Source organism: Streptomyces sp. NPDC054866, from assembly GCF_053610745.1.
Genome location: NZ_JBSGZA010000010.1, coordinates 1 through 56,530, shown reverse-complemented (window position 1 = coordinate 56,530; position 56,530 = coordinate 1). Strand labels below are relative to the sequence as shown.

The window sequence follows — 56,530 nt, the reverse complement described above, 5'->3', positions numbered from 1 at the left end:
AAGACGAGTACCGCCGAGCCGGCGGACGACTATCTGGAGCGAAGAACGCTGCGCCGGGGCAGCGCGGGCTGGCTGCTGCTCACCGGCCTCGGTGTCGCGTATGTCGTCTCCGGCGACTTCTCGGGCTGGAACTTCGGCCTGGCGGAGGGCGGATTCGGCGGCCTCGCGATCGCCATGGCGCTCATGGGCGTGATGTACGCCTGCATGGTGTTCTCGCTGGCGGAGCTGTCGTCGGTGCTGCCCACGGCGGGCGGCGGCTACGGCTTCGCGCGCCGGGCGCTGGGCCCGTGGGGCGGCTTCCTCACCGGGACGGCGATCCTCATCGAGTACATCCTGGCGCCGGCCGCGATCTCCATCTTCATCGGCGACTACGTCGAGTCGCTCGGCCTGTTCGGCCTGACCTCGGGCTGGCCGGTGTATCTGGCCTGCTTCGTCGTCTTCATCGGCATCCACCTGTGGGGCGTCGGCGAGGCGCTGCGCTTCAGCTTCGTCGTCACGGGCATAGCGGTGGCGGCGCTGCTCGTCTTGGCGGTCGGCGCGTTCATGGACTTCGACGCGTCGAAGCTGAACGACATCGCGGTGGACACGGAGGCCTTCGGCTCCAACTCCTGGCTCCCGATGGGGTTGTTGGGCATCTGGGCGGCGTTCCCGTTCGGCATGTGGTTCTTCTTGGGCGTGGAGGGCGTGCCGCTGGCGGCCGAGGAGACCAAGGACCCGGCGCGCACGCTGCCGCGCGCGATCCGCTGGTCGATGGCCATCCTGATCGTCCTCGCGCTCCTCACGTTCTTCGCGTCGGCCGGGGCGCGCGGCGCGGACGCGATCCAGGACGCGGGCAATCCGCTGGTGGAGGCGTTGCAGCCGGGCGGTGAGGCGACGGCGCTGAGCCGCATCGTCAACTACGCGGGTCTGGCCGGCCTGGTGGCGTCGTTCTTCTCTCTGATCTACGCGGGCTCGCGCCAGCTCTTCGCCCTGTCGAGGGCGGGCTACCTGCCGAGGTTCCTGTCCCTGACGAGCAGCCGCAAGGCGCCGTACCTGGGCCTGCTCGTCCCCGGGGCGATCGGCTTCGGCCTGGCGGCGGCGACCGGGGACGGGGCGCGGATGCTGAACGTGGCGGTGTTCGGGGCGACCATCTCGTACGCCCTGATGTCGCTGTCGCACATCGTGCTGCGCCACAGGGAGCCGGGCCTTGAGCGGCCGTACCGGACGCCGGGCGGCATGCTGACCTCGTCGGTGGCGCTGATCCTTGCCTGCTCGGCGCTGGTCGCGACGTTCCTGGTGGACGTGACGGCGGCGTTGATCGCGCTCGCGGTATATGTGGTGGCGATCGCGTACTTCGGGATCTACAGCCGGAAGCGGCTGGTGGCGCGGGCGCCGGAGGAGGAGTTCGCGGCGCTGGCCGCCGCGGAGGCGGAACTGGAACGGGACTGAGCGCGAGCGCGACGGAGCATGAGGGAGACGAGGGTGAGCGAGACCACCGGCAGGCCGCTGATCGGTGTCAGCACGTACCTGGAGTCGAAGGCGAGGTGGGGCGTGTGGGAGCTGCCCGCGGCGCTGCTCCCCGCCGGCTACCCGCGCCTGGTGCAGGCGGCGGGCGGACTTACCGCGATGCTTCCGCCGGACGATCCTTCGTACGCCGATGCTGTCGTCGCCAGGCTGGACGGCGTGGTCATCGCGGGTGGCCCCGATGTCGATCCTTCCCGTTACGGCTCGGAACGTGAGGAGCGTACGGGCCCACCGGCGCGGGAGCGGGACGCGTGGGAACTCGCGCTGATCGAGGCCGCGTTGGCGTCGGGGACGCCGCTGCTAGGCATCTGCCGGGGCATGCAGCTGCTCAATGTGGCGCTGGGCGGGACGCTGGTGCAGCACCTGGAGGGGCATGTGGAGGCGGTGGGCGTCTTCGGGACGCACGAGGTGAAGCCGGTGCCGGGCACGCTCTACGCGTCCATCGCGCCGGACGCGTCCGCCGTGCCCACGTACCACCACCAGGCGGTGGACCGCCTCGGCAGGGACCTGATCGTGTCGGCCCACGCGGAGGACGGCACGGTGGAGGCGGTGGAACTGCCGTCCCCGGGCTGGGTGCTTGGCGTGCAGTGGCACCCGGAGATGGGTGAGGATCTCCGGGTCATGTCAGCGCTGGTCGGGGCCGCTGCTCGGCCTTGAGCGTGAGGCTGGCGGGGGCTTCGGGGGGCGGGGGCTCTGCCTGAACCCCGGTGGATCGCGCCGCGGGGGTTCGCCCTCCGGCCGGGGGTAGACGTCCCGCCACCGGCTCCCCGCACCCCCGGGTATCCCCTCCGGCAGGACCTCTCCCACCCACCCACCCGATCCCCCGGCGCGCACCCCGCGCCGGCCCGCGGCCTTACCCACCCTGCAGGGCAGAAACCGCAACGCCACTCTCGCCTCAGGCAGGACCTTTCCCACCCACCCACCCGTTACCCCCGGGTAATCGGGTGGGTGGGCGGGAAATCCCGCCGAAGGCGGGAAAGATGTCCCGCCCGCAGACGAAAGACGGCGGAGGACCGGGGCGCTCGCCCTCACGAGGGACGGTACTCGGGTGGGTGGGTGGGAAAGCATTCGCCGGAGGCGAGGCACCCATTCACCCCCCGGCCGACCGGGCCCCCGCCCGGGTCAGCGAAAGAAGGTCCCGCGCAGGCCCCGTGGGGCGATGCCCCGTAGGCCACACCGCCCGGAGGGCACGGCGTAGCTGAACCCCCTCCAGGGGGATGCCCACCAGACGCCGAGCCGACAACTCCTCACCCACGGCCAGCTCACTCAACACCGCAGGCCCAGCCCCACTCACCGCGGACGCCTTCACCGCGGTGGTGGACGACAGCTCGATCAGCGGGCGGGCAAGCCCGCCCAGAGCCGCGTCAAGGACCTGCCGCGTCCCCGAGCCCTCCTCCCGGAGAATCAGCGGCGTGGCCGCCAACTCCCCCGCGCCCAGCGGCTTTCCGCGCCGCGCCCAGGCGTGGCCGGGCGCCGTGACGACGATCAGGCTGTCGTGGGCGATGACCGCCGAGTCAAGGCCGGTCGGCACGGCGAGCCCCTCCACGAAACCGAGGTCGGCCTCCCCCGCGAGGAGCCGCTCCGCGACCGCGGTCGAGTTGCCCGCCGTCAACGAAACCGCCGTGTCCGGCCGCTGCGTCCGCAACGCGATCAGCCAGCCCGGCAGCAGATACTCGGCGATCGTCATGCTCGCGGCGACCCGGAGCCGCGAGTCCCGCCGGTCCCGCAACGCCTGTGCGCCCGCGTCGAACGCCTCCGCCGCCTCCACGATCCGCCGCGCCCAGTCCGTGACGAGCGCCCCCGCGTCCGTGAGCCGCGATCCGCGCGGTGACCGGTCGACCAGCGCGACCCCGAGCTGCCGCTCCATCGACCGGATGCGGCTGCTCGCGGCGGGCTGTGTGATGCCCAGCTCCTTCGCGGCCCGCCCCAGGCTGCCGAGCCGCGCCACGGCGAGCAGCAGTTCGAGCGCCCCGAGGTCCGGCACCCGATGCGCGAGGGACGCCCCCGGCGACGTATCGGACACACCGGCGGAACCAGAAGAAGACGTACTCATAAGCCCAGGTTATGCCCTCATACGAACATGACTCCTGGTGGGGGCCCCGCTGAACGGCGACCGTGAACTCATGGTCACCGTCGCCCACCTCCAGGCACCCCAGGCACCCCCACCCGCAGCCACCACCACCCGCACCACCCCCGGCACCCCCCGCACCCGCATCACCCTCGCCACCCGCCACCTCGGCCCGAACTGGTACGCCTCCGTCATGGGCACGGCGATCATCGCCGGAGCGGGCGCGACCCTGCCGATCCACATCCCCGGCCTGCGGACCGCCTGCACGGCGGTCTGGGCGTTCTCCCTGCTCATGCTGACCACGCTGCTCGCCGCCCGGACCCTGCACTGGATCCACCACCGCGACCAGGCCCGCGCCCATCTCCTCGACCCGGCGGTCGCCCCCTTCTACGGCTGTCTCTCCATGGCCCTGCTCGCGGTCGGCGGCGGCGCTCTGCTCGTGGGCGAGGACTGGATAGGGACGGGCACGGCGGTCGCGCTCGACGCCGTGCTCTTCACCGCAGGTACGGTCATCGGCCTCGCGGCGGCCGTCGCGATCCCGTACCTGATGGTGGTGAAGCACCGCGCGGAGCCGGGCCAGGCATCGCCGGTCTGGCTGCTGCCCCTGGTGGCACCCATGGTGTCCGCCGCCCTCGGCCCGCTCCTGGTACCGCATCTCCCGGCGGGCCAGGCACAGGAGACGCTCCTCTTCGCCTGCTTCGCGATGTTCGGCCTGAGCCTGCTCGCCACCCTGGTGATGCTGCCGATGATCTTCGCCAGGCTGCTGACCGGCGGCCCCTTCCCTCTCGCGCTCACCCCCACGCTGTTCCTGGTGCTCGGGCCGCTGGGCCAGTCGACGACCGCCGTCAACAAGTTCGCCGACACCGCGGCGACAGGCGTCGTCCCCGCCCCGTACGACCAGGGCTTCGCCGTCTTCGCCGTGCTCTACGGCGTCCCGGTGATGGGCTTCGCCCTGCTGTGGCTGGCGCTCGCGGGCGCGATGGTGGTGCGGGCCCGGCGCAGGGGCATGGGCTTCGCGATGACCTGGTGGGCGTTCACCTTCCCCGTCGGCACGTGCGTCACGGGCGCCGAGGGCCTGGGCAAGCACACCGGACTCGCGGTCTACGACTGGCTGGCGGTCGCCCTGTACGCCCTCCTGGTGACGGCCTGGGCGATCGCGCTCGCCCGGACACTGCACGGTGTCGTCAACGGCAAACTGCTCGCGGCGCCCCAGCCGAAGTAACTTCACCTCAGCCGAAGCAACTTCAGCCCAGCAGAAGCAACTTCACTCCGGCCCGGGGTCCTCGGCACCGCACAAGCGCATCACCGACGACCGGAACTGCCGTGCCGCGCCCCCCGCATCCATGCGGCCGGCGCGGATCTGCTGGTCGGCGGCATGACCGAGTGCGATCACCGCGGCGACCAGCCATCCGGTCTCCAGGTCGGCAGTGAACTCACCACTGTCGCGCCCACGCCGGATCAGGCCCTCCAGCCGCTGCTCCACCGGCACGTGACGGGACGCTTCGGCCTCCGAGTCACTGTCCGACGGGACGAACGCCGACTGCTCGGCCAACAGCGTTCCGGCCGCGGTGAGGAAGCGGCCAAGAGCTTCCGTCGCCGTCCCGGCCTCAAGATCAGCAGCCTCCAGCACGGCGACCGCCCGGCGGCTCAACTCATCGCGCACCGCCACCAGTAGCGCCTCACGGGAGCCGAAGTGCACGTAGGCGGTCTGCCGTGTGACACCGGCGGCGGAGGCGATCTCCGCCATGGTCGCCTCGGGCCGCCCGGAGAGCACGCGGACAGCTGCCGACACCAGGGCGGCACGGTTGCGCCGGACCTCTACCCGCTGACGGCGACGCCTTATCTCTGACACGATTGACAACTATACGGCGGCCCCTCAAAACTGACGCGCATGTCAGAGATAACCGCTTCAGACACGACTGCGTCAGACACAACTGAGCAAGCAGCCCGCCGCCTCCTGGTCGACTACACCCGCGACATGGCCCTCTCCGACGAGGACCCGGCACAGATCGTGGGTCGCACCCTGACCGACGACGCGGTCTGGATCACCGACGGAACGGAGCTGACCCGCGACCAGCTGATCGCTCACGCGACCCCGGTCCGCAAGAACGTCACCGCCAGCAACATGCGGATCGACGATCTTCTCGTCGACGGCCACCGCTTCGCCGCACGCTGCCGCCTCAGCGCGGAGCACCGCAAACTCGGCCACGTGGTGAGCGAGTTGCTGCTGATCGGCGACGTCGCCGACGACGGACGGGTACGCCGTGTCCACCAGCTCGGCCGTACGCCCGACGCCGGACCGGAGACGTCGAAGTGACCCACCCGCGCATCCGGCTGGTCCAAGGCCTCGCCCTGATGTCCACCGGCGTCCTCGCCGGGGCGTTCGGCTACGGAGCGGCGAACCTCGTCCCCACCTTCAACGCCGTACCGCTCGACATGAGGCTGACCTTCCACGCCCAGCTGATGCAGATGAACGGCATCACCATGCAAGGCGCCATGGGCATCTCGGCGCTCAGCGCGCTCGCACTCGCCGTGCTGACGCGTGGCGTCCCACGGCGGCTCGCCGCGGCGGCCGGGGCCCTCGCCGTCGCGTCCTTCTTGATCACCCGCCTCGGCAACGTGCCCATCAACGGCCGCATCAAGCAGTGGGCCATCTCCTCACCACCCGCGGACCACGCCGCCATCCTTGCCCGCTGGGAGGCCTTCAACTACGCACGCACAGGCGCCGCGTTCGCCGCTTTCGCGCTGCTGATCCTTCTCACCCTGCGCCAACGCCATCAGCCGGTCACGGACATGCCGCGCGCAGCGCAGCCCCGAGAACAGCCGGTGCCTCCGCGAGGGAGGGCCCGTACCAGGTGAGGTGGCGGCCGCTGACGAGCGCCGACGGGGCGGTGAACTCCTCGGGGCCGTCGTCGGGAGTGAAGCGGTAGGGCTCGTCCGGCAGGACCACCACGTCCGGGCCCACGGCCCGCAGCTCGTCGAGCGGGACCCGCGGATAGCGCTCGGCGTGCGTCGCGTACGCGTTGTCGACGCCGAGGCGCCGCAGCAGGTCCCCGGCGAACGTGTCGCGCCCCAGGACCATCCAAGGGCGCCGCCAGATGGGCACGACCGCCGTCAACCGAGCTTCTGGCACCGGCAGTTGGCCCCACACCGCCTCGGCCTCGTCCAGCCACCCGGGCCGCCCCGCCCCGCAGGCGGCAAGCACCCGGGTCAGCTCACGGAAGGCGCCCGGCAGATCGCGTACCTCCGTCACGAGCACCTGGAGCCCCGCTGCCCGCAGCGCCGCGAGGTCGGGCGCGCGGTTCTCCTCTTCGTTGGCGATCACCAGATCCGGGGCGAGGCCGATGATCCGGCGCACGTCGGGGTTCTTCGTGCCGCCGACGCGGACGACGTCCAGGTCCTCCGGGTGGCTGCACCATTCCGTGGCCCCCACCAGCGCTCCCGGCGCGCTCACCTCGACCGCCTCGGTCAGCGAGGGCACCAGCGATACGACCCGTACCCGTACTCCACGCGGGACGCCCCGTACTCCAGCCACCGTGCGATCCCCTCAGCGCCGCGAGCCGTCCAGGGCTTCGATGTGATCGGCCACGGCCACGACGAGCACCTGGCTGTCCGGCACGGTCGCCCGCCACCGGTGGCGCACCCCTCCGGTCAGATACAGGCTGTCGCCGCGCCCGAGGCGATACGCCCTGCCCTCCGCCTCGACCTCGACGGCGCCGCCCACCACGTACATCAACTCGTCGTTCCGGTGCTGGAACTCGCGGCCCTCGTCGTGGTCGCCGGTGAACTCGATGGCGTGCAGCTGATGGTGGCCGCGCACCAGATTGCGCACGCGGGCGTCGGCGCGGGCGTTGGCGTCGGGCGTGGAACCCTCGCCGTCGCCCTCCTCGGCGCGCATCAGGTCGACCGTGCACGCGGGATCCGCGGCGGCGAGCAGTTCGACATCGGTCGTCATGAGGGCGTCGGCGACCCGCTGCAGGGAGCGCCTGCTCGGCCGCGCCCGCTCGTTCTCGACCTGGCTCAGGAAGGGCACCGAGAGACCGCTGCGCTCGGCCACCACGGCGAGGGTGAGCTCCAGCTGCCGGCGGCGGCGCCGCACGGCCGAGCCCACCCGGAGGGTTTCCTTCTGCTCGTCCATCGCCTCGGCTCCCTTCTGCGCGTCGGTCCACTCTCAACCCTGTTGGGTTTTCTGCACCCTACGCATGTTCGCCAAACGGTTTTGCCCCGTTGCGAGGACCGCCATCTACAGCTTGTGCCAGTAGACAAGCTGACCCGACTCTCCCGGAGCCGCTCCCTCGGCCGGTATGAACAGGCTGACCAGCAAGGATGGCCTGCCCTGTGGGTCGGTGACGAGGGTCGCCGACGGATTGGCGAAGGCGCGGCTTCCGCCGTGGGTGGAGATGGCGAGCCGGTCGGCCCGGCCGCTCACGGGGTCGTACGCGTAGGTCCGCCAGCTCTCGAAGTCGCCCCGCCACCGCTGGCCCTCCACGAGGAGCATCCGCCGCCCGTCGAGCTCGACGGGCGCCCGGTCGCCGAGGTTTCCGCCGTTTCCCCAGGTCTGCAGCGCCCGGTCGAGCCGCCGGTCCGGCGTCGCGTGCCAGTCGCGGAACCCGGTGAGGGTGGCGCGCAGCTGGCGGTCGGTGTCGCAGTCGGCGCGGTAGTGCCCGGTGAGCTCGATGGTGTTCCCGCGTACGGCGGTGATGCTGGGAGTGCCCTCGGCGCACCGCGAGAGGGTGCGGGGCGCGTCGAAGGCCTGCGACGGGCGCCCGTCGAGCAGCGCGGTCTCGTCGGCGTAGGCGCGCACGGCGATGTGGTTCTTCGGGTCCTTCTCGTAGGCGAGGACGTACCCGCCGCGTCCGTCGTCGGCGAGCGACGCCTGGTGGGTGCCGGGACCGAAGTCGTGGCGGCGGTGCCAGTGCCGCAGGTCGGTGGAGGTGGCGACGGAGGCGTGGAAGCGGCCGTCGTCCAGAAGGGTGTGGTAGACGGCCAGATAGGTGCCGTCGGGGGTCTGCTCGATCTGCGCGGCGTCCATGGTGCGGCCGGTGTGGTCCCGGGTGTCGTAGCGGTGGCCGTCGGCGGCCGTCACGTCCTCGGCGAGCGCGGCAAGACGGGCGGTGCCCGCGGAGGCGGGCCCGGAGCTCGCCCCGGCCACGTGCGCGAGGAGCAGGGCGGCGGCGAGGGCCAGGGCCACGGCGAGGCCGAGGACGGTGCGGGAGATACGGACGGTCACGTAGGGGCACTTACGTTCGAGCGGCGGGGAGGCTGCCCAGCCTAGGGAGCGAGGGCGGCCCCGGGAACGCCCCGAGGGGTGGGCTTGCCCACATCACGGCCGCCGGGCACGGGGCCCGGCTACGCCTGCTCGACGTGGCCGGCCCCTCGGCCTACTACGAGCGGGTCAGCTGACCCGCTCGTAGTAGGCCTTCGCCTTCTTGCGGCACTTCGCGCGTTCCGCCTTGGTCTTGTGCGGTTGGGCGGCGCACTGCCGGTTCATGTCGAAGAGGAACGCCTTGTCGACGCGCCGCTCGTGCGTCGAGCCCGCGAATGCCGTCTTGCCGATCAGCTGCTTGTAGTTTCGGTACCCGAAGTCGTGCCGCGCGCAGGAGAGGCGGAAGTCGAAACCGCCCGGCTTGTCGGCGAGGCGCGTGCAGTAGTCCGTGTCCCACCGGAAGTTCCAGCGGTCGACCCCCTGCTTGGCGAGCTTCCGCGTCGCCCGCCAGTCCGTGACGCTCGTCTCCGTGGAGCGGGTCAGCTCGTACAGCCGCCGCAGCTTGCTCGAGCCGCCGACCTTGCTGGAGCCACTCCCCGCAACCGCCGTGTCGGCGGCCGTGGACGCCGCCGCCCCAGGGCCGGGTTCGGGCGTGGCCGTGGCCACGCCCGAACCCGCCACCAGGGCTCCCGCCGCGACGACTGACGCGACGGTGATCCGCGTGATGACCATTCTGTTGTTCCCCGTTCATCGGTCCTGCTCAGTCAGGGCAGGAGCGTATGAATATCGGAGAACACTTCATAGTGAATCTATGTGCACTGCCCTTTAGTGCAAGGGACCCTTGGCGCAAGGGACTAGTGCACGAGATCCCGGTCCGGACACAGCAGGCCGTGATGGACGATGGCGAGCACGACGGCGTCGAGACGGCTCCTGAGCCCCAGCTTCTCGACGATGCGCGCGACATGGGCCTTCACCGTGCGCTCCGCTATCCCGAGCTGCCGGGCGAGGACGGGATTGGGCAGCCCGGCCCCCAAGAGCAGCAGCACCTCGCGCTCCCGGACCGTCAGATCACTGACGGGCGGCGGCTCGACGGCCGAGTGGAGCGCGGAGCGGCACGGACAGTGGGGCTCCGTTTCCTCCAAGGACTTCGGTGTCTCCAGCGATTCGCTCCACAGGTGGTCCTGCTCCGTGTTCTGAATCGTCACTGCGATGGTCACCTTCCCCGTTCCCCGTTGTAATCACTCTCAACAGCGACTCTAGGGCAAGGAGTTCGCATTAGTGAGGCAATTACGTCATGTCTCATGTGGTGTGACGCGTGCGGCATCATGGCCGCGTGGACAACGACCTTTCGCGCCGTCTCGTACCCGATGAACTCTGGGCACTGGCAGCCCCGTTACTGCCCGCCTTCGCCCCGCGCGCACAGGGCGGAGGGACCGCACCGCGCAACGAACGCGCCGTGTTCACAGCGGTGGTGTACGTACTGACCAGCGGCTGCCCCTGGCGGCAGACGCCCTCGGTGTTCGACGTCCCGCCCGCGACAGCACATCGCCGGTTCACCACATGGACCCAAGCCGGCCTGTGGCGACACCTGCGCTCCGCGGCCGACGAAGCCGATGTCGAACCGGGCTGGGCGGCGGTCATCGCCGAGGCCGCGGCGAGGCGGTCCGGATGACCACATGAGACACCCTCACGGCGAGCATCCGTTACATGATCGGAACCCGCTTTCGTCTGCCGGAACAGGCCTACTTGAGCTGGGCCTGAGGTTGCCGCACCACTGACGTGCCACGTCTCCCGGGAAATGGTCACCATGGGTACGAAAGCATCCGATCTCACCCAAAGTGTTGAATTTGCTATTACGCCTTCCACATTGCGAAAGCGACTTACGGAAACCTTCGCTGGTTCCCTTTCAGGCAATGCCCTTTCGGTCAATACCGAGCGCCGGTGACACGTAATACCTTGCGGCGGGGCGTTCAGATCCCGTCCGAGAGGAGATCACCGAATGCTGAAGAACCATGGCCGGATGACGGCCGTCGCAGCGCTCTCCGGAGTGGCCGTGCTCGCCGGCGGTGTCGCCCAGGCTCAGGCCGCGCCGGGCCCGGCCACGAGGACCACGGCAGCGACGAAGGCTCCCACGGCGACCGCCGCGGCCAAGAAGTGCAAGGTCGCCAGGAAGCTGTACCACCCGGCGAGGACCACGGTCGTGGTCGGCAACGTCGAGGTGCACTGCTCGAAGGCGTCCAAGGTGCGCAAGATCAACAACGTGGTGACGCTGTACCGAAACGGCCGCAAGGTCGACAAGGTCAACCTGCCCGGCCCCAGGGGCAAGCGTTACGCCTACGCGCAGACGTCGGCCGAGATGTCGGGCACCCGCTGCCAGACCTGGAAGGTGAAGGTCTGGACGCTCGCCTTCAACAGCCGGGGCAAGGCCGTGTACGAGTTCGCCAAGACCTCCAAGCCGAAGAAGATCTGCCCGCGCTGACCTGCCAGGACAGCCGCATCACCGGAAGGAAACATGCTCACTCACCAGCACCGCATACGCCTCGGCGTGTGCGCGGCAGCGATCGCCGGAGCGGCACTCACGCCGCTGGCCGTCAGCAGCGCGTCCGCACAGGAGGACGGCAAGTCGTCCGCCACGAAGGCCTCCGCCCAGGGGTTCCACTCCAAGAAGGGCCTCAAGAGCTGCTCGAAGCGGGGAGAGACCGTCTTTCTCTCCGTCAAGGCAGCCCTCAAGTACCGCTTCTCGTGGAAGAGCCCCGGCGGCAAGCTGCACTCCCAGCACTACTGGAACGCGAGCGACGGCTCCATCGGCATCCGCAAGATTCCGACCTGGCGCAAGGACGTGTACTGGAAGGTGACCGCGCTGCCGGGCGACGACACGAAAACCCTGGTCAAGGTGTACGCGTACTGCAGCAAGACGGGACTGTGATCCAGCCATGAAGAAGCAGCTCACCACCGTGGTACTCGCCGCCTGCGCGGCCGCGCTCCTCTCCCCCGCGGGACCCGCCCACGCCACCGAGAAGGAGGGCGGGACCAAGCGCTGCGCCAGGGGCCAGCAGGTGATCATCTCCTCCACCGCGGGCGGCCGCGTCATCCACAAGTTCAAGACGCCGGGCAGCGGCCATCACGTCTACACCCACGACTTCGGCAACACTCAGGGGTACCTGTTCACGCCCCGCTACACCCCCACCGGCAAGCGCGCGGTGACCTACCGCATCTACGCCAAGGACGTCCCCGGCAAGGTCAGGAACGCCTTCGTGCAGCGGAAGCACCTGCTCTGCCGCAAGTTCTGATACCTCCAATTCCTGATACCTCATCACCACGCCTGAACCCGTGAACGACCGAGCCCCCGCCGACGGCAAGCTGCCGTCGGCGGGGGCTCAACTGTGCTTCTGGTCCGGCTACTTCACCGGCGCCATCTTGTCGACGATGCCCGGGTGGTCCTCGACCCAGGCCTGCACACCGTCTTCCTCATTGCCCCGGCCGGCCTTCTGGACGGCCTCCTCGAGACTCATCAGCTCGTCGGGGCTCATGTGCCAGTTCTTCAGCCAGCCGTTGAGCTCCGAGTACTTCTTCGGGAAGCTCTTGTTGGCGAGCGTCTTGATCTGGTTGTTGGCACCCCACGTCTTCTTGGGGTCCTTCAGCCGCGTGAGGTCGTACTTGTTGTACGCCCAGTGCGGCGACCAGAGCACGACCGCGACCGGCTCCTTCTTCGCGTACGCGCGCTCCAGCTCGGCGAGCATCGAGCTCGTGCCCGCGCTGGTCAGCTCGAAGCCGTCCAGACCGTAGGCCGGCATGACCTTGTCCTTGAGACGCGTCATCTGGCCGGTGCCCGGCTCGATGCCGACGATCCTGCCCTTGAACTTGTCCTTGTTCTTGCGCAGATCGTCCATGGTCTTGACGCCCTTGACGTAGGACGGGACCGCGACCTCGAGCGTCGTCTTGTCGTACCACGCCCCGACGTCGACAAGATCCTTCTTGTACTTCTCCCAGTACTGCTTCTGCGCGACCGGCAGCCAGCCGTCGAGCTCGAAGTCGACCTGCCCGGTGGACAGGCCCGTGAACAGCGGGCCGACGTCGAGCTTGGTGGTCTTCGGCTTGTAGCCGCGCTTCTCCAGGACGTTCTTCCACAGGTACGTGGCGGCGATGCCCTCGTCCCACGCCGGGTAGCCGATGTTCGGCGCGGCGCCGGCCTGCTTGCCCTTCTCGTACGTGCCCTTGGCGACCGGGGCCATCTTGTCGACGATGCCCGGGTTCTTCTTCATCCAGTTCTTGACGCCCTGGTCCTGCTTGCCCTTACCGGCGTCCTGGATCGCGCCCTCAAGAGAGGTGAGCTGCGCCTCACTGAGCTTGAAGTCCTTCAGCCACTGCGCGACCTGCGGCTCCTTCTCGGCGAAGCCCTTGCGGCCGAGAGTGTGGATGCCGTCGCCCGAACCGAAGGCGCCCTTGGGGTCCTTCAGCTTGGTCAGCTTGTACTTGTCGTACGCCCAGTGCGGCGACCAGAGGGTGACCGCGATGGGCTCCTTCTTCGCGTACGCACGGTCCAGCTGGGCCAGCATCGCCGACGTGTTTGACTTGACCAGCTCGTACTTGCCCTTGAGGCCGTACTCGTTCTGAACCTTGTCCTCGTACAGCTTCGTCTCGCCCGCGCCGGGCTCGATGCCGTAGATCTTGCCCTTGAACTGGCTGCTCTTGCCCTTGAGGTCATCGAGCGTCTTGACGCCCTTGACGTACTTGGGCACCGCGATCTCCAGCGAGGTCGGCTTGTACCAACTGCCGTAGTCCTCGAGCTGGTTCTTGTACTTGCTCCAGTACGGGGCGTGCGTGGCGGGCAGCCAGGAGTTGGTCTGCACGTCGACGCTGCCCTGCGCCTGGCCGTTGTAGAGCGCGCCCACCTCGAGCGACTGCACCTCGGGCTTGAAGCCGCGCTGTTCGAGGACGTTCTTCCACAGGTACGTGGAGGCCGTGCCCTCGGGCCAGTCGATGTAGCCCATCTTGACCGTGCGGCCCTGACCGACGTTCGCGGAGACCTTGGCCCCCTCGTCGTCGCCGCCCCAGACGTTCAGGCCGCCGGCGACGAGCGCCAGGACCAGAACACCGACCATGGCGACCGGCGTGGCCGGCTTCCACTGCATGATCTTCAGGCCGCCGAGCGCGGAGTTGGCCTTGGCCAGGGCGCGCCGGCCGAGCGGCGAGACACGCTGGTTGAGGGCGCCGGTCATACGGTCCAGGTACATCGCGAGGATGACCACCGCGATACCGCCCTCGAAGCCGAGCGCGACGTCGACCGAGCTGATGCCGTCGTACACGGTGGAGCCGAGACCGCCACCGCCGACCATGCCGGCGACGACGACCATCGAGAGGGCGAGCATGATCGCCTGGTTGACGCCCGCCATGATCGTCGGCAGCGCCAGCGGAAGCTGGACGCGCCACAGGGTGTTGCGCGGGTGCGTGCCGAACGCCTCGGCGGCCTCGATCAGTTCCTCGTCGACCTGCCGGATACCGAGCTCGGCGAGGCGGACGGCGGGCGGCATCGCGAACACGATGGTCGCGACCATGCCGGGTACCGGGCCGACACCGAAGAAGAAGATGCCCGGGATCAGGTAGACCATGGCGGGCATGGTCTGCATGAAGTCGAGCACCGGGCGTATCGCACCGCTGACGGTGCGGTTCTTGGCGGCCCAGATGCCGATCGGCAGCGCGAACACAAAGATGATCACGCAGGAGACGAGCACGAGGGACAACGTGTTCATCGCCGGTTCCCACTGCTCGATCGAATCGATCAGCGCGAATCCCGCGAAGGTCGCCACCGCGGCGACCAGCCCGCGCAGCCAGAAGGCGAGCACGGCGAAGATGCCGATGAGAACCAGTGGTTCGGGCGAGGTGAGCACCGCGTTGACGCCGTCGTAGGCGTTCCCGACGACCATCTTGATGAAGTCGAAGAGCCACTCGCAGTTGTCGCGCAGCCAGTCGACTCCGGAGGCGACCCAGTCGCCGATATGGATCCTAGGCACTGGCGATCACCTTGCTCACGGGGCCCTCGCCCTTGTCCTCGGTCACCGGGGACACGGGCGCCGCGTCCTGCGGCGTGTCACCGCTCTCCTCCACCGCGGGCATCGGCTCACCGAGCACCGCCAGCAGCCGCGCCCGCGGCACGACACCGATGAGCGCGCCCTCCTCGTCGGTCACGGCGACGGCCGCGGCGCTGGTGGAGCACGGTGTGAACAGCTCGATGATCGGGGTCTCGGCCCTGACCGTGGCGGGGGCCGCGGACAGCACGTCCTGTGCGGTCTTCAGCTCCTTGCCCTCGGGCGTCTTCGTGCCGAACACGGTCTCGGGCTCGGCCATGATCGCGCCGGCCGTGAGGACACGGGAGCGGTCGACGTCCTGCGTGAACGCGGCGACGTAGTCGTTGGCCGGGGTGACGAGGATGTCCTCGGCGTTGCCGATCTGGACGATCTCGCCGTCGCGCATGACGGCGATCTGGTCGCCCAGGCGCATGGCCTCGTTCAGGTCGTGGGTGATGAAGACGATGGTCTTCTTCAGCCGCTTCTGGAGCTCGAGGAGCTGGTCCTGCATGTCGCGGCGGATCAGCGGGTCGAGCGCGCTGAACGACTCGTCCATGAGGAGCAGGTCGGCGTCGGTCGCGAGCGCGCGGGCCAGGCCCACGCGCTGCTGCATACCGCCGGAGAGCTCGTCGGGCCAGGACTTCTCCCAGCCCTTGAGGCCCGCCAGTTCGAGCGCCACCGTGGCGCGCTCCTCGCGCTCGGCGCGCGGCACGCCCTGCACCTCGAGGCCGTAGCCGGCGTTCTCGAGGACGCTGCGGTGCGGGAAGAGCGCGAAGTGCTGGAAGACCATGCTGATCTTCTTGGAGCGCACCTCGCGCAGTTCACGGGCGCTCAGACCGGTCAGATCCTGACCGTCGAAGAGCACCTGTCCGGCCGTCGGTTCCGACAGACCGTTGAGCATGCGCAGCAACGTGGACTTGCCGGATCCGGAGAGACCCATGACGACGAAGATCTGGCCCGGCTCGACCGTGAAGGAAGCGTCGATCACCGCGGCAGTGGTGCCCTCGGCGCGCAGCTCCTCTCGGTCGGTTCCGTGGCGGAGTTTCTCCACCGCGTCAGCGGGTCGTCTGCCGAATACCTTGTACAGGTGTTCGGCTTGCAGCCTGGACACATACACCTCTCGGGTTGAACCAAGACGGCCCGCCTCCCCCGCCGGCGGGCCGTGGAGCGACGCGGGTTCTGCCCGCTATTTACCCGGCGAAATAGTTGAATCCTCTACCGGAGGCGCTCCGGCTCGGCGCCTGCCCTCACTTACACAGATCAAACGCAAGAGTGTTCCAGTTCACATTCCATTCACTTCTGCCGGCTGGAACGCGCCGAGATCCGGCCCCTGCCCAGCGGGGCGGAAACAACTCCTTGACGGGGCCGGAGCCGGTCCGCTGTCAGTGCCGTGCGGCATGATGCGAAGGTGACTCAGCGAACGCGACGGCTCATGCTGCTCGACACGGCGTCCCTGTACTACCGCGCCTATTTCGGGGTCCCCGACTCCATGAAGGCCCCGGACGGCACATCGGTGAACGCGGTGCGCGGCCTGCTCGACTTCATCGCCCGGCTCGTCCAGGACCACCGCCCCGACGACCTGGTCGCCTGCATGGACGCGGACTGGCGCCCGCACTGGCGGGTGGAGCTGATCCCTTCGTACAAGGCGCATCGCGTCGCCGAGGAGATCGAGCGGGGCCCGGACGTCGAGGAGACCCCGGACACCCTCTCCCCGCAGGTCCCGATCATCGAGGACGTCCTGGACGCCATCGGCATCGCCCGCGTGGGCGTGCCGTCGTACGAGGCGGACGACGTGATCGGTACGTACGCGGGCCGCGCCACGGGACCGGTCGACATCGTCACCGGCGACCGCGACCTCTATCAGCTGGTCGACGACGCGCGAGGCGTCCGCGTCCTCTACCCCCTCAAGGGCGTCGGCTCCCTCCAGCTCACGGACGAGGCCTGGCTCCGCGAGAAGTACGGGGTGGACGGCTCCGGCTACGTCGACCTGGCCCTGCTGCGCGGCGACCCCAGCGACGGCCTGCCCGGCGTGCCCGGCATTGGCGAGAAAACGGCGGCCAAGCTCCTCGACGCGTACGGAAATCTGGCCGGAATCATGGCCGCGGTGGACGACCGGACGAGCAAGCTGACGCCTTCCCAGCGCAAGCGGCTCGACGAATCCCGCGCGTATGTGGCCGTCGCGCCGACGGTGGTCCGCGTCGCGGGCGACGTACCGCTGCCGGACGTGGACCTCGCGCTGCCGAGCGAACCGCGTGATCCCGCGGCCCTGGACGAGCTGGCCGCGCGGTGGAACCTGGGCGGAGCACTGAAGCGGTTGCTGACGACTCTTCAGGGGTGAGGTGTTAGCTTAGGTAAGCCTAAGCAACATTTGATCAGGGGAGGCCGCCGTCATGGCAGAACGACCGGCACGCAAGGCACCGAAGACCCACGTCGCCGAGGTGATGCGCACCGAGCGCCTCACCCCGCACATGCAGCGCGTGGTCCTGGGCGGCGAGGGCCTCGCCGAGTTCACGGCGGGCGACTCCACCGATCTCTACGTGAAACTGCTCTTCGGCGCCGAGGGCGTCACGTATCCCGAGCCGTTCGACATCCAGCGGATCCGCGAGGAGTTCCCCCGCGACCAGTGGCCCGTGACGCGTACGTACACGGTGCGCTCCTGGGACCCGCAGGCCCGTGAGCTCGCCGTCGACTTCGTCATCCACGGCGACGAGGGCCTCGCGGGCCCGTGGGCCAAGCGCGTCCAGCCGGGCGCCACGGTCCGCTTCCTCGGTCCTGGCGGTGGGTACGCCCCGGACACCGAGGCCGACTGGCATCTGCTCGCCGGTGACGAGAGCGCGCTGCCCGCGATCGCCGCGGCCCTGGAGGCACTGCCCGAGGGCGCCAAGGCGTACGCCTTCGTGGAGGTCGCCGACGCGGACGAGGAGCAGAAGATCAGCTCCGTCGCGGAGATCACGTGGCTGCACCGCGGGCAGCGCCCCGTGGGCCAGGCCCTCGTCGAGGCCGTACGCTCCCTCGACTTCCCGGCGGGCGACGTGCAGGCGTTCGTGCATGGCGAGGCCGGGTTCGTGAAGGAGCTGCGCCGCTACCTCCGCATGGAGCGCGAGGTGCCGCGCGAGCGCCTCTCGATCTCCGGCTACTGGCGCCTCGGCCACAACGAGGACGGCTGGCAGGCGTCCAAGCGGGACTGGAACGCGCAGGTCGAGGCGGAGCAAGAGCTGCGCTCGGCTTGAGCGGGATGTTTTCTTGCCCCGGGGTCGGCATGGACGCCCTCGGTGCCGGGCCACCTCCACCTGTCGGCCGGTGGGGGCTGGCCGCGCAGTTCCCCGCGCCCCTGACGGGGCCACCGTCGGCGGGCCCCGCAGTTCATTTCGCGCCCCCTGACGGGCCGTCTCCGCTGACGGAAAACCAGTCCCCCTCAGCGTCAGCCGCTGGCACCATGCCCCCATGCCCTACAAGATCCCGGACGTCGTCGCCGCAGGCGCCCTCGCCCAGCAGGAGCAGCCCGTCATTCCCGTCCCCGGAGGCCTGGTCATCAGGCCCTGGGCGCCCCACGACGCGCCTGCCGTGTACGAGGCGTTTCAGGACCCGGTGCTTCAGCGCTGGCACGCGCGCGAGGCCGATTCCGTCGACGAGGCTCGCGGGTGGATCGACGGCTGGCGCAAAGCCTGGTCCGAGGAGCGCGACGCGCACTGGGCCGTCGCCGATGCCGCGACGGACGCCGTGGTGGGGCGGATATCGCTGCGCCTGATCGTGCTCGCCGACGGACAGGCGGAAGTCGCCTACTGGACCATGCCGTCGGCCCGCGGCCGGGGCATCGCCCCGCGGGCCCTCACGGCGCTGACCGACTGGGCCTTCGGTGAACTCGGCCTGCACCGCCTCGAACTCACCCACTCCACGGCCAACGAAGCCTCCTGCCGTGTCGCGCTCAAGTCCGGCTTCGCGCCGGAGGGCACCAAGCGCGGCGCGGTGCTGCACACGGACGGCTGGCACGACATGCATCTGCACGCCCGCGTCCAAGAGGGCTGAGGCCTGAGGGCTCCTGACCTGGCCAAGCGCCCCCGCCAGGCCCCGTACTCTTGCCGGTTGTGACCCGTAAGCCCCGCATCCCGCCCTCTCCCCTGCCCCAGCGGCAGGGCGTCGACCCCATGCGGGTCAAGCTGCCCGCCGGCGGAGCGTGGGCGACCGTACGGGATCATCTCGTCGAGCGGCTCAGGGCCGGGCCCGAAGTGATCGACGGGATGCTGCGGGACGGGCTGATCGTCGGCGTGGACGGGCTTCCCGTGGCCCCGGACGCTCCGTATGTGCCCGGCACCTTCGTGTGGTTCCACCGGGAGCTGCCGGACGAGGTCCCGGTGCCGTACAGCATCGACGTGGTGTACCGCGACGAGCACATCGTCGTCGCCGACAAGCCGCACTTCCTGGCGACCATGCCCCGCGGCAGCCACGTCACCGAGACCGCGCTCGCCCGGCTCCGCAGGGAACTGGACATCCCCGCGCTCGGCGCCGCGCACCGTCTGGACCGGCTCACCGCGGGTCTGCTCCTCTTCACCGTGCGGCCGGAGGAACGCGGCGCGTACCAGACGCTGTTCGGCGAGCGGCGCGTGCGCAAGGAGTACGAGGCCGTGGCCGCCCACGACCCCGGGATCGAACTCCCCCGCACCGTGCGCAGCCACATCGTCAAGGAGCGCGGCATCATCGCCGCGTACGAGGTCCCCGGCGCCGAGCCCAACAGCGAGAGCCGCATCGAACTCGCCGAACGCAAAGGTGAGTTGGCGCGCTACCGGCTCACCCCGCACACCGGCCGCACCCACCAGTTGCGCGTGCACATGAACACGCTGGGCCTGCCGATCCTCGGCGACCCGGTCTACCCGGTGGTGGCGGGGCCGGTGCCGCCGGACGACTTCCGGCGGCCCCTGCAACTGCTCTCCCGCGTACTGGAGTTCACGGACCCCGTCACGGGCGCCGACCATCGCTTCGTCAGCGCACGCGAGTTGGGCGCCTGGACCTCGTACGACAGCTGGGCGAACCCGTCAGCGGGCGGTGGCGGTCAGTAGCCCCGCCACCAGGTGACGAGGCGCCGCCACGCCCCCTGCCGCCGTGGCACGGACACCGCGGCCGGTACGGGCTCCGGCGCGGGCGGCGGCGGGGCGGGCTGCGCCACGGGCTGAGGCGCCGGCGTCGCGGGGTAGGCGGGCCGCGGCGCGGGGGACGACACCTGCCAGTCGTTGCGCGCGCCCGGCACCCGCGCCATGGGCCGCGCCATCACGTCCTGCGGGGGCCGCGGCGCGAACTGCACCGGAAGCGCCACCAGGTGCCGGGAGAGGATCGACGAGTTCCACCTCAACTCGTGCTCCTCGACGTCGAGTTCCACGTCCGGGAAGCGCATGAGCAGCGCGTCCACGCCCGTGTCGGCGATGGCACGGCCGAGATCCTGCCCCGGGCACTCGTGCGGGCCGCCGCTGAACGCCAGATGGGACCGGTTGCCCTGCATGCTGGCGGCCAGGTCCGGCCGTACGACGGGGTCCACATTGCCCGGCGCGATGCCGAGGATCAGACCGTCGCCCTTCTTGATCTGCTGGCCGCCGAGCTGGGTGTCCTGCTTGGCGAAGTAGCCGATCATCGCGCTGAACGGCGGCTCGTCCCACAGCGACTGCTCGACCGCCTCCGGCACCGTCATCTGGCCGCCGCTGAGCTGGGCGCGGAAGCGCGGGTCGGTGAGGACCATGCGCAGGGCGTTGGCGATGAGGTTGGCCGTGGCCTCGTACGAGGCGATGAGTACGAGCCGCAGGTGGGCCGCGACCTCGTCGTCGGTGAGCTGCGCGGGCTGCGCGATGAGGTTGCTGGTGAAGTCCTCCTCGGCCTGCGCCCGGCGCCGGGCCACCAGGCGCATCAGCGCGTCCATGATGTACGCGTTGCTCGCGATGGCGGTCTCGGTGCCGCGGATCATGTCGCGGGCGGCCTGCACCATCCGCTCGTTGTACTCCTCGGGCATGCCGAGGACATGGCACATCACCATCATCGGCAGATGCTCGGCGAACCCGCTCACGAGGTCGGCACGGCCGTCCTGGCAGATGTCGTTGAGCAGGAGGTTGCTGTAGCGGTTGATGTAGCGGCGGATGCCCCGGTGGTCGAGGCCCGCCATGGCGCCGGTGACCGCGCCGCGCAGCCGCTGGTGCTCGTCGCCCTCCGCGAAGCTGGCCATGGGCTGCCAGGTGACGACGGGGGCGAGCGGGTTGTCGGGGCGCATGGAGCCGTCCAGGACGGCCCGCCACTGGCGCGAGTCGCGGGTGTACTGCGAGGGGGTGCGCACCATGTGGAGGTTCTCGCTGTGGCCGAGGACCGCCCAGATGGGTACGTCGTTGTGCAGCAGGGCCGGGGCCACCGCTCCGTGCTCGGCGCGCAGCTTCTCGTAGACGCCCGCGAGGTCGGTGTCCGCCTCGGGTCCGAAGAGCCGGCGCAGGCCGCCGGGGCCGAGGCCGTGCGCGGGGCAGCCGGGCGGCGGCATGGCCGGGTCGTCCGTGCCGAGGTGGGAGTGGGAGGGAGTCGTCACGTTCGTCGCTCCGGGGTCGCGGAAGAGATTCCGGGGTTGCGGGTGAGGTGAGGTGGGGGTGTCAGACGCGGGCCACGGTCAGGGTGTGCAGGTACCGCATGAGGGTCAGCAGGGTGTCCCGGCTGGACGCGCGCTGCCGGGCGTCGCACTTCACCATCGGCACGTCCTCGTCCAGGTCGAGGGCGCGCCGCAGTGTCTCCATCGGGTGGTGGGGCGCGTCGGGGAAGTCGTTGACGGCGACGACGAACGGCACGCCCCGCTCCTCCAGGCGGCCGATCACGTCGAAGCTGACTTCCAGGCGCCGGGTGTCGAGGAGGACGACCGCGCCGAGCGCCCCTTCGAAGAGGCCGTTCCACAGGAACCAGAAGCGCTCCTGGCCGGGGGTGCCGAACAGATAGAGCACCAGCTCTTCGGTGATGCTGATCCGGCCGAAGTCCATCGCGACGGTGGTGGCCGTCTTGGTCTCCGAGCCGTAGTTGTCGTCGACGCCGATGCCAGCCTGGGTCATGGTCTCTTCGGTGGTCAGCGGACGGATCTCGCTGACCGAGCCGACCATCGTCGTCTTGCCGACCCCGAACCCGCCCACGATCACGACCTTCACGGCGGCCGTGGCCGTGTGCGGAAGGACGTCCTCGCTGCTGGGCCCGGTGATCGTGTCAGAGCTTTTGAAGTCCATGCATCACCGCTTCGAGGAGGGAACGATCGGGGAGCGTGGAGCGGACGATCGGCGCCCGAGCCTGTACCAGGTCGGCCCCGAGCATCTTCGTCAGCAGGATGGTCACCACGCTGAACGGCAGCGCGAGATAGGCGGAGAGCTCGGCGACGGACAGCGGCGTGCTGCACAGCCGCAGGACCACGGAGTGCTCCGGCTCCGCGGAGGGCGGTGCCTCGCCGTGCGCGACGATCAGCGTGACGAGGTCGAGCGGTGCCCGCTCCGTGTCCTCGCCGGTCAGGATGTAGAGCCGCTCGGGGTTCTCCGGGCTGCGCCGCTGCCGTTGGGGAGGGTCGTCTCGGTGGGAGGGGTGCTCGCCTTGCGGAGGATTCATACGGCCTGCCCGTCTCGCCGGGGCGGGCTCGTCAGATGGGCGCCGATCCGGACGACCAGGTCCCGCATGCGGTTGCCGATGAGGCCAGCGTCGACGGTCTCGTCGGCGAGCACGGCGAGGTACGCGCCGGCTCCCGCGGCCATCAGATAGAAGTAGCCGCCGTCGATCTCGATGATCACCATGCGCATCCCGCCGTCGCTCCGCGGGATCTCGGTGGCCACCGCGGCGGCCAGGGACTGAAGTCCCGCGCAGGCGGCGGCGATCCGGTCGGCGGCGTCGGGGTCGCCGCCGTAGCGCGCGATGCGCAGGCCGTCCGCGGAGAGCACCACGATCTGCCGGGTCTGCGGCACGCCGTCGGCGAGCTCCTTGAGCATCCAGTCGAAATTGGCCCGTTGCTGGATCACTTCCAGCCCCCCTCGTCGGCGTTGTCGGCACCGTCGGCGGTGCCGTGGTCGTTCTCGCTGTGGCCCTTGGGGAACAACGGGTCGTCGGCTGCGGAGTCGTCGCCGTTGACGCCCTTCATGAAGGCCTCGATCCAGAGGCCGGGCTCCTTCTCCTCCTTCTTCGCCGGTTCCGGTACGACCGGTGCGGCCGCCTGCGGGGCGTACTGGGCGCGCTGCGCGGCGTACTTCTCGTCCGCGGCCTCCTGCGCGAGCCGTTCGCTCAGCGAGGTGCGGACCCGGCTGCGGCGCTGCGGCAGACCGTTCGACGTCCACTCGGTGACCTCGGGGATGTCGTCCTCCATGGCCGCGCCGAGCGACTTGGAGAGCGGGGGGCCCGCCGTCATCACGCGGGGCTTCTTGCGCCGGATGCCGACGGCCTCCTCGATGGGCACGCCTTCGGAGTTCACCCGGGGCACCGCGGAGGCGCCGATGCCGTGTGCGAGGCCGGGGGCGGGCCCGGCGGTGATCATCTCGTGCGGGACGATGAGCACCGCGCGGACGCCTCCGTACGCGGACTGGCGCAGCGAGACCTGCAAGTTGTACATCTGCGAGAGCCGGCCCACGACGGCCATGCCCAGGCGCGGGCTCTCGCCGAGGTCGTTCAGGTCGAAGCCGGCCTGGGCCTGCGCGAGCATGCGTTCGGCCCGGGCCCGCGCCTCCTCGCTGAGGCTGACGCCGCCGTCCTCGATCTCGACGGCGATGCCGGTCTGCACCTCGACGGCGGTGACGTGCACGCGGGTCTGCGGCGGCGAGTAGCGCGTGGCGTTGTCGAGGAGCTCGGCGCAGGCGTGGATGAGCGGCTCCACGGACGTGCCGCGGATGGCGACCTTGGCGATCGAGTGCAGATCGACGCGCTGGTACTCCAGGATCCGGGACATGGCGCCGCGCAACACGCTGAACAGCGGTACGGGCTTGGGCCATTGGCGTCCGGGGCGGGCGCCGCCGAGCACGGTGATCGAGTCGGCGAGACGGCCGATCAGCGCGGTGCCGTGGTCGATGCGGAGCAGGTCGTCGAAGACCTCGGGGTTGCGGCCGTGGAACTCCTCCATCTCGCGCAGTTCCGCGGACTGCTGGTGGACGATGGCCTGGACGCGCCGGGCGATGTTGACGAAGGCGCGCTGCGAGGACTCGCGCATCGCCTCTCCGGAGTCCAGGGTGTCCAGGACGTTCCGGAGCAACTTGCGTTGTGACTGCGGCAGTTCGGAGAAGGACTCGTCGGCGTCGACGAGGTTGCGGATGACTTCCGACGGCGCTTCGCCCTGCCGGAGCCGGAAGACGGCCTCAGGGATGATCTCCCTGCCCAGCCGGATGGTCTCGTCGTCATGGGCCGCGATGCGCCGCTCGAGGAACGCGAGCCGCTGCGCGTGCTGGGTGTGCAACTCCCGGATGGTCCGGCCGCGACGCACGGCTTCGGCACCGACCGCGATCACCACGAGGGTCGCGATGGCGCCGCACCAGCCCACCGCGATGCGGGCGGGCTCCGTTACCGCGGCGACGGCGGCTCCGGTGGCCGCGGCCATCAGCATGGCGGGCAGCAACAGCACGCGTGCGTAAGGGACTTCTCGGCCACCGGGAGGCGATTGAACACTCACCATGTATGCCCTCTGAACACTTGTCTTGGGGGAGGAATGGGGGGTGATGCTGGGAAATGTGGGGAGATTACGGGGAGTTGGGAGCTGGAGACGTATGCGAACAATCGAAAGATCTAGGAACAAGCGCGCGAATCTATCGCAACTCGTTTCAACTCGCCGCGCTCCGGGCGAGCTTAGTCCGCCGGAATCATCGCCGAGTCATATTCAGCAACCCTCTGCAGCGCGCTCACCGACGGGCATACACTCGGCTCCATTTGCACGCGTGGCGATCAATCGAACACGCGGAGTGATGGCGTCGAACAGGCGGACCTGGATACGAAAAAGGGGCGGGCCCGGGGGATGAAAACCCCCGGGCCCGCCCCACCGGCATCAGCCGGCGTCAGTCGCCATCAGCCGCCGTCAGCCGACAGAGCTGTACGCCACCACACCCCGCAACAGCTGATCCACGGCCTTGCGGGCGTTCTTGGCCACGGTCGAGCCCTCACGAGGAGCAGCCGCCGAGATCTGCCCAAGGACGTCGATCACCTGCTTGCACCACCGCACGAAGTCCCCGGCAGGCATCTCGATCTCCCGAAGCACCTCGTCGAGGCCCTTGTCGGACGCCCACATGTACGCCGCCCAGGCGAAGCCGAAGTCCGGCTCCCGCTGCCCGACCCCTTCCGCCTGGTTGATCTTGAACTCTTCCTCCAGGGCATCGAGCCGCCCCCAGATCCGCACCATCTCGCCGAGGGAGGCCTTCACCTTCCCGGAGGGCATCTTGGGGGCGAGCGCGTCGTCCGCCATCCGGGCCTCGAAGACCAACGCCGAGACACACGCGGCCAGTTCGGCCGGGCTGAGGCCCTCCCACACGCCTTCCCGCAGGCATTCGCTCGCGAGGAGGTCCAGCTCCCCATAGAGCCGGGCGAGCCGCTTGCCGTGCTCGGTGACCTCGTCACCCCGGAGGTAGTCCATCTCCGTCAGCAGCGCGACGATCCGGTCGAAGGTCCGCGCGATGGTGTTCGTGCGCCCCTCGATGCGCCGCTCCAGCTGCACGGTGTCCCGCCGCAGGCGGTAGTAGCGCTCGGCCCACCGCGCGTGGTCCTCCCGCTCGTCGCACCCGTGGCAGGGGTGCGCCCGCAGTTCCGTACGGAGCCGGGCGATCTCGCGGTCGTCGGCGGCGGCCGCGCGCCCCTTGCGGTGCCGCTCCGGCACGATGTGCCCGGCCTTCGTGCGCAGCGCGGACGCCAGGTCCCGGCGCGACTGCGGCGAGCGCGCGTTGAACGACTTCGGGATGCGCATCCGCTCCAGCGCCTCGACCGGCACCGGGAAGTCCATCGAGGCCAGGCGCTTGACCTGCCGCTCGGCGGTGAGGACCAGGGGCCTCGGCCCGTCCTGGTGCTCGAAGCCTCGGTGGCCGTTGACCCGGCCCGCGGGAATCCCCGGATCCAGGACGAGGGCCAGGCCCGCGTACTTCCCGGTCGGCACGTGGATGACGTCACCGGGCTTGAGCTTCTCCAGGGCGGCGGCAGCCGCCGCCCTGCGCTGGTTGGCGCCCTGCTTGGCGAGCTCGGTCTCCCGGTCCTTCAACTCGCGGCGCAGGCGCGCGTACTCGTCGAAGTCGCCCAAGTGACAAGTCATCGAGGCTTTGTAGCCCTCAAGGCCCTCTTCGTTCTTCTGCACCTGCCGGGAGATCCCGACGACCGACTTGTCGGCCTGGAACTGCGCGAAGGACGTCTCGAGGAGCTCACGCGAACGGTGCCGCCCGAACTGCTCGACCAAGTTCACCGCCATGTTGTACGACGGCTTGAAGCTGGACCGCAGCGGGTACGTACGCGTGCCGGCGAGGCCCGCGAGGTGCTCCGGGCTCATGGCGCGCTGCCACAGGACCACCGCATGGCCCTCGACATCGATGCCACGCCGCCCGGCACGGCCGGTCAGCTGCGTGTACTCACCGGGGGTGATGTCGGCGTGCTGCTCGCCGTTCCACTTGACGAGCTTCTCCAACACCACGCTGCGCGCGGGCATGTTGATGCCCAGGGCGAGGGTCTCGGTGGCGAAGACGGCGCGCACGAGCCCGCGGACGAAGAGCTCCTCGACGACTTCCTTGAAGGTCGGCAGCATGCCCGCGTGGTGCGCGGCGATGCCGCGCTCCAGGCCTTCCAGCCATTCGTAGTAGCCAAGGACGTGCAGGTCCTCGTCCGGAATGGCGGCCGTGCGCTCCTCGACGATCTCGCGGACCTGGGCCCGCGCGGCCTCGTCGTTCAGCCTCAGTCCCGCGTACAGGCACTGCTGCACGGCGGCCTCGCAGGCCGCGCGGCTGAAGATGAAGGTGATCGCGGGCAGCAGATCCTCGGAGTCGAGCCGGTCGATGACCTCGGGCCTGCCGGGCGTCCAGATCCGCGACCGCTGTCTGCGCTCGCGCTCACGGTCGGCCTCGCGGACCATCTTGCCCTTGCGGCGGTCACGCGGGTTGTACGAACGGCTGGCCTCCATCCGCGCCATGCGCGTGAGGTCGGGGTTGACGGTCTTGCGCTGGCCCTCGCCCTCCTCGAAGAGGTCGTACATCCGGCGCCCGGCGAGGACGTGCTGGAACAGCGGCACGGGCCGGTGCTCCGAGACGATCACCTGGGTGTCGCCGCGCACGGTGTCCAGCCAGTCGCCGAACTCCTCGGCGTTCGAGACGGTCGCCGACAGGGAGACCAGCGTCACCGACTCCTGGAGGTGGATGATCACCTCTTCCCAGACGGCGCCACGGAAGCGGTCGGAGAGGTAGTGCACCTCGTCCATGACCACATAGCCGAGGTTCAGCAGCGACTGCGAGCCCGAATACAGCATGTTCCGCAGCACCTCGGTGGTCATCACGACCACCGGAGCATCGGAGTTGACGCTGTTGTCGCCGGTCAGCAGACCGACCTTGTCCGCGCCGTATCTCTTGGAGAGGTCGGCGTACTTCTGGTTGGAGAGCGCCTTGATGGGCGTGGTGTAGAAGCATTTCTTGCCCTGCAGCAGGGCCAGGTGCACGGCGAACTCGCCGACGATCGTCTTGCCCGAACCCGTGGGGGCGGCCACGAGCACACCCTTGCCCGCCTCGAGCGCCTGACAGGCCTCGATCTGGAAGGGGTCGAGGCCGAATTCGTACATCTCGCGGAAGCCAGCGAGTGCGGTGGCCTGCTCGACAGCGCGCTCGCGCGCCGCCGCATACCGCTCGGCCGGTGAGAGGTCCTCTGTCATCGTGCTTTCGAGCCTACCGGCCACCACTGACAACGGACGATCATTATCTGCCTTACGGCTCCCGCGGCCCCTCGGGCCCGAGCACCCGCACGGCCCCCGGCACGCACTCCGCCCTCAGCGGAAGCCCGCCGAGCTGCTCCCCGTCCGCGTACCCCGTGACGCCCGGGGCGGCGAGCTCCACTTTCGAGGCCCGGAACACGGTGACCTTGGGGTGGTCGAGGTGCGTGCCCTTGTAGACCCGCGGGAAGACCTTCAGGAGCGTCGTACGGCTGCAGTCGCCGACGACCGTGACGTCGAACAGGCCGTCGCCCATGTCGGCCCGCGCGCAGATCTTCATGCCCCCGCCGTACGAGGATCCGTTGCCGACGGCGACGAGCGTCGCGTCGATCTCGTGGACCTGTGCGTCGTCCAGCGTGATCCGGAACGGGATGGGCCGGAAGGCCGCCAGTTCCACGGCCATCGCGAGGTCGTACTTGAAGCGTCCGGTGGGCCAGCGCATCCGGTTGCCCCGGTCGTTGACCCGCGAGTCGAAGCCGGACGCGAGCACCGTGCCGAACCACGTCTTGCCCACCCGCCCCAGGTCGACGTCGCGCGTGCGCCCCGCGTCGAGCGCTTCGGCGATGACCGCCCCCGCGGCGGCCGGATCACGCACCGGGAGCCCGAGGGCACGCGCGAAGTCGTTGCCGGTGCCCACGGCGATCACCCCCAGGGGCGTCGGCGTCCGTGCGACGGCCTGGAGCGCGAGGCTCGCCATGCCGTCACCGCCGACGGCGATCAAGGCGCCCGTACCGGCGTCGACGGCATCACGTGCCCGGCGCAGTGCGTCGGCGGAGTCCTCGCCGATGACCGTGCGCACGGAGTAGCCCGCGGCCCGCAACGCCGAAGCGGCCGGCTGCGCCGCGTGGGCGCCCCGGCCGCGGCCCGCGGTGGGATTGACGAAGAGTGTGATCTCGCTGGTCTCTAGGGGTCCCCCCGGACGAAGTGTGCGGGAGGACCCTACAAGGTCAGGTGACGTCGTCGAAACCGTTCACTCGGTCTCGGGTCGCGCCGTCGCCGCTCGCCTGCTCGGGCAGTGCCCTGTTCGCGGACACGGGCTCGATCTCGCCGACGTCCTCGGGCGTCAGGTCGAGGTCGGAGGCCTCGTCGTCACCGGGCTTGGCCGCTTCGATCCTGGCTTTGCGCCGGTCGTTCAGGAGCGAGAAGGCGGTGGCCGCGAAGTAGAGCACCCAGATCGGTCCGGCGAGCGCCATCATGGTCAGCGGGTCGGTGCTGGGCGTCGCCACGGCCGCGAAGACGGTGATGCCCATGATCATGCCGCGCCACCAGCCGAGCATGCGCTTGCCGGTGATGACTCCGGTGAGGTTGAGCATCACCAGGAGCAAGGGCAGCTCGAAGGAGAGACCGAAGACGACCACCATGCGGGTGACCAGGTCGATCAGCTCGTCAAGGGGCAGCTGGTTGTCGACGCCGCCGGGTGAGAACTCCAGCAGTACGCGTGCCATCGTCGGCAGCGTCTTGTACGCGAAGAACGCGCCGCCCATGAAGAGCGGGAAGCCGGCGCCCACGAACGCGTACGCGTACTTCTTCTCGCTCTTGTGCAGGCCCGGCGCGATGAAGGCCCACAGCTGGTACAGCCAGATCGGCGACGCGAGCACCACACCGGCCATCAGGGAGATCTTCAGGGCGAGCGTGAACGGCGTGATCAGGCCGTTCAGCACGATGCGCGCGCAGGTCTCCTCGCCGCCCTTGTCCGCCAGCTCGGCGAAGCTCGACTCGCACCCTACGGAGCTCAGGATCGGGTTCGTGAAGAACTCGATGATGTCCTTGTAGAAGAAGGCAGCGACGATCGCGACGACGATGATGGCCAGCACGGCCTTCGCGAGCCGGTTGCGGAGCTCGCGCAGGTGCTCCGCAAGCGGCATCCGCCCCTCGGGATCCTGTTCCTTCTTGCGGGCAGACTTGAGCAACCCACGTCCTCATCTCGTGCGGCAGGCCGGCCGTCGCCGGCCTTGGATCAGCGCTGTGTGGTGCTGTCGGTGGGCTCGGTGACCGGGCGGGAGCTGGACACGTCGCCGGGCGCGGCCTGGATGGTGCGCGGCTGAGCGGCGGAAGGGTCGCTGGGCGGATCGGCCGGGGCGGCTTCGTCCTTCTTGCCGTCGGACTTCATCGCCTTGGCCTCGCTCTTGAGGATGCGCGCGGACTTGCCGAGCGACCGGGCCATGTCGGGAAGCTTCTTCGCGCCGAACAGCAGAATGACAACGACGAGAATGAGAATGATCTCGGGGGCGCCGATCTTTCCGGAAAACATACGTCTTTACCTTCTCACCGAGGCGGCAGGGGCGGGGCTGCCGGACAGGTCGGACTTGCTGTCCGGCCACCGTGCTGACAGCGATCGTAACGCTCAGGGGTGAACGCAGGGCAATCCCTGTGCGTACCCCCAGTTGCGGCCCGCGCCTCGCACTCCGGGCTACGTCAGCAGCGTACCTTCCGGACAAGGGAAGTTGACAGGCCGCGGTCTCGATGCGCGTCTCAGCGGCATCGAGCGGATACACAGGAGCTACAGGACATCCCGGCTCGCGCGGGCCGCACCCGTCGCCGCCGCTTCGAGATCCTCCGCCGCGCGATTGATCCGCTGCGTGGTCTGCGTCACTTGAGTGCTGAGGCGTTGCGCCTCGATGAAGACCCGAATCGCCAGTACGCCGAGCACCGCGAGGCCACAGAACCCCGCGGCGATCGCCAGCATCGCCCAGAACATGCGCCGAGCCTAGACGGTCGAGTGCAGACGCAGTGTCCGCACCCCGCCGCCGGTGAGCAGTTCGACGATGCGCTCGCCCGCGGGCTTGCGCACCGCGTTGCCGCACTCGGGGCAGGTGAACGAGTAGAAGGTGGTGCGGGCCGAGGCGCCGATGGCCAACCGCAGGGCGCCGGCGGAGAGTTCGAAGCGGGCGCGGCAGTCGGGGCAGGCGGCCTTGAAGAGCACGGGGGAGATTCTCGACATTCCGGGAATCTCGGACATGAGGCTGGTGTTCAACGCCCTTGCTCCTGCCTGTCGTACGACCCGTCCGGGTGCCGGTCCGCATGCCGGTCCGACCCGTCCGGGTGCCGGTCATAGGCCGCGAGTGCCTCGCGTGCCGCCTGCCGTGCGCTGTCCGCGAGATCCGCCGGGGAGACGATGTGCCCGTCCCCGCCGAGCCGCAGCGCGAGCCTGCGCAGCGAGGTGGGGTCCGGGGTGCGCAGCGTGATCCGCAGGCCGCCGTCGGGGAGTTCATCGGCCGCGTCGTGGGGGTAGTACTCGGCGACCCAGCGGCCGCCGGGCCCCACCTCGATGACCACCTCGGGGTCCTCCGCGGCGGGCTGCACGAGCCCCTCGGAGAGATCACGCAGTTCGACCTCGGGCGGCGCGGACGGCTCGTCCAGGATCCTGATCTCGGCCACCCGGTCGAGGCGGAAGGTGCGGCGCGCCTCGGAGAGGTAGCACCACGCCTCCATGTACGTGTGCCCGACGGCGAAGAGCCGGATCGGGTCGACCTCGCGCTCGGTGAGCTCGTCGCGCGCGGGCGAGTAGTAGCGCAGCCAGAGCCGGCGCCGCTCGGAGATGGCGCGGTCGACGTCGGCGAAGACACCGCCCTCGGACTCGAAGGTCACCGAGAGCCGCGCACTGGCGCCGGCGTTCTCACCGGCGGCCGTCTCCAGCTTCGCGGTGGCGCGCACCAGCGCCAGCCGGTCGCTCTCGCGCAGCCCCGGAAGTGTGGAGACCGCGCGGGCGGCCACCAGGAGCGCGGTGGCCTCGTCGGCGGCGAGCCGCAGGGGGGCCGCCACATCGTCCGGATTGTGCCACCAGATGCGGTCGCCGTCGGTGTCGATGTCCAGGAGGTCGCCGCCGCGGAAACTGGTCCCGCACAGCGGCAGCACGTCCAGGTCGGAGATCAGCTCGTCCTCGGTGATCCCGAAGGCCCGGGCGACGTCGCTGACGTGGGCGCCGGGGCGCTCACGCAGATAGGTCACCAGGGAGAGCATCCGCCGGGTCTGGTCGATGGCGTTCGAGGCCATGGTCTGTACGTCCTCTCAGCCCTTGGCCACGGCGCGCAGCCGGTCCACCACGTCGGCCCGCAGCTCGGCGGGTTCCAGGACCACCACATCGGGTCCGAACTCCACCAGCCAGGCATCGAGCCCGTGCCCGTACGGAATCTCCAACTCGTCCCACCCCTCGCCCACTTCACGTATCCGGGCGGCCTTGGCGCGCAGCGGATAGCCCGCGCCCGTACGCAGTCGGATCAGGGCCGAGCGATCGGCACTCTCCCCCGCCCAGCTCGCGACGGTCTCGCGCACCGTGACCACATCGGGGATGTCGGCGGTGAACTTGCCGGCGCGGGCGCGGACCTTCCCCGTGATGCGGGAGAGCCTGAAGACGCGCTCGGCGCCGCGGTCACGGTCCCACCCCGCGAGGTACCAGTGGCCGCGCCAGCACTCCAGCGCCCACGGCTCGACGTGACGCTGCTCGGGGCGGGCGGCGGTGGCCTTGCGGTAGTCGAAGACGACGGGGCGGCGGTCGCGGCAGGCGAGCATCAGCGGCTCGAAGGACGCCTCGTGCACAGGGATCCGCGGCTCCAGGGCGCTGTGCGCCTCGTACGGATCGACGTCCTCCGGAAGTCCGGCGGCGCGCAGCTTCTGCAGGGCGCCGCTGGCGGCTCCGGCGAGCCGCGCCTGCTGCCAGACCTTGGCCGCGAGGCCGAGCGCGGCGGCTTCCTCGGCGTCGATGGTGATGGGCGGCAGCCGGTTGCTGTCGCGGCGCGCGAGGTAGCCCACCTCGCCGTCGAGGTTCTCCACCGTCTCGATGACCAGGCCGAGTTCGCGCAGATCGTCCTTGTCGCGCTCGAACATCCGGTTGAAGGAGTCGTCGGACCCCGCCTCCAGATAGGCCTCGATGGACTCGCGCAGCTCGCGCTTGCTGAGCGGCCGCCGCGTCCCGAGCAGACACAGCGCGAGGTTCATCAGCCGCTCGGCCTTGGCAATGGCCATCGACGCCCTTTCTCAACAGTGCTTCCGACCGCTGACCGTACCGCCCAGGGGTGTCCGGGCAAAAGCCGAGGGCCCATGCCAGGACAGGCATGGACCCTCGGTGGACAGGTCTGATCAGACCCTGGCCCCAGTCGTCGCTCAGACGCCGACGAGGTCGCAGACGAAGATCAGCGTCTCGCCGGGCGCGATGCGGCCGCCACCGGCGCCGCGCTCGCCGTACGCGAGGTGCGAGGGGATGGTCAGCCGGCGGCGTCCGCCGACCTTCATGCCCTGGACTCCCTGGTCCCAGCCGGCGATGACCTGGCCGGCACCCAGCTGGAACTGGAGCGGCGTACCGCGGTTCCAGGAGGCGTCGAACTCTTCACCGGTGGAGAAAGCCACGCCCACGTAGTGGACGGAGACAGTGGCACCCGCCTTCGCCTCCGGTCCGTCGCCCTCCCAGATGTCCACGATCTCGAGGTCGGCCGGGGCCGGACCGTCGGGGAAGTCGATCTCGGGCTTCTCGATGCTCACGTTACTCATGCTCCTGCTTGATACGAATGACCGGCTGGGACAGTCTTACATCTTCGCGAGGATGTCCACGGAGAAGACCAGCGTGGAGTCCTTCTTGATGGTGCTGCCCTGCGGCGGCTGGTCGCCGTACCCGAGCTCCGGGGGGACGACGACCAGGACGCGGCTGCCCACCTTCTTGCCGGTCAGGCCCTGGGCCCAGCCCTTGACGACCTGCGCCAGCTGGAACGAGGCGAGCTGGCCGCTCTTGTACGAGGAGTCGAACTCCTTGCCGTCGGCCCACAGCACGCCCTTGTACTGGCACAGGAGGCTGTCGGTCTCCTTGATCTCGTCGCCGTCGCCCTCGAGGATGTAGTTCGCGACGAGCTTCTTCGGGGCGTCCTTCTTCGGGACGTCGATCTTGGGGGCCTTGCCGTCCGTGTTCGTGCCGACCTTGGGGAGGTCGATGTTGGACTGCGCGACCTCCTTGCCCTTGGCCGAGCTCTTGGCGCTGAAGGTGCCCACCAGATCGACGACGAAGACCAGCGTGTCGTCGCCCTTGATGCCCGCCTGCTTGTTGCCCTCGGTGCCGTAACCCATCTTCGGGGGGATCGCGAGCTCCACACGGCTGTCGAGCTTCTTGCCGACCAGGGCCTGGTCCCAGCCGGGGATGACCTGACCGACGCCGATCGGGAAGACCGTGGGGTTACCGCGGTCGTACGAGTTGTCGAAGACCTTGGCCGTGGCCCAGATCTGGCCGAGGTAGTTCGCCTGGAGGTAGTCGCCCTTCTTCACCTCGGCGCCCTTGCCCTCGATCAGGGTCTTGACCGCGAGGTCGGAGGACGGCTTCCCGGACCCCTTGGCGACGGTCGGCTTCTGGCCGAACTTGTTCCCCTTCGTGATCTCGGGCACCGGCCCGTCCACGATCTTCGCCGTCGGCGCGGCCGAGGTCGAGTTGGAAGGCGACGGGCTGTCGCTGGACTTGGCCTTGTCGGCCTTCTTGTCGTCACCACACCCGGCCAGCGTCAGCAGGCCGGCCGGAACAGCAAGGAGAAGTGAGCGTCGGCGCACGGTGGGGGCCTCGTATCGGTCGATCTTGTCGGTTGGCGTGCGCGCAACTCTACGCATGGAGAAGGGCGCCGTACGAGGAACGTACGGCGCCCCGCGTTGCGTTCCCGCAACGCGCCTCCTGTATCAGGGGTTACATACCGGCGATCAGTTTCTCCACCCGGTCGTCCACCGACCGGAAGGGGTCCTTGCACAACACCGTGCGCTGTGCCTGGTCGTTGAGCTTCAGGTGCACCCAGTCGACCGTGAAGTCGCGGCGCTGCTCCTGGGCCCTGCGGATGAAGTCGCCGCGCAGCCGCGCGCGGGTGGTCTGCGGCGGCACCGACTTGCCTTCGAAGATCTTCAAGTCGTTGCAGATACGGGCGGCTTGACCCTTCCTCTCCAGGAGGTAGTACAGCCCGCGACGGCGGTGGATGTCGTGATACGCGAGGTCTATCTGCGCGACCCGCGGATGCGACATGGTCATGTTGTTCTTTGCGCGGTACCGCTCGATGAGCTTGTACTTCATGACCCAGTCGATCTCGGTGCCGATGCGGTCGAGGTCCTCGGCCTCGATCGCGTCGAGCGTGCGGCCCCACAGCTCGAGGACCTGCTCGACCGTGCCCGTGCGGATGCCGCGGCGGTCCACGAAGTCCACGGCCTTCTCGTAGTACTCGCGCTGCACTTCGAGGGCGGAGGCCTCGCGGCCGCTGGCCAGACGCACCTTGCGGCGGCCCGTGATGTCGTGACTGACCTCGCGGATCGCCCGGATGGGGTTCTCCAGGGTCAGGTCCCGCATCACCGTGCCCGCTTCGATCATGCGCAGGACGAGGTCGGTGGCGCCGACCTTCAGGAGCATGGTCGTCTCGGACATGTTCGAGTCGCCGACGATGACGTGCAGCCTGCGGTAACGCTCGGCGTCCGCGTGCGGTTCGTCGCGGGTGTTGATGATCGGCCGGGAGCGGGTGGTCGCGGAGGAGACCCCTTCCCAGATGTGCTCGGCACGCTGACTGACGCAGTACACGGCGCCACGTGGAGTCTGCAGCACCTTGCCCGCGCCGCACAGCAGCTGTCGCGTGACGAGGAAGGGAATGAGGATGTCCGCGAGCCGCGAGAACTCCCCGTGCCGGGCCACCAGATAGTTCTCGTGGCAGCCGTAGGAGTTTCCCGCCGAGTCGGTGTTGTTCTTGAAGAGATAGACGTCGCCCGCGATTCCCTCCTCGTGCAGGCGGCGTTCGGCGTCGACGAGCAGGCCTTCCAGAATGCGCTCGCCCGCTTTGTCGTGCGTGACCAGCTCGGTCACGTTGTCACATTCCGGTGTCGCATATTCCGGATGTGACCCGACGTCAAGATAGAGGCGGGCGCCGTTCCGCAGAAAGACGTTGCTGCTGCGGCCCCATGAGACAACACGGCGGAAGAGGTAGCGCGCCACCTCGTCAGGCGACAGACGGCGCTGTCCCCTAAACGTGCACGTGACGCCGTACTCATTCTCCAGCCCGAAAATGCGGCGGTCCATGACTGAACATTACGCCTGATGCCCTGCCCTGAAACCGGGTTCGACGGCACCGTTTCGATCATTTTCCGATGAACCCGCAACGACCGCCGAATCAGCGGGGAGTACGAGCACCCGCGCCGTGGCCAGCAGAACAACCAGCGCGGCGACGCCCGCGCCCCCCGGAACGGCGAAGCCCCACACGGTCCCGCCCCACTCGACGACCGGACCCGCGGCGGCCGTGCCGAGCGACGCGCCGACGGTGAACGTGGTCACGAGCCAGGAGAACGCCTCGGTGACGGTGCCCCGCGGCGCGTGCCGGTCCACGATGATGAACGCGCACGCGAGCGCCGGCGCCAGGAAGATCCCGGCGACGGCCGACAGCGCCGTCATCGCTACGGCACCGGGCGTCAGCGTCAACGGCCAGTAGCAGAGGGCCAGCAGGGCCACCAGGCCGGTCAGCCGCTTCTCCGGTACGCCGGCCCACTGCCGCGCCCCGTACACGGAACCGCCGACCAGGGCGCCGAGGCCGAGCGCCGCCATCATCCAGCCGTACACCGCGTCGCCGCCGTTCTCATCGGCGTACGACACGCCCGCGACGGTGATGGAGCCGAGCGCCATGCCGATGAAGAGGAACGCGCCGAGCAGCGCGATGAGCCCGGGTGAGCGCAGCGCGCCGAGCCAGTGCGCCTCACGGGGCGCCGAGCGCCACGCGCGCGAGGGCTGCGACATCACTACGGAGAGGGCGCCGAGCACGCCGATGACGTTCACGACGAGCAGCGCGGCCTGCTCCGACCAGAGCGCCACACAGCCGGTGATCAGCAACGGGCCCACGGTGAACATGACTTCCTGGGCGATCGCGTCCATGGCGTACGCCCTGTGCACCTGCTCCTCCTTGCCGAGGACGCTCGGCCACAGCGCGCGCAGGCCGCCCTCCAGGGGCGGTGTGAACAGCCCGGCCACGCCAACGGCCACGTACGCGAGGCCGAGCGAATCGGGCCCGGTGAAGGCGAAGGCCCCCATGCCGAGCGCGGAGACGACCGCCGCGGGGAGCTGGATCCGCGGCTGCCCGTACAGGTCCACCAGGCGGCCGAGCAGCGGCTGCCCCACCGCGTTGGCCACGCCGTACACCGCGGCGAGGCCACCGGCCAGGCTGTAGGTCCCGCCCTCGGCGCGGATGAACAGCACGATCGCGATCGCGGCGGTCGCGTTCGGCAGCCGGCCCACCAGCGTGCCCGCGAGCAGCCGCCCGGCATATCTCGTCCGGAGGATCTCCGCGTATCCGGCAGCCATGCTTCCCGCCCCTCACCCCGCGCCGACGCGCAGAGGTTTTACGTATAACGTCGAGCGTCATACGTACCATGAGCGCTCACCGCGGGTCCATCCCGATCTCCCCGCGGGACCGATCCGGGAGGTACCAAAAGTGGCCGGGCCACAGCAGGAGGCCGCGGGGCCACGCCCCACGAGCCGCGACGTCGCCCGCGCCGCCGGGGTGTCCCAGGCCACCGTCTCCCTCGTGTTCGGCGAGAAGTGGCGCGGCCGTGTCGCCGAACGGACCGCCGAGCGCGTCCGGGCCACCGCCCGCGAGCTCGGCTACCGCCCGAACCTCGCCGCCCGCAACCTCCGCCTCGGCCGCACCAGGACGGCCCTCCTCGTCGTCCCCGCCCTCACCAACGAATTCTTCGCCCGCGTCTACACCGGAGCCGCCCGCGTCGCCGCCGAACACGGCTTCGGAGTCGTCCTCTACCCCTCCCCCGAAGGCATCGGCCCCGCCCGCGACCCCTTCGACTCCAGCCGCGCCGCCCTCGACGGCATCCTCGCCTCCTCCATCGCGTCCGACGCCCTCGCCACCATCCAGGGCGACGAACTCCCCCTGGTCATGCTCGACAGCGACCCCGCGGGCAGCCTCGGCGCGGCCACCGTCAACCTCGACATCGGCGACGGAATGCGCCAGACCACCGAACATCTCCTGGCCATGGGCCACCGCGACTTCCTGCACCTCGCCGCGGGCGTCGACTCCTGGACCTTCGACGTTCGCTCCGACGCCCTCGCGGCGGCCCTGAGGGGCACCGGCGCGGCCGTACGCACGGCTCGGGCACTCCTCACCGTCGAGGACGCCCGCACGGCCACCGAGGCCGCCCTCTCCGCGCCCGGACCCCGCCCCACGGCGCTCGTCTGCGACGACGACATCCTCGCCGCGGGCGCCTGCAAGGCGGCCCGCCGCCTCGGCCTGCGCGTACCCGAAGACCTCTCCGTGACCGGCTTCGACGACCTCACCCTGGCCACCGCCGTGGAACCCGAGCTCACCACCGTGCGACTGCCGGCGGAACAGTTCGGCGAACGGGGCATGACGTCCCTGCTCGCCGTCCTCGACGGCCGCACGCCCCAGACCGACACCCTCCCCGTCGAGCTGGTCATCCGCGGCTCGACGGCCCCTGCCGCCCGCTAGACCCCGCACATGCGTGTGCCCCCGTGTTCCGGCCAGGGCCGGAACACGGGGGCACACGACGAACCGAACTACTCCTCGGAGGATCCGGACCCGGAGTCGGAGCCGGAATCCGTCTCCTCCTCGTTGTCGGACTCGGCGTCCGTGGGCGCCGAGGCACCGCCTTCGAGCAGCCGCGCGAGCTGACGCCCGACGATCCGCTTGAACTTCCGCTGCTGCGGCCGCGTACGGTCAAGGACCGCCACTTCGAGCCGCTCCGCGGGGATCTCCCGCTCGCTGCCGTTGGTGTCGCGGGACAGCGACTGCACGGCCAGCTTCAGGGCCTCGGCGAGCGACATCCCGTCACGATGACGCTGATCGAGATACGCGCTGATCTGTTCGGCGTTGCCGCCGACCGCGACCGAACCGTGCTCGTCCACGATCGAACCGTCGTGCGGCAGCCGATAGATCTGATCGGCGTCAGCCGTGGCGCCCACCTCGGCGACGACCAGCTCCACCTCGTACGGCTTCTCCGCCTGGCTCGAGAAGATCGTGCCCAGCGTCTGGGCATAGACGTTCGCGAGCCCACGGGCCGTCACATCGTCACGGTCGTACGTGTATCCACGGAGATCGGCGTACCGCACACCGCCGATCCGGAGGTTCTCGTACTCGTTGTACTTGCCGGCGGCCGCGAAGCCGATCCGGTCATAGATCTCGCTGAACTTGTGCAGCGCACGGGACGGGTTCTCGCCGACGAACACGATGCCATCGGCGAACTGCAGCACAACAAGGCTGCGACCGCGGGCGATGCCCTTGCGGGCGTATTCCGCCCGGTCGGCCATGGCCTGCTGGGGTGAGACATAGAACGGCGTCGACACCGGCTATCCGTCCCTTTCTGTCAGTGACTCAGTCAGTGGCGAATACGGATCGATCAGAGCAGTGCGGCCCGCGGGCCGTCGGGCTGCTCCAGGCGCCGCTCAAGGATCGAGCGGGCGATCTCGGAGGACTCCTCGTCCCCCAACCGCCGGAAACCCTCGTCGGAGATCACGGTGACGATCGGATAGATGCGGCGGGCGACATCAGGACCACCCGTCGCCGAGTCGTCGTCCGCGGCGTCGTACAACGCCTGCACGACGAGCGTCGTCGCTTCCTCCTCCGACAGATCCTTGCGGTAGAGCTTCTTCATCGCACCACGCGCGAAGACCGAACCGGAGCCGGTGGCCGCGAAGCCGTGCTCCTCGGAACGGCCGCCCGTGACGTCGTAACTGAAGATGCGCCCCTTCTCGCGGTCCACGTCGTACCCCGCGAAGAGCGGGACAACGGCCAGGCCCTGCATGGCCATTCCCAGGTTCGACCGGATCATCGTGGAGAGACGATTTGCCTTGCCCTCCAGGGAGAGCGTGGCGCCCTCGACCTTCTCGAAGTGCTCTAGCTCCAGCTGGAAGAGCTTGACCATCTCCACGGCGAGACCGGCGGTGCCGGCGATGCCGACCGCGGAGTACTCGTCGGCCGGGAAGACCTTCTCGATGTCGCGCTGCGCGATGACATTGCCCATGGTCGCCCGCCGGTCACCGGCGAGCACCACGCCGCCGGGGAACGTCGTCGCCACGATGGTCGTGCCGTGCGGCGCCTCGATCACACCCTGCGTGGGCGGCAACTGCCGGTTGCCCGGCAGGATGTCGGGCTGATGCTCGGACAGAAAGTCCATGAAGGACGAAGACCCAGGCGTCAGGAAGGCAGCTGGTAGACGCCCGGTGCTACGAGTGTTGGCTTCCACGCGTTTCCTTCCAGGTAAGTGACGGCCCGCCGCAAAGTGTCGGGAAATTCTCCCAACTCGCCGATGGCCGAATTGCAGTTGAAGCACAGTACGCCACGGACCCTACCCGTCTCGTGGCGGTGATCCACATGAACGGCTGAAGCGTTCGGAGAGATCACACAAGGCCCCGCCGGAGAGCGTCGCCAGGTCATCCGAGGCATGGCGGTCCTGCGACCACCGGCCAACGGCCGACCCAGCAACCCCCCAGCCCGACCTTCGGTTCAAGCCTTCGAAACGAAGGTGGAACGACTTACTCGCCACCCTTTTGCACAAAGGAGCGCACGAAGTCCTCGGCATTCTCCTCAAGGACGTCGTCGATCTCGTCCAGGACGGAGTCCACGTCGTCGCTCAGCTTCTCCTGGCGCTCCTTGAGGTCTTCGGAGCCCTGCGCTTCCTCTGTCTGCTCCTCGACCTCCTCGGTGGAACGCGTTGCCTTCTGCTGTCCGCCGCCGGTGTCCTTGGTCGCCATCTACCTCACCCCGCTCGTTCGGTTCGATGCACTTGATCAGACCCTATAAGCCAGGTCTGACATCGGCCCCGTAGTTACTGCAACGTCCGGGGACCACCTCGATGATTCCCACACGCCGGGTCTTTCAGCCTCCGGAGAGCACCCGTACCAGATCCTCCGCCGTGCGGCAGCGGTCCAGGAGCTCCTTTACGTGGTTCCGCGTCCCCCGCAGGGGCTCCAGTGTGGGCACACGCTGGAGGGAGTCGCGGCCCGGGAGGTCGAAGATGACCGAATCCCACGAGGCCGCGGCCACGTCGTCCGCGTACTGCTCCAGGCAGCGGCCGCGGAAGTAGGCGCGTGTGTCCTCCGGAGGCTTGGTCTGGGCGCGCTCGACCTGTGGCTCCTCCAGGAGGCGCTTCATCTTGCCGCGTGCCACCAGGCGGTTGTAGAGGCCCTTGTCGGGCCGTACGTCCGCGTACTGGAGGTCGACGAGGTGCAGCCGTGCCGCGTCCCAGTCGAGGCTGTCACGGCGGCGGTAGCCCTCCATGAGTTCCCGCTTGGCGACCCAGTCGAGCTCTCCGGAGAGGCTCATCGGGTCGCTCTCCAGGCGGCCCAGGACGTCTTCCCAGCGGCCGAGGATGTCCTTGGTCTGCTCGTCGGCGTCGGAGCCGTACCGCTCCTCCACGTATTTGCGGGCCAGCTCGAAGTACTCCATCTGGAGCTGGACAGCGGTGAGTGTCCGGCCGCTACGGAGTGTGATCAGACGCTTGAGTGTCGGGTCGTGCGAGACCTGGTGGAGGGTGCGCACGGGCTGGTCGATGGCGAGGTCCACCGCGATGAAGCCGTCCTCGATCATGGCGAGGACCAGGGATGTCGTGCCCAGCTTCAGATACGTCGAGATCTCGGAGAGGTTCGCGTCGCCGATGATGACGTGCAGGCGGCGGTACTTCTCGGCGTCGGAGTGCGGCTCGTCCCTGGTGTTGATGATGGGCCGCTTGAGGGTCGTCTCCAGTCCCACCTCGACCTCGAAGTAGTCGGAGCGCTGGCTGAGCTGGAAGCCGTGCTCGTGCCCGTCCTGGCCGATGCCGACGCGTCCCGCGCCGGTGACGACCTGCCGGGACACGAAGAACGGCGTCAGGTGGCGCACGATGTCCGAGAAGGGGGTCTCCCGCTTCATCAGGTAGTTCTCGTGCGTGCCGTACGAGGCGCCCTTGTTGTCGGTGTTGTTCTTGTAGAGGTGGATCGGCTGGGCCCCGGGCAGCTGTGCGGCCCGCTCGGCCGCCTCCGCCATGATGCGCTCGCCGGCCTTGTCCCACAGGACGGCGTCCCAGGGGTTGGTGACCTCGGGTGAGCTGTACTCGGGGTGCGCGTGGTCCACGTAGAGGCGCGCCCCGTTGGTGAGGATCACGTTGGCGAGGCCGATGTCCTCGTCGGTGAGCTGACTGGAATCGGCGGTCTCACGGGCGAGGTCGAAGCCCCGCGCGTCCCGCAGGGGGTTCTCCTCCTCGAAGTCCCAGCGGGCGCGTCGCGCCCGGTGCATCGCCGCGGCGTAGGCGTTGACGATCTGGGACGAGGTGAGCATGGCATTGGCGTTCGGGTGGCCGGGGACGGAGATCCCGTACTCCGTCTCGATGCCCATTACTCGCCGTACGGTCATGCGGCCCTCCTTGCCCGGCGGCGCTCCCCTTCGGGAACGGCGCTCAAGTACCGCTGGTTCTCCGGTGCGTGTGCGGTGCCCGTCCCCGCACTGCGCGACTCGGCGGTACCGAAGAGCCTAGAGCGCCTTTGCGCTGGTGGGGAGATCATTGCCTTCATTGAAAAACAGACAGCTGCGGGTACCCACGAAGGACACCCGCAGCCGCCCTGCCTTCTACAGGTACTGACCGGTGTTCGCCACCGTGTCGATGGAGCGTCCGGTGTCCGCGCCCTGCTTTCCGGTGACGAGCGTACGGATGTAGACGATCCGTTCGCCCTTCTTGCCGGAGATGCGGGCCCAGTCGTCCGGGTTGGTGGTGTTGGGCAGGTCCTCGTTCTCCTTGAACTCGTCGATGCAAGCCTGGAGGAGGTGAGAGACCCTGATGCCCTTCTGGTTGGCGTCGAGGAAGGCCTTGATGGCCATCTTCTTGGCGCGTCCGACGATGTTCTCGATCATGGCGCCGGAGTTGAAGTCCTTGAAGTACAGGACTTCCTTGTCGCCGTTGGCGTACGTCACCTCGAGGAAGCGGTTCTCCTCGGACTCCGCGTACATCTGCTCGACGACGGACTGGATCATGCCGTCCACGGTGGTGCGCCGGTCGGCGCTGTGTTCGGCGAGGTCGTCCGCGTGCAGCGGGAGCCGCTCGGTGAGGTACTTGGCGAAGATGTCCTTCGCCGCCTGGGCGTCCGGGCGCTCGATCTTGATCTTCACGTCGAGTCGTCCTGGCCGCAGGATCGCGGGGTCGATCATGTCCTCACGGTTGGAGGCGCCGATGACGATGACGTTCTCCAGGCCTTCCACGCCGTCGATCTCGGCGAGCAGCTGGGGGACGATGGTGTTCTCCACGTCCGAGCTGACTCCGGATCCGCGGGTGCGGAAGAGGGATTCCATCTCGTCGAAGAAGACGATGACGGGGGTGCCCTCGCTCGCCTTCTCCCTCGCACGCTGGAAGACCAGGCGGATGTGACGCTCGGTCTCGCCGACGTACTTGTTGAGGAGTTCGGGTCCCTTGATGTTGAGGAAGAAGCTCTTCCCCGCTGCCGCTCCGGTCACCTCGGCGACCTTCTTGGCAAGGGAGTTGGCGACGGCCTTCGCGATCAGCGTCTTGCCGCAGCCGGGGGGCCCGTACAGCAGGACGCCCTTGGGCGGCCGCAGTTCGTGCTCCCTGAAGAGGTCCGGGTAGAGGTAGGGCAGTTCGACCGCGTCGCGGATCAGCTCGATCTGGTTGCCCAGGCCGCCGATCTGCTCGTAGCCGATGTCCGGTACCTCTTCGAGGACGAGTTCTTCGACCTCGCTCTTGGGGACCACTTCGTAGACGTAGCCGGAGCGGGGTTCGAGCAGGAGTGCGTCGCCGGGGCGGATGGTGACGTCGAGGAGTGGTTCGGCGAGCCGCACCACCCGCTCCTCGTCGGTGTGCCCGACCACCAGGGCGCGCTCGCCGTCCTCAAGGATCTCCTTGAGGGTGACGATGTCGCCCACGCTCTCGTACTCCATGGCCTCGACCACGTTGAGTGCTTCGTTGAGCATGACTTCCTGGCCACGCCTGAGCTCTTCGAGCTCCACGCTGGGGCTGACGTTCACCCGGAGCTTGCGGCCCCCGGTGAAGATGTCCGCCGTGCCGTCCTCGTTCGCGACGAGGAAGACTCCGAAGCCGGCCGGCGGCTGCGCGAGCCGGTCGACTTCCTCCTTGAGGGCCACGATCTGGTCGCGGGCCTCACGGAGCGTGTTGGCGAGCCGCTCGTTCTGTGCGGATACGCCGGCCAGGTTGGTCTGCAGCTCGACGATCCGCTCTTCGAGAATCCTCGTATGCCGCGGAGAGTCGGCGAGCTTGCGTCGCAGGACGGCGATTTCCTGCTCGAGATAGGCAACCTGACCGGCGGGGTCCTCAGACCCTCGCCCCGGCCGGATGCCGCGGTTGATGTCGTCGTCGTGTGCTGCCACGGTCCTCACCTCCTCCAAGGGGAGCTGGACGCTTCCAGACCCTACCTGGGTGGGTGTCGATTGAAACCCCTAGATCACAAAGACGGTAGAGGTGTGTCCGATCTTCACCCTTGCGCTCTCCCTCACGTCAGGTCATTACCCACCCAGCAACATCGGAAAGCGGGCGGTTGTATCGTCGAAGCGTTCAACACCCGTCAGAGCTGGCCCGACTTGTACCCGAGTCGGTGGGCTCGACGCAGCGATCGGCAGGAGATATGACCGTGCAGAACGAGGCTGGGACCGGCCCTGAGGGCGATCTCCTGGAGGTCTGGATCGACCAGGACCTCTGCACCGGCGACGGCATCTGCGCGCAGTACGCGCCCGAGGTCTTCGAGCTGGACATCGACGGCCTGGCCTATGTGAAGAGCGGTGACGACGAGCTTCTGCAGGCGCCGGGCGCCACAACGCCCGTACCGCTGCCGCTTCTGCGTGATGTGGCGGACTCGGCGAAGGAATGCCCCGGGGACTGCATCCACGTGCGTCGCGTTTCGGACAGGGTGGAGGTCTACGGCCCCGACGCCGCGTGAGGGCGCGAAGTCGATGACGAACTAGACGACTGACAAGGGCCTGTGCCCGCCGCTGGACGGCGGGCACAGGCCCTTGTTCGTGTCTCTTCGGTCACACGCTGTGTGCCCCGGCCGGTGTGGAGCGGGCGAACGTGCCGTCTTTCCATTGCCACTTGGCCTCCTCCTGGAGGTCGGGGCAGCAGCTGGGCACGTTCGGTGACGAGTAGCCGAGGAGCGTGGCGGTGATCACACCGTCACGTACGGCGAAGTCGCTGACGTTCTGGCGGTCCTTCGGGTCGACGAGGGTGGCGACGACCCGGGGCTTGCCCTCCGTGGGGCGCGTGACGACGTACACACCGTCGGGCGGCGTGCCCGATCCGGCGGCGCAGTGCACCACGGCGACGGTCTCCGGTCTGCCGTCCCCGTCGAGGTCCCCGGAGGCCTTCTTCTTGACCACGGGTTTCACGCTGCCGCAGGTGAGGGGGTACGTGACGGTGGCCGGATCCGGGGCGGTCGCGGGCGCGGGGGCGGCCGCGGTCTTGCTGGACGGCTTGGAGCCCGCCTGTGCGGCGTTCGCGGGGTCGGGCTGAAGGAAGGACGAGCCGGCGACGACGGCGGCGAGCGCGGCCGCGGTGGCCAGCCAGTGGATGGGGCGGGTGGTGTTGTGTGCCAGTTCCGGGACGGCGGGGTGCTGCACTAGGAGTGTCTCCTGTGAGGGCTGTGCCGGTGGGGGAGGTGGCCAGCATCGTGCCATACCTCACAGTGCGGCGGAACACCGGGGTCGGCGGCTTCCGTGAACGGAAAGGCGCCGCCGCCGAGTTCCCTTCTCTCGTGGGGAACTCGGCGGCGGCGCCGGTGCGTTCAGCGGTTGTACGCGGGTGTCGGCGGTGCCGGGTGTTTCAGCCTTCCGCGCGGGGTGTGCCGCCGCCGGCGTTCGGGCCGGTGTAGTCGTCGCCGTAGGCGCCCTTGGAGGGGCGGCGGCGGCGCATGGGCGGCTCGACGCCGTCCGCGAGGCGGCGGGCGGTGAGCAGGAAGCCGGTGTGGCCGATCATGCGGTGGTCGGGGCGGACGGCGAGGCCCTCGACGTGCCAGTTGCGGATCATCGATTCCCAGGCGGTCGGCTCGTTGAAGCCGCCGATCTCGCGGATGGACTCGACGGTCCTCGCGAGCTGGGTGGTGGTCGCGACGTAGCAGCAGAGGATGCCGCCGGGGACGAGCGCCTTGGAGACGACGTCCAGGCACTCCCAGGGGGCGAGCATGTCGAGGATGACGCGGTCGACGTCGGTGTCGCTCAGGTTGTCCTGGAGGTCGCCGACGGTGAGCTGCCAGGCGGGGTGCGGGGCGCCGAAGTAGCGCTCCACGTTCTGCTGGGCGATCTCGGCGAAGTCCTCGCGGCGCTCGTACGAGTGCAGCATTCCGTCGTCGCCGATGGCGCGCAGGAGGAAGCTGCTGAGCGAGCCGGAGCCCACACCCGCTTCGACGACGCGTGCGCCGGGGAAGATGTCGGCGAAGGCCAGGATCTGCCCCGCGTCCTTGGGGTAGACCACGGCGGCGCCGCGGGGCATGGACAGGACATAGTCGGGGAGCAGGGGGCGCAGCGCGAGGTAGGCGACGTTTCCCGTGGTGCGGACAACGCTGCCCTCGGGAGCACCGATCAGCTCGTCGTGGGGGAAGGAACCCTTGTGGGTGTGGAAGTTCTTCCCGGCCTCGAGCGTGAACGTGTAGTGGCGGCCCTTGGGGTCGGTCAGCTGAACCTGGTCCCCGACCTTGAAGGGCCCGCGTCGGCGGGCGGCACCGGTCGGTTCGGACATGTGAACAGCCTACCGGCCCCCGCGCGGGCCTCGGACCCGGGTGGGCGTCAGCTGGGGCGGGCCATCGCCTTGACGAAGGCGCGCTCCACGTCGGCGGCGGACAGCACTCCGTAGATCTCGCCGGAGGCCTCGACCACGAGGTACTCGGTGGCGGGCGTCGCCCGGAGCGTGTCGAGGAGCTCCTCGCCCGCGAGCTCGGCGGAGATCCGCATGCCTTCGGTGATGTCCTGGGCGAGGCCGCTGACGGTGACCCAAGGGCGGCGGTGCTCGGGCACGCCGACGATGGCCGCCTCGCGGACCACCGACATCGGGTCGCCGTCGGCGTCGACGACGACGAGGGCGCGGGCCCCGGCGTCGTTGGCGCGGCGCAGTGCCTCGGAGAGCGGGGTGCCGGACTCGACGGGGACGGCGCGGCGGGTCAGGGCGCGGGCGCGGAGCTCGGGCAGGTGTTCGCGCAGGCGGGCCATGCGGAGGCTGTTTCCGGCGCCGGTCCAGATGATGGCGGCGAGGATCGCGGCAAGGAGGGCGTCGGTGACGGTGTCCATGCCGCCGATGTCCTGGCTCTCGCCGCCGAGCGCGCCGGACTGGTTGAGGAGGGGCAGGCCGATCAGGACGGAGATGGCGAGCGCGCGGCCGACCCAGGCGGCGGCGATGGTGCCGCTCATGGGCTTGCCGGTGATCTTCCAGACGACGGCGCGGAGCATGCGGCCGCCGTCCAGGGGCAGGCCCGGCAGGAGGTTGAAGGCGGCGACGATGAGGTTGGAGATCATCAGGCCCGCGAGCAGGACGCCGGGCACGGTGCCGGGCTCCACGAGGCGCATGGCCCCGTAGAAGACGCCGGAGAGGACGAGGGAGAGCAGGGGGCCCACGAAGGCGAGGACGAACTCGCGTCCCGGTGTCTCCGACTCCTTCTCGATCTCCGAGACGCCGCCGAAGAACTGCAGCTGGATGCGGCGCACCGGCAGCTTGTAGCGCAGGGCGACGACGGTGTGCGCCAGTTCGTGGACGAGCACGGAGGCGTAGAAGGCCACGGCGAAGAAGAGCGAGACGAGATAGCGGGCGGCGCCGAGTTCGGGCAGGACGCGGTCGAGCTGGCCGCCGAAGACCCAGGTGATGAGGGCGGCTACGAGGAACCAGCTCGGGGCCACGTACACGGGCACGCCGAACGGGCGTCCCATGAGCAGGCCTCCCCCGGGGCCCTTCTTGCCCTGGGGAGGGGTGGCCTTCGGGGTGGGGCCGTGGCTGGCGTGCGCGTACTCGGGGTGGGTGTCGTGCGGGGGCTTCCCGGGCGTGTCCCGCGGGGTCTTGGTGAGGCGGTCGGCGGGCCGCGGGGCTTCGGCCGCGGGGCGCGGTGCTCCCTCGGGGGCCTGCCGGGGTTCCTCTTCGCTCGCCTGGGGCCGGGCGGTGTCGTCAGTGCTCTGTGTGCCCTCGGGGCCTGTTTCGGCACCCGGTCGCCGACCGTCCGTGCCGTCGGATCGCGGCCTGCCGCTCCCGCCGCTCTCGTCCACGATGTCCCCTCGTTCGAAGCGTCCCTCGCCCCTGCCCGGCGCGGTACACGCACGATCATGCAGGGCGAGAGGGTCTGTCGTCGATGGTATGCGGCCGTTGTCAGTGGCGGGTCGTAGGGTCTGTCCTCATGGAAACCAGCACCGACGGTGTCGTGACGGCCGTGCGTCCGGCGTCCCTGTCGCCCTCGCGCGCCAGTGACTTCATGCAGTGTCCGCTGCTCTACCGGTTCCGGGTGATCGACAAGCTGCCGGAGAAGCCGAGCGAGGCGGCGACCCGCGGCACGCTGGTGCACGCCGTCCTGGAGCGGCTTTTCGACGCGCCCGCGGGTGAGCGGACGGCGCCGCGCGCGAAGTCCCTGATCCCGGGGCAGTGGGACCGCCTTCGCGAGGCCAAGCCGGAGCTGACGGAGCTGTTCGCCGACGACGAGCAGGGTGAGCGGCTCGCGCGCTGGCTGGCGGACGCGGAGAAGCTCGTCGAGCGGTGGTTCACCCTTGAGGACCCCACCCGCCTGGAGCCGGCCGAGCGCGAGCTGTTCGTGCAGGCGGAGCTGGAGTCGGGCCTGAAGCTGCGCGGCATCATCGACCGCGTGGACGTGGCGCCCACCGGCGAGGTGCGGATCGTCGACTACAAGACAGGCAAGGCCCCGCGCCCCGAGTATTCGGAGGGCGCGCTCTTCCAGATGAAGTTCTACGCCCTGGTGGTGTGGCGGCTGAAGGGCGTGGTCCCGCGCCGCCTCCAGCTCGTCTATCTGGGCAGCGGCGACGTCATCACGTACGACCCCAGGACCGAGGATCTGGAGCAGGTCGAGCGGAAGCTGCACGCGCTGTGGGAGGCGATCACGCTCGCCACCGAGACGGGTGACTGGCGGCCGAGGCCCACGAAGCTCTGCGGCTGGTGCGACCACCAGGCCGTATGTCCGGAATTCGGCGGGACTCCCCCGCCGTACCCCCTTGCGGTGAGGGTGCCCGAGTCCGAAGAGGACACGCAGGGCAGAATGGCCCCGGGCTAGCGAAGGAGAGTTACGTGGCGATCCGTGTCCTACTGGTCGACGACCAGCCACTGCTGCGCACCGGGTTCCGGATGATCCTGGAGGCCGAGCAGGACGTCGCGGTCGTCGGCGAGGCCGGAGACGGCCTACAGGCTCTCGACCAGGTGCGGGCGCTACAGCCCGATGTGGTCCTGATGGACATCCGCATGCCGCGGATGGACGGCGTCGAGGCGACCCGGCAGATCACCGGTCCTGGCCGGGACGGTCCTGCGAAGGTCCTGGTCCTGACCACCTTCGACCTCGACGAGTACGTGGTGGAGGCGCTGCGCGCGGGTGCCAGCGGCTTCCTCCTCAAGGACGCCCCGGCGAACGAACTGGTGCAGGCGATCCGGGTGGTCGCGTCGGGCGAGGCGATGCTCGCGCCGAGCATCACGCGCAGGCTCCTCGACAAGTACGCGGGGCATCTCCCCTCGGGCGACGAGCCGGTGCCGGACACCTTGCACACGCTCACCGAGCGGGAGGTCGAGGTGCTCAAGCTGGTGGCGCGCGGCCTGTCGAACGCGGAGATCGCGGCGGACCTGTTCGTGAGCGAGACGACGGTCAAGACGCACGTGGGCCATGTGCTCACGAAGCTCGGCCTCCGCGACCGGGTGCAGGCCGCGGTGTACGCGTACGAGAGCGGTCTGGTGCGGCCGGGCGCCCAGTAGAACCCGCACAGACGGATGAACGACTGAAGGTGGCCACCCCGAGGGGCGGCCACCTTCAGTCGTTCGTGGGGCGAGGATCAGGCCTTGCTGAGTTCCCAGAAGCGGAAGACCGTCGACGCGTCGAGGCACGACTCGACGCCGTACACGTCGTCGGAGATGACGGCGTACTGCTTGGCCTGCCAGACCGGCAGGATCGGCAGCTCGTTCGCGACGGTGTCCTGGAGCCGGGAGTAGTCCTCGTCGGTCTTGGTGCGGTCGGTCTCGGCGGCGGTGCCGGGGATGATCTTCCCGGTGATGTCGCTGTTCCGGTAGCCGTTGTCCAGGACGTTGCCCTTGCCGAAGAACGGCTGCGTGAAGTTGTCCGGGTCCGGGTAGTCCGGGACCCAGCCCTTGACGTACACGCCGTACTTGCCGGACTTGATGTCCCGCTCGTACTGGCTGAATTCGATCGACTTCACGTCGGCGTCGAAGAGACCACTTGCGTTGAGCTGCTTGGCGATCGCCCGCAGCTCCTGGTCGGTCGAGGGGCCGTAACGCGACGGCGTGGACCAGAGCGTGAGCTTGACCTTGCCGCTCAGGCCCTCCTCACGCAGGGCCGCCGCGGCCTTGGAGCGCTGCGGGCGGGCGCCGTAGGTGTCGAAGAAGGCGGTGTTGTGGCCGCCGATCCCGGCCGGGACGATCGAGTACAGCGGCGTCGCCGTGTCCCGGTAGACGTCCTTGACCAGGGCGTCACGGTCGAGCAGGTACGCCATGGCCTTGCGGACGCCCAGCTTGCCCGCGACCGGGTCCTTCATGTTGAAGACCAGGTGCTGCACCTCGGCGCTCGTGCCCTCGACGACGTCGATGTTCTGGCTCGCCTCGGAGGTGTCCGCCTCGATGTCCGCGATGTCGTTGGCGGCGAGGCCTCGGTACGCGATGTCGATCTTGTCGTCCAGGAGCGCCTTCTTCAGGCCCTTCTGGTCGTCGTGGAAGAACTTGAGCGTGACGCCCTTGTTCTTCACCTTGGCGGTGCCCTTGTAGTCGGGGTTGACCGAGAAGACCGCCTGCTCCTTGTCGAAGGAGTCGAGCTTGTACGGTCCCGAACCCGTGGCCTCGTCGCCGCCGCGCAGGGAGTTCATGTCGTACGACGCGTGGTCGACGATGGAACCGGCGCCGGACGCGATCTTGCTGGGGAAGGTCGCGTCGGCGTACTTGAGCTTGAAGACGACCTTCTTGGCGTTCGGGGTCTCGACGCGGTCGAGCATCGGGAACATGATCGCGGGGCCGTCGTCGTCATTGATCTTCATCATGCGGTCGAAGGAGAACTTGACGTCCTTCGAGGTCAGCGCGTTGCCGTTGCTGAACTTCAGACCGTCCCGCAGCGTGCACTCGAAGACCTTGGTCTCCGTGTCCGTGAAACCGCACTCCTTCGCGGCCTCGGGCTCCGGCTCGGTGCCCCCGTTCGGGAAGCTCATCAGGGACTGGAAGACGTTGTTGAACAGGAGCCACGACCCGGGGTCGTAGCCGGATGCCGGGTCGGTGGCAAGGACGTCGTCCGACATCCCCATCACCACCGATTCGCCGTCCTCCCCCGCTCCACCCGATTCCGAGCCGCAGCCGGTCAGCAGGGCGGCGGCCAGTCCTCCCGTGAGGGGAAGGGCCAACCACTGGTTACGCAATTTCACGTACGTGCCTTGTCGTTGATGTCCATCGGTGGAGCGAAGCCCGGCAGAGTGCCGGTGTGCGCGGAGGTCAGCCGCTCACACCGCGGCCGAGCTCCCACAGCTGCAGGTTCGAGGAGGAGTTGAGGGCCCACTCGACGCCGGTGATGTCGTCGCGGGCGGCGATGTACTGCTTGCCCTGCCAGAGGGGAAGCACCGGTACGTCCTCGGCGACGATGTCCTGGATCTTCTTGATGCTCTTGGAGGCGGTCAGCCGGTCGGCCTCGCGGCGCGAGTGCGGGATCAGCTCCTCGTTGATGGTGCTGTTCACGTACGGCGAGCCGAGGAAGTTGTCCTCGTCGAGGAACGGCGCGAGGAAGTTGTCGGCGTCGGGGAAGTCGGGGAACCAGCCCATCCCGTAGACGTCGTAGGCGCCCTTCTGCTCGGCGGCGCGGAAGGTGCCCCAGGCCTCGCCCTTGATCGACACGTCGAACAGGCCGCTGGCGTTGAGCTGCTTCTTCAGCAGCTCGAACTCCTTCTTGGTGCCCGGGCCGTAGTGGTCGGTCGTGTAGTGCAGGGTGAGCTTCACCGGCGTGCTGATGTCGGCCTTCTGGAGCAGGTTCCGGGCCTTGGCCGGGCTCGGGTCGCCGTACTTGTTGAAGAACGAGTTGGTGTGGCCCGTGATCGTGGTCGGCACCAGGGAGTAGAGCGGCTCGGCCGCGTCGCCGTACACGCCGGTCGCGAGGGCGCCGCGGTCGATGACCTGCGCCATGGCCTGGCGCACTGCCTTGGACTTGACGGTGGTGGCGTCCGTGTTGAAGCCGAGGTAGCGGATCTCGAGGCCGGGCGTCTCGACGAACTCGATGTTCTTGCCCGGGTCCTCGCCGAGCTGCTTGATCTGCTCGGGCGACATGGTGCGCGTCATCATGTCGATGTCGCCGCCCTTGAGTGCCGCGCCCATGGCGTCGGTGGACGCGTAGTTGCGCAGCTCGATCTTGTCGCTCTTGGGCTTCAACGCGCCCTTGTAGTTGGGGTTCTTGGAGAACGTCGTCTTGACGAGCTGGTTGCCCTTGACCTCGTGCTCGGCGGTGTAGGGGCCAGAGCCGTCCACCGCGAAGCCGTCGCGCAGCTTGTTCTTGGCGTAGTGCTCCGAGCTGATGATGCCCGCGGTGGGCGTGGCCAGCTTGTACGGGAACGTCGCGTCGGGGCTCTTGAGGTGGAAGACGATGCCCCGGTCGCCCTGGGTCTCGATCGCGTCGACGTTGGCCACCAGGCCGTCGGAGCCGCTGGGGTCCTTGACCTTGATGTCCCGCACCCGCTCGATGGAGAACTTCACGTCGGTGGCGGTCAGCGGCTTGCCGTCGGCGAACTTCAGGCCCTTGCGCAGCGTGCACTCGTAGCGCTCGTTGCCGGTGTCGGTGAATCCGCACCGCTCGGCGGCCTCGGGCTCCGGGTCGCCGTCGCCGCGCGGCATGGCCATCAGCGTCTGGACCGTCTGGCGCAGGATGTTCCAGGAGCCCGCGTCATAGGCGTACGCCGGGTCGAAGGGGGCCGGGACCTCGGGCGAGGTGGCGAACCGGTCCGTGGTGCCGACGGCGATCGCGTCGTCGCCCCCACCGTCGCCTGCTCCGCCACACGCCGCGAGCGCGGGGGCGAGCAGACCTACGACGGCCGGCAGCACCAAAGTCTTACGGTTCATGCTCGTCGTTCTCCACAGCTGTTGGTCCCGTCCGGACCGGCAACGAGGGGTGGGGTCAGTCGGTCCGTGGGGGCGGGGCGATGTTCTCGCGACGACATTAGTCCGCACCACCAGGAGGGCTGGAAGGGACCGGAGTTGACCCTCAATCACGCAGCGAAACCGGGCGCGGACGCACCGATAACCCAACACGGGAAGGTTTCGTCAGGTTCCCCTCAATCAGGACACAACGTCACTCCACAACTCGCCCAAATCGGAGGCCCGGCACAGCCGTGACCGGCTGTCGACCCCCCGGGGAGTGGGAAAGGTCACATCTTCAACTGTTCAGCGCTTTCCGGCCATCAGTCCTTGCAGGAAGGGCAGGTTGACGTGTTCGAGGGACGGCACGACGGTCCTGCCGGAGGCCGGTGCGATGGGCGCCACGGAGGGTACGGCCACCACATGGCAGCCCGCGGCCTCGGCCGCCGCGACGCCGGTCGCGGTGTCCTCGATGACGGCACATCTGGCCGGTTCCGCGCCAACCCCCGCCGCCGCGAGGAGGTACGGGTCCGGGTGCGGCTTGGTCCGGGTCACCTCGTCGCCCGCGACGGTGAGCGTGAAGTGGTGGGCTCCGATCGAGTCGAGCACGCGGTCGATGATGCGCCGGTGCGACGCGGAGACCAGGGCCATCGGCACTTCGTGCGCGGCGAGCTCCGCCAGGAGTCTCGCGGCGCCCGGCATCAGCGGCAGGGCGCGGCCGATGCGGTCCTCGAAGCCGTCGTTGAGCAGCACGGTCAGCTCGGGCACCGTGATGTCGGCACCGGTGGACGCGATGAGGAATCCGGCGCTGCGCGTCATGGGGCCGCCGACGACCACGTCACGCCAGGCCTCGTCGAGCGTGTGTCCGAGCGCGGCGAAGACCTCGACCTCCGCGTCCCACCAGAACCCCTCGGTGTCCACGAGTGTTCCGTCCATGTCGAGGAGCACCGCCTGAAGAGCGGAGCCTTCGGCCGTTCGGGTACCGAGCGCGGGAACCGTACTGGTCATCCGGGCACACCTCCATGAGGGACGAGAAGGCCGGCTGCCCCCTTTTGACGGGAGGGCAACCGGCCTGCACTGGACCGATAAGTGTACGACTTGTCCGCTCAGCGCGCGTTGAAGTATTTCGCCTCGGGGTGGTGGATGACGATCGCGTCGGTGGACTGCTCGGGGTGGAGCTGGAACTCCTCGGAGAGCTGCACGCCGATTCGCTCCGGCTCCAGGAGTTCGGCGATCTTGGCGCGGTCCTCCAGGTCGGGGCAGGCGCCGTAGCCGAGCGAGAAGCGCGCGCCGCGGTACTTCAGGGCGAACATGTCCTCGACGTCCGCGGGGTCCTCGCCGCCGAAACCGAGCTCGGCGCGCACGCGCGCGTGCCAGTACTCGGCGAGGGCTTCGGCCAACTGCACGGACAGGCCGTGCAGTTCGAGGTAGTCGCGGTAGGAGTCGGCGGCGAACAGCTCGGCCGTGGCCTCACCGATCTTCGAGCCGACGGTGACGACCTGAAGGCCGACCACGTCGATCTCGCCGGACTCCTCCGGGCGGAAGAAGTCCGCCAGGCACAGACGCCGGCCACGGCGCTGGCGCGGGAAGGAGAAGCGGGTGCGCTCGTTGCCCTGGTCGTCCAGGATGATCAGGTCGTCGCCCTTGGAGACACAGGGGAAGTAGCCGTGCACGACGGCCGCCTCCAGCATGTTCTTGGTGTGCAGCTCATCGAGCCAGCCGCGCAGCCGGGGCCGCCCCTCGGTCTCCACCAGTTCCTCGTACGAGGGTCCGTCGCCGGTGCGGGCCTGCTTGAGGCCCCACTGCCCCTTGAACAGCGCGCCCTCGTCGAGCCAGGACGCGTACTCCTTGAGCTGGATGCCCTTGACGACGCGGGTGCCCCAGAACGGCGGGGTCGGGACAGGGTTGTCGACGGAGACGTCCGAGCGTGCGGGGCCCTCGTCCTCGGTGACCTCCGCGACGGGGGTGTCCCTCTTGGCCACGCGGCGCTGCTTGAGTTCGGGCAGTGTGGCGCCGGGGACACCGCGCTTGACGGCGATGAGGGCGTCCATCAGGCGCAGGCCTTCGAAGGCGTCGCGGGCGTAGCGGACTTCGCCTTCGTAGATCTCGTGGAGGTCTTGCTCGACGTAGGCGCGGGTGAGGGCGGCGCCGCCCAGGATGACGGGGAAGTCGGCGGCCATCTTGCGCTGGTTGAGCTCCTCCAGGTTCTCCTTCATGATCACCGTCGACTTGACCAGCAGACCCGACATGCCGATTACGTCGGCGCGGTGCTCGGCGGCGGCGTCCAGGATCGCGGCCACCGGCTGCTTGATGCCGAGGTTGACCACGTTGTAGCCGTTGTTGGACAAGATGATGTCGACGAGGTTCTTGCCGATGTCATGGACGTCCCCGCGCACCGTAGCCAGGACGATGGTGCCCTTTCCCTCGGAGTCCGACTTCTCCATGTGCGGTTCGAGGTGGGCGACGGCGGTCTTCATCACCTCGGCGGACTGGAGCACGAACGGCAGCTGCATCTGCCCGGAGCCGAACAGCTCACCGACGACCTTCATGCCCTCCAGCAGGGTGTCGTTGACGATGTCCAGGGCCGGGCGGGTCTGCAACGCCTCGTCCAGGTCGGCGTCCAGACCGTTCTTCTCACCGTCGATGATGCGCCGCTGCAACCGCTCGTCCAGCGGCAGGGCCATCAGCTCTTCGGCCTTGCCCGCCTTCATCGACTTCATGTTGACGCCCTCGAACAGCTCCATGAGCTTCTGCAGGGGGTCGTAGCCTTCGCTGCGGCGGTCGTAGATCAGGTCGTGGGCGGCCTTGACCTGCTCGTCGTCGAGGCGCGCGATGGGCAGGATCTTGGAGGCGTGCACGATGGCCGAGTCCAGGCCCGCTTTGACGCACTCGTCCAGGAAGACGGAGTTCAGCACGACGCGGGCGGCGGGGTTGAGGCCGAAGGAGATGTTCGACAGGCCCAGCGTGGTCTGCACGTCCGGGTGGCGCTTCTTCAGCTCGCGGATCGCCTCGATGGTGGCGATGCCGTCCTTGCGGGATTCTTCCTGGCCGGTGCAGATGGTGAAGGTCAGGCAGTCGATGAGGATGTCCGCCTCATGAATGCCGTATTCACCGGTCAGGTCCTCGATGAGGCGCTCGGCGATGGCGACCTTGTGCTCGACGGTGCGGGCCTGGCCCTCCTCATCGATGGTCAGCGCGATCAGCGCCGCACCATGCTCCTTCGCCAGCGCGGTCACCTTCGCGAACCGCGACTCCGGGCCGTCCCCGTCCTCGTAGTTCACCGAGTTGATGACCGCACGGCCGCCCAGCTTCTCCAACCCCGCCTGAATCACCGGCAGTTCGGTCGAGTCCAACACGATCGGCAGCGTCGAGGCGGTGGCGAAGCGGCCGGCGAGCTCGGCCATGTCGGCGACGCCGTCCCGGCCGACGTAGTCGACGCACAGGTCGAGCATGTGGGCGCCCTCGCGGATCTGGTCCCGGGCCATCTCCACACAGTCGTCCCAGCGGCCCTCCAGCATCGCCTCACGGAACTTCTTCGACCCATTGGCGTTCGTCCGCTC

At 69.2% G+C, this 56,530-nt stretch carries 55 protein-coding genes and 1 pseudogene (1 of these 56 cut by a window edge); 17 read left to right on the top strand and 39 right to left on the bottom strand.

What is annotated here, in order from left to right:
• Together eat and ACWGI2_RS36570 are read left to right on the top strand one after the other, a co-directional pair.
• Positions 1-1,428: the 3' portion of an ethanolamine permease gene (eat, locus tag ACWGI2_RS36575; protein ID WP_453700163.1), read on the top strand. It extends 18 nt beyond the left edge of the window; 1,428 of the gene's 1,446 nt are visible here — the last part of the coding sequence; the start codon falls outside the window, past its left edge; it ends in the stop codon at positions 1,426-1,428.
• Positions 1,429-1,461: 33 nt separating this feature from the next.
• Positions 1,462-2,160, top strand: a complete 699-nt coding sequence (locus ACWGI2_RS36570; protein WP_453399437.1) for a gamma-glutamyl-gamma-aminobutyrate hydrolase family protein — start codon at positions 1,462-1,464, stop codon at positions 2,158-2,160.
• 433 nt (positions 2,161-2,593) lie between these two features.
• On the opposite strand, the gene ACWGI2_RS36565 is transcribed toward ACWGI2_RS36570, so the two are convergent.
• A complete protein-coding gene (locus tag ACWGI2_RS36565; protein WP_453399436.1) occupies positions 2,594-3,556 on the bottom strand; it encodes a LysR family transcriptional regulator in 963 nt (320 codons plus the stop codon).
• Between the two features lie 70 nt (positions 3,557-3,626).
• On the opposite strand from ACWGI2_RS36565, the gene ACWGI2_RS36560 reads away from it, so the two are divergent.
• Complete coding sequence (locus ACWGI2_RS36560; protein ID WP_453399646.1) at positions 3,627-4,793, top strand: TDT family transporter; 1,167 nt, start codon at positions 3,627-3,629, stop codon at positions 4,791-4,793.
• A gap of 42 nt (positions 4,794-4,835) precedes the next feature.
• Here the strand turns inward: ACWGI2_RS36560 and ACWGI2_RS36555 are convergent, their stop codons facing one another.
• A complete protein-coding gene (locus tag ACWGI2_RS36555; RefSeq protein ID WP_453399435.1) occupies positions 4,836-5,423 on the bottom strand; it encodes a TetR/AcrR family transcriptional regulator in 588 nt (195 codons plus the stop codon).
• A gap of 39 nt (positions 5,424-5,462) precedes the next feature.
• Here ACWGI2_RS36555 and ACWGI2_RS36550 point away from each other — a divergent pair, with 39 nt between their 5' ends.
• Positions 5,463-5,888, top strand: coding sequence for a nuclear transport factor 2 family protein (locus tag ACWGI2_RS36550; protein ID WP_453399434.1), 426 nt, complete (start codon positions 5,463-5,465; stop codon positions 5,886-5,888).
• The gene (locus ACWGI2_RS36545; RefSeq protein WP_453399433.1) at positions 5,885-6,430 is read left to right on the top strand and encodes an anthrone oxygenase family protein; all 546 of its coding nucleotides are present in this window, start codon (positions 5,885-5,887) and stop codon (positions 6,428-6,430) included. Before ACWGI2_RS36550 ends, ACWGI2_RS36545 begins: the two co-directional genes overlap by 4 nt.
• On the opposite strand, the gene ACWGI2_RS36540 is transcribed toward ACWGI2_RS36545, so the two are convergent.
• From ACWGI2_RS36540 to ACWGI2_RS36520, 5 genes are all read right to left on the bottom strand, one after another.
• Positions 6,357-7,106 (bottom strand): helical backbone metal receptor, encoded by a 750-nt coding sequence (locus tag ACWGI2_RS36540; RefSeq protein ID WP_453399432.1) that lies wholly within the window; start codon positions 7,104-7,106, stop codon positions 6,357-6,359. The genes ACWGI2_RS36545 and ACWGI2_RS36540 overlap by 74 nt on opposite strands.
• A gap of 12 nt (positions 7,107-7,118) precedes the next feature.
• The gene (locus tag ACWGI2_RS36535; RefSeq protein WP_453399431.1) at positions 7,119-7,709 is read right to left on the bottom strand and encodes a helix-turn-helix domain-containing protein; all 591 of its coding nucleotides are present in this window, start codon (positions 7,707-7,709) and stop codon (positions 7,119-7,121) included.
• 105 nt (positions 7,710-7,814) lie between these two features.
• On the bottom strand, positions 7,815-8,801 hold the full coding sequence (locus tag ACWGI2_RS36530) for a hypothetical protein (protein WP_453399430.1): 987 nt from the start codon (positions 8,799-8,801) through the stop codon (positions 7,815-7,817).
• 165 nt (positions 8,802-8,966) lie between these two features.
• Positions 8,967-9,509, bottom strand: coding sequence for a phospholipase A2 (locus tag ACWGI2_RS36525; RefSeq protein ID WP_453700162.1), 543 nt, complete (start codon positions 9,507-9,509; stop codon positions 8,967-8,969).
• 122 nt (positions 9,510-9,631) lie between these two features.
• Positions 9,632-9,982: a helix-turn-helix domain-containing protein gene (locus tag ACWGI2_RS36520; protein WP_453399428.1), complete on the bottom strand. Its 351-nt coding sequence runs from the start codon at positions 9,980-9,982 to the stop codon at positions 9,632-9,634.
• 128 nt (positions 9,983-10,110) lie between these two features.
• On the opposite strand from ACWGI2_RS36520, the gene ACWGI2_RS36515 reads away from it, so the two are divergent.
• The 4 genes from ACWGI2_RS36515 to ACWGI2_RS36500 all read left to right on the top strand — a co-directional run bounded on the left by ACWGI2_RS36515 (position 10,111) and on the right by ACWGI2_RS36500 (position 12,067).
• Positions 10,111-10,449 carry a transposase gene (locus ACWGI2_RS36515; RefSeq protein ID WP_453399427.1) on the top strand — a complete coding sequence of 113 codons (339 nt, stop codon included), beginning with the start codon at positions 10,111-10,113 and terminating at the stop codon, positions 10,447-10,449.
• 327 nt (positions 10,450-10,776) lie between these two features.
• Positions 10,777-11,256, top strand: coding sequence for a hypothetical protein (locus ACWGI2_RS36510; RefSeq protein ID WP_453399426.1), 480 nt, complete (start codon positions 10,777-10,779; stop codon positions 11,254-11,256).
• A gap of 33 nt (positions 11,257-11,289) precedes the next feature.
• The gene (locus ACWGI2_RS36505) at positions 11,290-11,703 is read left to right on the top strand and encodes a hypothetical protein (RefSeq protein WP_453399425.1); all 414 of its coding nucleotides are present in this window, start codon (positions 11,290-11,292) and stop codon (positions 11,701-11,703) included.
• A gap of 7 nt (positions 11,704-11,710) precedes the next feature.
• Complete coding sequence (locus tag ACWGI2_RS36500; RefSeq protein ID WP_453399424.1) at positions 11,711-12,067, top strand: hypothetical protein; 357 nt, start codon at positions 11,711-11,713, stop codon at positions 12,065-12,067.
• Positions 12,068-12,175: 108 nt separating this feature from the next.
• Here the strand turns inward: ACWGI2_RS36500 and ACWGI2_RS36495 are convergent, their stop codons facing one another.
• Positions 12,176-14,788, bottom strand: a complete 2,613-nt coding sequence (locus tag ACWGI2_RS36495) for an ABC transporter permease/substrate binding protein (RefSeq protein WP_453399423.1) — start codon at positions 14,786-14,788, stop codon at positions 12,176-12,178.
• A complete protein-coding gene (locus ACWGI2_RS36490; RefSeq protein ID WP_453700160.1) occupies positions 14,781-15,953 on the bottom strand; it encodes a quaternary amine ABC transporter ATP-binding protein in 1,173 nt (390 codons plus the stop codon). The genes ACWGI2_RS36495 and ACWGI2_RS36490 overlap by 8 nt, the downstream gene beginning before the upstream one ends.
• Positions 15,954-16,274: 321 nt before the next feature.
• Here ACWGI2_RS36490 and ACWGI2_RS36485 point away from each other — a divergent pair, with 321 nt between their 5' ends.
• From ACWGI2_RS36485 to ACWGI2_RS36470, 4 genes are all read left to right on the top strand, one after another.
• Complete coding sequence (locus tag ACWGI2_RS36485; protein ID WP_453399645.1) at positions 16,275-17,180, top strand: 5'-3' exonuclease; 906 nt, start codon at positions 16,275-16,277, stop codon at positions 17,178-17,180.
• Positions 17,181-17,232: 52 nt separating this feature from the next.
• On the top strand, positions 17,233-18,072 hold the full coding sequence (locus ACWGI2_RS36480) for a siderophore-interacting protein (RefSeq protein WP_453700158.1): 840 nt from the start codon (positions 17,233-17,235) through the stop codon (positions 18,070-18,072).
• A gap of 214 nt (positions 18,073-18,286) precedes the next feature.
• Positions 18,287-18,868, top strand: a complete 582-nt coding sequence (locus tag ACWGI2_RS36475; RefSeq protein WP_453700156.1) for a GNAT family N-acetyltransferase — start codon at positions 18,287-18,289, stop codon at positions 18,866-18,868.
• 59 nt (positions 18,869-18,927) lie between these two features.
• On the top strand, positions 18,928-19,896 hold the full coding sequence (locus tag ACWGI2_RS36470; protein ID WP_453700155.1) for an RluA family pseudouridine synthase: 969 nt from the start codon (positions 18,928-18,930) through the stop codon (positions 19,894-19,896).
• On the opposite strand, the gene ACWGI2_RS36465 is transcribed toward ACWGI2_RS36470, so the two are convergent.
• The 17 genes from ACWGI2_RS36465 to ACWGI2_RS36385 all read right to left on the bottom strand — a co-directional run bounded on the left by ACWGI2_RS36465 (position 19,890) and on the right by ACWGI2_RS36385 (position 37,023).
• Complete coding sequence (locus ACWGI2_RS36465; RefSeq protein ID WP_453700153.1) at positions 19,890-21,392, bottom strand: cytochrome P450; 1,503 nt, start codon at positions 21,390-21,392, stop codon at positions 19,890-19,892. The two genes, ACWGI2_RS36470 and ACWGI2_RS36465, sit on opposite strands and share 7 nt — an antisense overlap.
• 61 nt (positions 21,393-21,453) lie before the next feature.
• Positions 21,454-22,068 (bottom strand): GTP-binding protein, encoded by a 615-nt coding sequence (locus tag ACWGI2_RS36460; protein WP_453399417.1) that lies wholly within the window; start codon positions 22,066-22,068, stop codon positions 21,454-21,456.
• Positions 22,049-22,438: a DUF742 domain-containing protein gene (locus tag ACWGI2_RS36455; protein WP_453399416.1), complete on the bottom strand. Its 390-nt coding sequence runs from the start codon at positions 22,436-22,438 to the stop codon at positions 22,049-22,051. Before ACWGI2_RS36455 ends, ACWGI2_RS36460 begins: the two co-directional genes overlap by 20 nt.
• Positions 22,435-22,842, bottom strand: coding sequence for a roadblock/LC7 domain-containing protein (locus ACWGI2_RS36450; RefSeq protein WP_160503956.1), 408 nt, complete (start codon positions 22,840-22,842; stop codon positions 22,435-22,437). The genes ACWGI2_RS36455 and ACWGI2_RS36450 overlap by 4 nt, the downstream gene beginning before the upstream one ends.
• Positions 22,839-24,476 carry an ATP-binding protein gene (locus tag ACWGI2_RS36445; protein ID WP_453399415.1) on the bottom strand — a complete coding sequence of 546 codons (1,638 nt, stop codon included), beginning with the start codon at positions 24,474-24,476 and terminating at the stop codon, positions 22,839-22,841. Before ACWGI2_RS36445 ends, ACWGI2_RS36450 begins: the two co-directional genes overlap by 4 nt.
• Before the next feature lie 396 nt (positions 24,477-24,872).
• Complete coding sequence (locus ACWGI2_RS36440) at positions 24,873-27,683, bottom strand: DEAD/DEAH box helicase (protein WP_453700151.1); 2,811 nt, start codon at positions 27,681-27,683, stop codon at positions 24,873-24,875.
• Between the two features lie 52 nt (positions 27,684-27,735).
• Positions 27,736-28,632, bottom strand: a complete 897-nt coding sequence (locus tag ACWGI2_RS36435; protein ID WP_453700387.1) for a diacylglycerol kinase — start codon at positions 28,630-28,632, stop codon at positions 27,736-27,738.
• A 55-nt stretch (positions 28,633-28,687) separates the two neighbouring features.
• On the bottom strand, positions 28,688-29,650 hold the full coding sequence (gene tatC, locus ACWGI2_RS36430) for a twin-arginine translocase subunit TatC (RefSeq protein ID WP_453700149.1): 963 nt from the start codon (positions 29,648-29,650) through the stop codon (positions 28,688-28,690).
• Positions 29,651-29,697: 47 nt separating this feature from the next.
• Complete coding sequence (gene tatA / locus ACWGI2_RS36425) at positions 29,698-29,991, bottom strand: Sec-independent protein translocase subunit TatA (protein ID WP_453399411.1); 294 nt, start codon at positions 29,989-29,991, stop codon at positions 29,698-29,700.
• 249 nt (positions 29,992-30,240) lie between these two features.
• On the bottom strand, positions 30,241-30,438 hold the full coding sequence (locus ACWGI2_RS36420; protein WP_160503966.1) for a hypothetical protein: 198 nt from the start codon (positions 30,436-30,438) through the stop codon (positions 30,241-30,243).
• A 9-nt stretch (positions 30,439-30,447) separates the two neighbouring features.
• Positions 30,448-30,699 (bottom strand): hypothetical protein, encoded by a 252-nt coding sequence (locus tag ACWGI2_RS36415; RefSeq protein WP_453399644.1) that lies wholly within the window; start codon positions 30,697-30,699, stop codon positions 30,448-30,450.
• Positions 30,700-30,710: 11 nt separating this feature from the next.
• Positions 30,711-31,733: a helix-turn-helix transcriptional regulator gene (locus tag ACWGI2_RS36410; protein ID WP_453700147.1), complete on the bottom strand. Its 1,023-nt coding sequence runs from the start codon at positions 31,731-31,733 to the stop codon at positions 30,711-30,713.
• A gap of 15 nt (positions 31,734-31,748) precedes the next feature.
• Positions 31,749-32,702 (bottom strand): helix-turn-helix transcriptional regulator, encoded by a 954-nt coding sequence (locus tag ACWGI2_RS36405; RefSeq protein ID WP_453399408.1) that lies wholly within the window; start codon positions 32,700-32,702, stop codon positions 31,749-31,751.
• A 138-nt stretch (positions 32,703-32,840) separates the two neighbouring features.
• A complete protein-coding gene (locus ACWGI2_RS36400; RefSeq protein ID WP_453399643.1) occupies positions 32,841-33,215 on the bottom strand; it encodes an FKBP-type peptidyl-prolyl cis-trans isomerase in 375 nt (124 codons plus the stop codon).
• 45 nt (positions 33,216-33,260) lie between these two features.
• Positions 33,261-34,262 carry an FKBP-type peptidyl-prolyl cis-trans isomerase gene (locus ACWGI2_RS36395; RefSeq protein ID WP_453399642.1) on the bottom strand — a complete coding sequence of 334 codons (1,002 nt, stop codon included), beginning with the start codon at positions 34,260-34,262 and terminating at the stop codon, positions 33,261-33,263.
• A gap of 130 nt (positions 34,263-34,392) precedes the next feature.
• The gene (pafA, locus tag ACWGI2_RS36390; protein ID WP_055550703.1) at positions 34,393-35,754 is read right to left on the bottom strand and encodes a Pup--protein ligase; all 1,362 of its coding nucleotides are present in this window, start codon (positions 35,752-35,754) and stop codon (positions 34,393-34,395) included.
• Positions 35,755-35,763: 9 nt separating this feature from the next.
• Positions 35,764-37,023, bottom strand: a complete 1,260-nt coding sequence (locus ACWGI2_RS36385; RefSeq protein ID WP_453399407.1) for an MFS transporter — start codon at positions 37,021-37,023, stop codon at positions 35,764-35,766.
• A 130-nt stretch (positions 37,024-37,153) separates the two neighbouring features.
• Between ACWGI2_RS36385 and ACWGI2_RS36380 the strand changes: the two genes are divergently transcribed.
• On the top strand, positions 37,154-38,179 hold the full coding sequence (locus tag ACWGI2_RS36380) for a LacI family DNA-binding transcriptional regulator (RefSeq protein ID WP_453700146.1): 1,026 nt from the start codon (positions 37,154-37,156) through the stop codon (positions 38,177-38,179).
• A 68-nt stretch (positions 38,180-38,247) separates the two neighbouring features.
• Here the strand turns inward: ACWGI2_RS36380 and prcA are convergent, their stop codons facing one another.
• From prcA to arc, 6 genes and pseudogenes are all read right to left on the bottom strand, one after another.
• On the bottom strand, positions 38,248-39,033 hold the full coding sequence (prcA, locus tag ACWGI2_RS36375) for a proteasome subunit alpha (RefSeq protein ID WP_453700144.1): 786 nt from the start codon (positions 39,031-39,033) through the stop codon (positions 38,248-38,250).
• Positions 39,034-39,086: 53 nt separating this feature from the next.
• Positions 39,087-39,932 carry a proteasome subunit beta gene (gene prcB / locus ACWGI2_RS36370; RefSeq protein WP_453399404.1) on the bottom strand — a complete coding sequence of 282 codons (846 nt, stop codon included), beginning with the start codon at positions 39,930-39,932 and terminating at the stop codon, positions 39,087-39,089.
• A pseudogene (locus tag ACWGI2_RS36365) lies at positions 39,884-40,108 on the bottom strand (endonuclease domain-containing protein); the annotation flags it as partial. The gene prcB and the pseudogene ACWGI2_RS36365, both read right to left, overlap by 49 nt.
• A 113-nt stretch (positions 40,109-40,221) precedes the next feature.
• Positions 40,222-40,440, bottom strand: a complete 219-nt coding sequence (locus ACWGI2_RS36360; RefSeq protein ID WP_160503981.1) for a ubiquitin-like protein Pup — start codon at positions 40,438-40,440, stop codon at positions 40,222-40,224.
• A 124-nt stretch (positions 40,441-40,564) separates the two neighbouring features.
• A complete protein-coding gene (gene dop, locus ACWGI2_RS36355) occupies positions 40,565-42,076 on the bottom strand; it encodes a depupylase/deamidase Dop (protein ID WP_453700142.1) in 1,512 nt (503 codons plus the stop codon).
• A gap of 213 nt (positions 42,077-42,289) precedes the next feature.
• Positions 42,290-44,056, bottom strand: a complete 1,767-nt coding sequence (gene arc, locus ACWGI2_RS36350) for a proteasome ATPase (RefSeq protein WP_160503984.1) — start codon at positions 44,054-44,056, stop codon at positions 42,290-42,292.
• Positions 44,057-44,310: 254 nt separating this feature from the next.
• On the opposite strand from arc, the gene ACWGI2_RS36345 reads away from it, so the two are divergent.
• Positions 44,311-44,622: a ferredoxin gene (locus tag ACWGI2_RS36345; protein WP_160503989.1), complete on the top strand. Its 312-nt coding sequence runs from the start codon at positions 44,311-44,313 to the stop codon at positions 44,620-44,622.
• Positions 44,623-44,713: 91 nt separating this feature from the next.
• Here ACWGI2_RS36345 and ACWGI2_RS36340 read toward each other — a convergent pair whose 3' ends face one another.
• The 3 genes from ACWGI2_RS36340 to ACWGI2_RS36330 form a co-directional block, all read right to left on the bottom strand.
• On the bottom strand, positions 44,714-45,298 hold the full coding sequence (locus ACWGI2_RS36340; RefSeq protein ID WP_453700141.1) for a hypothetical protein: 585 nt from the start codon (positions 45,296-45,298) through the stop codon (positions 44,714-44,716).
• A 202-nt stretch (positions 45,299-45,500) separates the two neighbouring features.
• Entirely contained in the window at positions 45,501-46,412 is a 912-nt protein-coding gene (locus ACWGI2_RS36335) for a tRNA (adenine-N1)-methyltransferase (RefSeq protein WP_453700139.1), read from the bottom strand.
• A gap of 47 nt (positions 46,413-46,459) precedes the next feature.
• Positions 46,460-47,920: a site-2 protease family protein gene (locus tag ACWGI2_RS36330; protein WP_453700137.1), complete on the bottom strand. Its 1,461-nt coding sequence runs from the start codon at positions 47,918-47,920 to the stop codon at positions 46,460-46,462.
• Between the two features lie 128 nt (positions 47,921-48,048).
• Between ACWGI2_RS36330 and ACWGI2_RS36325 the strand changes: the two genes are divergently transcribed.
• Both ACWGI2_RS36325 and ACWGI2_RS36320 read left to right on the top strand, forming a co-directional pair.
• A complete protein-coding gene (locus ACWGI2_RS36325) occupies positions 48,049-48,930 on the top strand; it encodes a RecB family exonuclease (RefSeq protein ID WP_453399400.1) in 882 nt (293 codons plus the stop codon).
• A 14-nt stretch (positions 48,931-48,944) separates the two neighbouring features.
• The gene (locus tag ACWGI2_RS36320) at positions 48,945-49,616 is read left to right on the top strand and encodes a response regulator (RefSeq protein ID WP_135332738.1); all 672 of its coding nucleotides are present in this window, start codon (positions 48,945-48,947) and stop codon (positions 49,614-49,616) included.
• Positions 49,617-49,693: 77 nt separating this feature from the next.
• On the opposite strand, the gene ACWGI2_RS36315 is transcribed toward ACWGI2_RS36320, so the two are convergent.
• The 4 genes from ACWGI2_RS36315 to metH form a co-directional block, all read right to left on the bottom strand.
• Positions 49,694-51,280, bottom strand: a complete 1,587-nt coding sequence (locus tag ACWGI2_RS36315; protein ID WP_453399399.1) for an ABC transporter substrate-binding protein — start codon at positions 51,278-51,280, stop codon at positions 49,694-49,696.
• Positions 51,281-51,347: 67 nt separating this feature from the next.
• Positions 51,348-52,955 (bottom strand): ABC transporter substrate-binding protein, encoded by a 1,608-nt coding sequence (locus tag ACWGI2_RS36310; protein ID WP_453399398.1) that lies wholly within the window; start codon positions 52,953-52,955, stop codon positions 51,348-51,350.
• A gap of 321 nt (positions 52,956-53,276) precedes the next feature.
• Complete coding sequence (locus ACWGI2_RS36305) at positions 53,277-53,978, bottom strand: HAD-IA family hydrolase (RefSeq protein WP_453700135.1); 702 nt, start codon at positions 53,976-53,978, stop codon at positions 53,277-53,279.
• 98 nt (positions 53,979-54,076) lie between these two features.
• Positions 54,077-56,530: methionine synthase (metH, locus tag ACWGI2_RS36300; protein ID WP_453700133.1), on the bottom strand; the 2,454-nt coding region annotated here is incomplete at its 5' end.

Bases quoted from the DNA above. Each gene is read 5' to 3' on its own strand.
- ACWGI2_RS36360 (WP_160503981.1), bottom strand. From the start codon at position 40,440: ATGGCGACCAAGGACACCGGCGGCGGACAGCAGAAGGCAACGCGTTCC.
- ACWGI2_RS36500 (WP_453399424.1), top strand. From the start codon at position 11,711: ATGAAGAAGCAGCTCACCACCGTGGTACTCGCCGCCTGCGCGGCCGCG.
- ACWGI2_RS36420 (WP_160503966.1), bottom strand. From the start codon at position 30,438: ATGTTCTGGGCGATGCTGGCGATCGCCGCGGGGTTCTGTGGCCTCGCG.
- ACWGI2_RS36560 (WP_453399646.1), top strand. From the start codon at position 3,627: ATGGTCACCGTCGCCCACCTCCAGGCACCCCAGGCACCCCCACCCGCA.
- ACWGI2_RS36410 (WP_453700147.1), bottom strand. From the start codon at position 31,733: ATGGCCTCGAACGCCATCGACCAGACCCGGCGGATGCTCTCCCTGGTG.
- ACWGI2_RS36415 (WP_453399644.1), bottom strand. From the start codon at position 30,699: ATGTCCGAGATTCCCGGAATGTCGAGAATCTCCCCCGTGCTCTTCAAG.
- ACWGI2_RS36345 (WP_160503989.1), top strand. From the start codon at position 44,311: ATGACCGTGCAGAACGAGGCTGGGACCGGCCCTGAGGGCGATCTCCTG.
- ACWGI2_RS36455 (WP_453399416.1), bottom strand. From the start codon at position 22,438: ATGAATCCTCCGCAAGGCGAGCACCCCTCCCACCGAGACGACCCTCCC.
- ACWGI2_RS36385 (WP_453399407.1), bottom strand. From the start codon at position 37,023: ATGGCTGCCGGATACGCGGAGATCCTCCGGACGAGATATGCCGGGCGG.
- ACWGI2_RS36535 (WP_453399431.1), bottom strand. From the start codon at position 7,709: ATGGACGAGCAGAAGGAAACCCTCCGGGTGGGCTCGGCCGTGCGGCGC.
- ACWGI2_RS36440 (WP_453700151.1), bottom strand. From the start codon at position 27,683: ATGACAGAGGACCTCTCACCGGCCGAGCGGTATGCGGCGGCGCGCGAG.
- ACWGI2_RS36525 (WP_453700162.1), bottom strand. From the start codon at position 9,509: ATGGTCATCACGCGGATCACCGTCGCGTCAGTCGTCGCGGCGGGAGCC.
- ACWGI2_RS36310 (WP_453399398.1), bottom strand. From the start codon at position 52,955: ATGAACCGTAAGACTTTGGTGCTGCCGGCCGTCGTAGGTCTGCTCGCC.
- tatA (WP_453399411.1), bottom strand. From the start codon at position 29,991: ATGTTTTCCGGAAAGATCGGCGCCCCCGAGATCATTCTCATTCTCGTC.
- ACWGI2_RS36480 (WP_453700158.1), top strand. From the start codon at position 17,233: ATGGCAGAACGACCGGCACGCAAGGCACCGAAGACCCACGTCGCCGAG.
- ACWGI2_RS36460 (WP_453399417.1), bottom strand. From the start codon at position 22,068: ATGGACTTCAAAAGCTCTGACACGATCACCGGGCCCAGCAGCGAGGAC.
- ACWGI2_RS36305 (WP_453700135.1), bottom strand. From the start codon at position 53,978: ATGACCAGTACGGTTCCCGCGCTCGGTACCCGAACGGCCGAAGGCTCC.
- ACWGI2_RS36505 (WP_453399425.1), top strand. From the start codon at position 11,290: ATGCTCACTCACCAGCACCGCATACGCCTCGGCGTGTGCGCGGCAGCG.
- ACWGI2_RS36485 (WP_453399645.1), top strand. From the start codon at position 16,275: ATGCTGCTCGACACGGCGTCCCTGTACTACCGCGCCTATTTCGGGGTC.
- ACWGI2_RS36325 (WP_453399400.1), top strand. From the start codon at position 48,049: ATGGAAACCAGCACCGACGGTGTCGTGACGGCCGTGCGTCCGGCGTCC.
- ACWGI2_RS36335 (WP_453700139.1), bottom strand. From the start codon at position 46,412: ATGTCCGAACCGACCGGTGCCGCCCGCCGACGCGGGCCCTTCAAGGTC.
- pafA (WP_055550703.1), bottom strand. From the start codon at position 35,754: ATGGACCGCCGCATTTTCGGGCTGGAGAATGAGTACGGCGTCACGTGC.
- ACWGI2_RS36565 (WP_453399436.1), bottom strand. From the start codon at position 3,556: ATGAGTACGTCTTCTTCTGGTTCCGCCGGTGTGTCCGATACGTCGCCG.
- dop (WP_453700142.1), bottom strand. From the start codon at position 42,076: ATGACCGTACGGCGAGTAATGGGCATCGAGACGGAGTACGGGATCTCC.
- ACWGI2_RS36475 (WP_453700156.1), top strand. From the start codon at position 18,287: ATGCCCTACAAGATCCCGGACGTCGTCGCCGCAGGCGCCCTCGCCCAG.
- ACWGI2_RS36510 (WP_453399426.1), top strand. From the start codon at position 10,777: ATGCTGAAGAACCATGGCCGGATGACGGCCGTCGCAGCGCTCTCCGGA.
- ACWGI2_RS36405 (WP_453399408.1), bottom strand. From the start codon at position 32,702: ATGGCCATTGCCAAGGCCGAGCGGCTGATGAACCTCGCGCTGTGTCTG.
- ACWGI2_RS36550 (WP_453399434.1), top strand. From the start codon at position 5,463: ATGTCAGAGATAACCGCTTCAGACACGACTGCGTCAGACACAACTGAG.
- ACWGI2_RS36445 (WP_453399415.1), bottom strand. From the start codon at position 24,476: ATGGTGAGTGTTCAATCGCCTCCCGGTGGCCGAGAAGTCCCTTACGCA.